This window comes from Enterococcus sp. DIV1224 (assembly GCF_050555455.1).
Classification (GTDB): domain Bacteria; phylum Bacillota; class Bacilli; order Lactobacillales; family Enterococcaceae; genus Enterococcus_B; species Enterococcus_B lactis.
In genome coordinates, this window is the sequence record NZ_CP187859.1 from 2,233,187 (window position 1) to 2,290,857 (window position 57,671).

At 38.6% G+C, this 57,671-nt stretch carries 52 protein-coding genes, 1 riboswitch and 1 other annotated feature (2 of these 54 running past the window's edge); of the genes, 13 read left to right on the forward strand and 39 right to left on the reverse strand.

The window, feature by feature from the left end; genetic code table 11:
• On the forward strand, positions 1-1,196 hold the 3' portion of the coding sequence (locus IGK53_RS11030) for a glycoside hydrolase family 35 protein (protein WP_002290563.1). The gene continues 592 nt to the left of window position 1, outside the view; the window shows 1,196 of its 1,788 coding nt (coding positions 593-1,788); its start codon lies beyond the left edge, outside the window; the stop codon is at positions 1,194-1,196.
• A gap of 126 nt (positions 1,197-1,322) precedes the next feature.
• Here IGK53_RS11030 and IGK53_RS11035 read toward each other — a convergent pair whose 3' ends face one another.
• The 5 genes from IGK53_RS11035 to nagB form a co-directional block, all read right to left on the reverse strand.
• Entirely contained in the window at positions 1,323-2,156 is an 834-nt protein-coding gene (locus IGK53_RS11035) for a hypothetical protein (protein WP_002290562.1), read from the reverse strand.
• Positions 2,143-3,879: a DUF2264 domain-containing protein gene (locus tag IGK53_RS11040; protein ID WP_002328924.1), complete on the reverse strand. Its 1,737-nt coding sequence runs from the start codon at positions 3,877-3,879 to the stop codon at positions 2,143-2,145. Before IGK53_RS11040 ends, IGK53_RS11035 begins: the two co-directional genes overlap by 14 nt.
• Positions 3,880-4,259: 380 nt before the next feature.
• The gene (locus IGK53_RS11045; RefSeq protein WP_002290560.1) at positions 4,260-5,399 is read right to left on the reverse strand and encodes an AI-2E family transporter; all 1,140 of its coding nucleotides are present in this window, start codon (positions 5,397-5,399) and stop codon (positions 4,260-4,262) included.
• Positions 5,400-5,577: 178 nt separating this feature from the next.
• Positions 5,578-6,291: an MgtC/SapB family protein gene (locus IGK53_RS11050; RefSeq protein WP_002290559.1), complete on the reverse strand. Its 714-nt coding sequence runs from the start codon at positions 6,289-6,291 to the stop codon at positions 5,578-5,580.
• A gap of 258 nt (positions 6,292-6,549) precedes the next feature.
• Positions 6,550-7,251, reverse strand: coding sequence for a glucosamine-6-phosphate deaminase (gene nagB, locus IGK53_RS11055; protein WP_002287787.1), 702 nt, complete (start codon positions 7,249-7,251; stop codon positions 6,550-6,552).
• 233 nt (positions 7,252-7,484) lie between these two features.
• Here nagB and IGK53_RS11060 point away from each other — a divergent pair, with 233 nt between their 5' ends.
• Positions 7,485-9,017 (forward strand): ABC-F family ATP-binding cassette domain-containing protein, encoded by a 1,533-nt coding sequence (locus tag IGK53_RS11060; RefSeq protein ID WP_002290558.1) that lies wholly within the window; start codon positions 7,485-7,487, stop codon positions 9,015-9,017.
• A gap of 55 nt (positions 9,018-9,072) precedes the next feature.
• Here IGK53_RS11060 and IGK53_RS11065 read toward each other — a convergent pair whose 3' ends face one another.
• The 6 genes from IGK53_RS11065 to rplK all read right to left on the reverse strand — a co-directional run bounded on the left by IGK53_RS11065 (position 9,073) and on the right by rplK (position 13,606).
• Positions 9,073-10,263 (reverse strand): MFS transporter, encoded by a 1,191-nt coding sequence (locus IGK53_RS11065; protein WP_002291631.1) that lies wholly within the window; start codon positions 10,261-10,263, stop codon positions 9,073-9,075.
• Between the two features lie 81 nt (positions 10,264-10,344).
• Positions 10,345-11,034: a TVP38/TMEM64 family protein gene (locus IGK53_RS11070; RefSeq protein WP_430604781.1), complete on the reverse strand. Its 690-nt coding sequence runs from the start codon at positions 11,032-11,034 to the stop codon at positions 10,345-10,347.
• Positions 11,035-11,140: 106 nt separating this feature from the next.
• Positions 11,141-11,509: a 50S ribosomal protein L7/L12 gene (rplL, locus tag IGK53_RS11075; RefSeq protein WP_002291633.1), complete on the reverse strand. Its 369-nt coding sequence runs from the start codon at positions 11,507-11,509 to the stop codon at positions 11,141-11,143.
• A gap of 52 nt (positions 11,510-11,561) precedes the next feature.
• Positions 11,562-12,065, reverse strand: a complete 504-nt coding sequence (gene rplJ, locus IGK53_RS11080) for a 50S ribosomal protein L10 (RefSeq protein ID WP_002291634.1) — start codon at positions 12,063-12,065, stop codon at positions 11,562-11,564.
• A gap of 119 nt (positions 12,066-12,184) precedes the next feature.
• Positions 12,185-12,312, reverse strand: a sequence feature (ribosomal protein L10 leader region).
• Positions 12,313-12,390: 78 nt separating this feature from the next.
• Entirely contained in the window at positions 12,391-13,080 is a 690-nt protein-coding gene (rplA, locus tag IGK53_RS11085; RefSeq protein WP_002328922.1) for a 50S ribosomal protein L1, read from the reverse strand.
• Positions 13,081-13,183: 103 nt separating this feature from the next.
• The gene (rplK, locus tag IGK53_RS11090) at positions 13,184-13,606 is read right to left on the reverse strand and encodes a 50S ribosomal protein L11 (RefSeq protein WP_002291638.1); all 423 of its coding nucleotides are present in this window, start codon (positions 13,604-13,606) and stop codon (positions 13,184-13,186) included.
• 343 nt (positions 13,607-13,949) lie between these two features.
• Here rplK and sdaAB point away from each other — a divergent pair, with 343 nt between their 5' ends.
• Together sdaAB and sdaAA are read left to right on the forward strand one after the other, a co-directional pair.
• A complete protein-coding gene (gene sdaAB / locus IGK53_RS11095) occupies positions 13,950-14,618 on the forward strand; it encodes an L-serine ammonia-lyase, iron-sulfur-dependent subunit beta (protein WP_002315670.1) in 669 nt (222 codons plus the stop codon).
• A gap of 12 nt (positions 14,619-14,630) precedes the next feature.
• A complete protein-coding gene (sdaAA, locus tag IGK53_RS11100) occupies positions 14,631-15,503 on the forward strand; it encodes an L-serine ammonia-lyase, iron-sulfur-dependent, subunit alpha (RefSeq protein WP_002291640.1) in 873 nt (290 codons plus the stop codon).
• Positions 15,504-15,595: 92 nt separating this feature from the next.
• Here the strand turns inward: sdaAA and IGK53_RS11105 are convergent, their stop codons facing one another.
• The 5 genes from IGK53_RS11105 to rpmG all read right to left on the reverse strand — a co-directional run bounded on the left by IGK53_RS11105 (position 15,596) and on the right by rpmG (position 18,748).
• On the reverse strand, positions 15,596-16,696 hold the full coding sequence (locus IGK53_RS11105) for a lactate oxidase (RefSeq protein WP_002328921.1): 1,101 nt from the start codon (positions 16,694-16,696) through the stop codon (positions 15,596-15,598).
• Between the two features lie 91 nt (positions 16,697-16,787).
• Positions 16,788-17,693: an alpha/beta fold hydrolase gene (locus IGK53_RS11110; RefSeq protein ID WP_016628786.1), complete on the reverse strand. Its 906-nt coding sequence runs from the start codon at positions 17,691-17,693 to the stop codon at positions 16,788-16,790.
• 65 nt (positions 17,694-17,758) lie between these two features.
• Positions 17,759-18,304 carry a transcription termination/antitermination protein NusG gene (nusG, locus tag IGK53_RS11115; protein ID WP_002294580.1) on the reverse strand — a complete coding sequence of 182 codons (546 nt, stop codon included), beginning with the start codon at positions 18,302-18,304 and terminating at the stop codon, positions 17,759-17,761.
• A gap of 100 nt (positions 18,305-18,404) precedes the next feature.
• On the reverse strand, positions 18,405-18,575 hold the full coding sequence (secE, locus tag IGK53_RS11120; RefSeq protein WP_002309994.1) for a preprotein translocase subunit SecE: 171 nt from the start codon (positions 18,573-18,575) through the stop codon (positions 18,405-18,407).
• Between the two features lie 20 nt (positions 18,576-18,595).
• Positions 18,596-18,748 (reverse strand): 50S ribosomal protein L33, encoded by a 153-nt coding sequence (gene rpmG, locus IGK53_RS11125; RefSeq protein WP_002294578.1) that lies wholly within the window; start codon positions 18,746-18,748, stop codon positions 18,596-18,598.
• 162 nt (positions 18,749-18,910) lie between these two features.
• Here rpmG and cbpA point away from each other — a divergent pair, with 162 nt between their 5' ends.
• Positions 18,911-19,555: a cyclic di-AMP binding protein CbpA gene (gene cbpA, locus IGK53_RS11130; protein ID WP_002315667.1), complete on the forward strand. Its 645-nt coding sequence runs from the start codon at positions 18,911-18,913 to the stop codon at positions 19,553-19,555.
• A gap of 55 nt (positions 19,556-19,610) precedes the next feature.
• On the opposite strand, the gene IGK53_RS11135 is transcribed toward cbpA, so the two are convergent.
• On the reverse strand, positions 19,611-20,114 hold the full coding sequence (locus IGK53_RS11135; RefSeq protein WP_002315666.1) for a QueT transporter family protein: 504 nt from the start codon (positions 20,112-20,114) through the stop codon (positions 19,611-19,613).
• A gap of 12 nt (positions 20,115-20,126) precedes the next feature.
• A riboswitch (PreQ1 riboswitch) is annotated at positions 20,127-20,173 on the reverse strand.
• Positions 20,174-20,714: 541 nt separating this feature from the next.
• Here IGK53_RS11135 and IGK53_RS11140 point away from each other — a divergent pair.
• Positions 20,715-21,677, forward strand: a complete 963-nt coding sequence (locus IGK53_RS11140) for a diacylglycerol/lipid kinase family protein (protein WP_002328919.1) — start codon at positions 20,715-20,717, stop codon at positions 21,675-21,677.
• A gap of 231 nt (positions 21,678-21,908) precedes the next feature.
• On the opposite strand, the gene recD2 is transcribed toward IGK53_RS11140, so the two are convergent.
• The 4 genes from recD2 to IGK53_RS11160 form a co-directional block, all read right to left on the reverse strand.
• A complete protein-coding gene (gene recD2 / locus IGK53_RS11145; RefSeq protein WP_002335458.1) occupies positions 21,909-24,479 on the reverse strand; it encodes an SF1B family DNA helicase RecD2 in 2,571 nt (856 codons plus the stop codon).
• Between the two features lie 19 nt (positions 24,480-24,498).
• Positions 24,499-25,158 carry a histidine phosphatase family protein gene (locus IGK53_RS11150; protein WP_002328917.1) on the reverse strand — a complete coding sequence of 220 codons (660 nt, stop codon included), beginning with the start codon at positions 25,156-25,158 and terminating at the stop codon, positions 24,499-24,501.
• Positions 25,159-25,206: 48 nt separating this feature from the next.
• Positions 25,207-25,710, reverse strand: coding sequence for a tRNA (uridine(34)/cytosine(34)/5-carboxymethylaminomethyluridine(34)-2'-O)-methyltransferase TrmL (gene trmL, locus IGK53_RS11155; RefSeq protein ID WP_002328916.1), 504 nt, complete (start codon positions 25,708-25,710; stop codon positions 25,207-25,209).
• A gap of 220 nt (positions 25,711-25,930) precedes the next feature.
• Positions 25,931-26,797 (reverse strand): methyltransferase domain-containing protein, encoded by an 867-nt coding sequence (locus IGK53_RS11160; protein ID WP_002328915.1) that lies wholly within the window; start codon positions 26,795-26,797, stop codon positions 25,931-25,933.
• Positions 26,798-26,905: 108 nt separating this feature from the next.
• On the opposite strand from IGK53_RS11160, the gene IGK53_RS11165 reads away from it, so the two are divergent.
• The gene (locus IGK53_RS11165; protein ID WP_002309986.1) at positions 26,906-27,547 is read left to right on the forward strand and encodes a copper homeostasis protein CutC; all 642 of its coding nucleotides are present in this window, start codon (positions 26,906-26,908) and stop codon (positions 27,545-27,547) included.
• A gap of 59 nt (positions 27,548-27,606) precedes the next feature.
• Here the strand turns inward: IGK53_RS11165 and mgtE are convergent, their stop codons facing one another.
• Genes mgtE through IGK53_RS11185 form a run of 4 tightly spaced genes read right to left on the reverse strand, consistent with a single transcriptional unit; the run spans position 27,607 to position 31,366 of the window.
• Positions 27,607-28,968: a magnesium transporter gene (mgtE, locus tag IGK53_RS11170; RefSeq protein WP_002315660.1), complete on the reverse strand. Its 1,362-nt coding sequence runs from the start codon at positions 28,966-28,968 to the stop codon at positions 27,607-27,609.
• 17 nt (positions 28,969-28,985) lie between these two features.
• Positions 28,986-29,885 (reverse strand): RluA family pseudouridine synthase, encoded by a 900-nt coding sequence (locus IGK53_RS11175; protein ID WP_002315659.1) that lies wholly within the window; start codon positions 29,883-29,885, stop codon positions 28,986-28,988.
• Position 29,886: 1 nt separating this feature from the next.
• The gene (locus IGK53_RS11180; protein WP_002315658.1) at positions 29,887-30,684 is read right to left on the reverse strand and encodes an NAD kinase; all 798 of its coding nucleotides are present in this window, start codon (positions 30,682-30,684) and stop codon (positions 29,887-29,889) included.
• Positions 30,659-31,366 carry a GTP pyrophosphokinase gene (locus tag IGK53_RS11185; RefSeq protein ID WP_002309982.1) on the reverse strand — a complete coding sequence of 236 codons (708 nt, stop codon included), beginning with the start codon at positions 31,364-31,366 and terminating at the stop codon, positions 30,659-30,661. The genes IGK53_RS11180 and IGK53_RS11185 overlap by 26 nt, the downstream gene beginning before the upstream one ends.
• A gap of 130 nt (positions 31,367-31,496) precedes the next feature.
• On the opposite strand from IGK53_RS11185, the gene IGK53_RS11190 reads away from it, so the two are divergent.
• On the forward strand, positions 31,497-32,072 hold the full coding sequence (locus tag IGK53_RS11190; RefSeq protein WP_002315657.1) for a CYTH domain-containing protein: 576 nt from the start codon (positions 31,497-31,499) through the stop codon (positions 32,070-32,072).
• 117 nt (positions 32,073-32,189) lie between these two features.
• Positions 32,190-32,867 carry a ClpXP adapter SpxH family protein gene (locus IGK53_RS11195; RefSeq protein WP_002328914.1) on the forward strand — a complete coding sequence of 226 codons (678 nt, stop codon included), beginning with the start codon at positions 32,190-32,192 and terminating at the stop codon, positions 32,865-32,867.
• 71 nt (positions 32,868-32,938) lie between these two features.
• Here the strand turns inward: IGK53_RS11195 and pepF are convergent, their stop codons facing one another.
• The 4 genes from pepF to spxA all read right to left on the reverse strand — a co-directional run bounded on the left by pepF (position 32,939) and on the right by spxA (position 37,404).
• The gene (gene pepF, locus IGK53_RS11200; RefSeq protein WP_002315655.1) at positions 32,939-34,747 is read right to left on the reverse strand and encodes an oligoendopeptidase F; all 1,809 of its coding nucleotides are present in this window, start codon (positions 34,745-34,747) and stop codon (positions 32,939-32,941) included.
• A 178-nt stretch (positions 34,748-34,925) separates the two neighbouring features.
• Positions 34,926-35,924, reverse strand: a complete 999-nt coding sequence (locus IGK53_RS11205; RefSeq protein WP_002328913.1) for a competence protein CoiA — start codon at positions 35,922-35,924, stop codon at positions 34,926-34,928.
• Positions 35,925-36,021: 97 nt separating this feature from the next.
• Positions 36,022-36,675 (reverse strand): adaptor protein MecA, encoded by a 654-nt coding sequence (locus tag IGK53_RS11210; RefSeq protein WP_002328912.1) that lies wholly within the window; start codon positions 36,673-36,675, stop codon positions 36,022-36,024.
• A gap of 330 nt (positions 36,676-37,005) precedes the next feature.
• Entirely contained in the window at positions 37,006-37,404 is a 399-nt protein-coding gene (gene spxA, locus IGK53_RS11215; RefSeq protein ID WP_002296384.1) for a transcriptional regulator SpxA, read from the reverse strand.
• Between the two features lie 764 nt (positions 37,405-38,168).
• On the opposite strand from spxA, the gene IGK53_RS11220 reads away from it, so the two are divergent.
• Positions 38,169-38,876: an HAD family hydrolase gene (locus tag IGK53_RS11220; protein ID WP_002309968.1), complete on the forward strand. Its 708-nt coding sequence runs from the start codon at positions 38,169-38,171 to the stop codon at positions 38,874-38,876.
• Between the two features lie 145 nt (positions 38,877-39,021).
• Here IGK53_RS11220 and IGK53_RS11225 read toward each other — a convergent pair whose 3' ends face one another.
• The 4 genes from IGK53_RS11225 to IGK53_RS11240 all read right to left on the reverse strand — a co-directional run bounded on the left by IGK53_RS11225 (position 39,022) and on the right by IGK53_RS11240 (position 47,302).
• Entirely contained in the window at positions 39,022-42,216 is a 3,195-nt protein-coding gene (locus tag IGK53_RS11225) for a DEAD/DEAH box helicase (RefSeq protein ID WP_002328911.1), read from the reverse strand.
• A gap of 18 nt (positions 42,217-42,234) precedes the next feature.
• Complete coding sequence (locus tag IGK53_RS11230; protein WP_002328910.1) at positions 42,235-45,363, reverse strand: SbcC/MukB-like Walker B domain-containing protein; 3,129 nt, start codon at positions 45,361-45,363, stop codon at positions 42,235-42,237.
• Between the two features lie 6 nt (positions 45,364-45,369).
• The gene (locus IGK53_RS11235) at positions 45,370-46,491 is read right to left on the reverse strand and encodes an exonuclease SbcCD subunit D (RefSeq protein ID WP_002328909.1); all 1,122 of its coding nucleotides are present in this window, start codon (positions 46,489-46,491) and stop codon (positions 45,370-45,372) included.
• 187 nt (positions 46,492-46,678) lie between these two features.
• Complete coding sequence (locus IGK53_RS11240) at positions 46,679-47,302, reverse strand: lysophospholipid acyltransferase family protein (RefSeq protein ID WP_002309961.1); 624 nt, start codon at positions 47,300-47,302, stop codon at positions 46,679-46,681.
• 128 nt (positions 47,303-47,430) lie between these two features.
• Between IGK53_RS11240 and IGK53_RS11245 the strand changes: the two genes are divergently transcribed.
• Positions 47,431-48,165 carry a tRNA1(Val) (adenine(37)-N6)-methyltransferase gene (locus IGK53_RS11245; RefSeq protein ID WP_002328908.1) on the forward strand — a complete coding sequence of 245 codons (735 nt, stop codon included), beginning with the start codon at positions 47,431-47,433 and terminating at the stop codon, positions 48,163-48,165.
• Complete coding sequence (locus tag IGK53_RS11250; RefSeq protein ID WP_002309959.1) at positions 48,155-48,439, forward strand: GIY-YIG nuclease family protein; 285 nt, start codon at positions 48,155-48,157, stop codon at positions 48,437-48,439. The genes IGK53_RS11245 and IGK53_RS11250 overlap by 11 nt, the downstream gene beginning before the upstream one ends.
• Positions 48,440-48,507: 68 nt before the next feature.
• Here the strand turns inward: IGK53_RS11250 and IGK53_RS11255 are convergent, their stop codons facing one another.
• The 4 genes from IGK53_RS11255 to hisS form a co-directional block, all read right to left on the reverse strand.
• Positions 48,508-50,391, reverse strand: coding sequence for an acyltransferase family protein (locus tag IGK53_RS11255; RefSeq protein WP_002328907.1), 1,884 nt, complete (start codon positions 50,389-50,391; stop codon positions 48,508-48,510).
• Positions 50,392-50,657: 266 nt separating this feature from the next.
• Complete coding sequence (locus IGK53_RS11260; RefSeq protein ID WP_002291388.1) at positions 50,658-51,533, reverse strand: YitT family protein; 876 nt, start codon at positions 51,531-51,533, stop codon at positions 50,658-50,660.
• 108 nt (positions 51,534-51,641) lie between these two features.
• A complete protein-coding gene (gene aspS / locus IGK53_RS11265) occupies positions 51,642-53,411 on the reverse strand; it encodes an aspartate--tRNA ligase (RefSeq protein WP_002291387.1) in 1,770 nt (589 codons plus the stop codon).
• 13 nt (positions 53,412-53,424) lie between these two features.
• Positions 53,425-54,717, reverse strand: a complete 1,293-nt coding sequence (hisS, locus tag IGK53_RS11270; RefSeq protein ID WP_002291383.1) for a histidine--tRNA ligase — start codon at positions 54,715-54,717, stop codon at positions 53,425-53,427.
• A 395-nt stretch (positions 54,718-55,112) separates the two neighbouring features.
• Between hisS and IGK53_RS11275 the strand changes: the two genes are divergently transcribed.
• A complete protein-coding gene (locus tag IGK53_RS11275) occupies positions 55,113-56,060 on the forward strand; it encodes an aldo/keto reductase (protein WP_002291381.1) in 948 nt (315 codons plus the stop codon).
• Positions 56,061-56,147: 87 nt separating this feature from the next.
• Here IGK53_RS11275 and IGK53_RS11280 read toward each other — a convergent pair whose 3' ends face one another.
• Positions 56,148-57,407 carry a cytochrome P450 gene (locus tag IGK53_RS11280; protein WP_002291378.1) on the reverse strand — a complete coding sequence of 420 codons (1,260 nt, stop codon included), beginning with the start codon at positions 57,405-57,407 and terminating at the stop codon, positions 56,148-56,150.
• Between the two features lie 170 nt (positions 57,408-57,577).
• Positions 57,578-57,671, reverse strand: partial view of a D-aminoacyl-tRNA deacylase gene (dtd, locus tag IGK53_RS11285; RefSeq protein WP_002291377.1) — the final stretch only. The gene runs 353 nt beyond the window's last position; only the last 94 of its 447 coding nucleotides appear in the window; its start codon lies beyond the right edge, outside the window — the gene reads right to left on this strand; it ends in the stop codon at positions 57,578-57,580.

Genomic DNA, 57,671 nt, shown 5'->3' on the forward strand with positions numbered 1-57,671 from the left:
GTACATTAATTGATGAAGACATTTTTGTGACTGGTAATTTTGGAAGCCACTCAAAAGAAAATGCGCAGGTCTTAAAAGAATTTATGCAGAATCATCAAAAAAATTGGCCGATCATGTGTATGGAGTATTGGGATGGATGGTTTAATCGATGGGGAGAACCTATCATTACGCGTGATCCCGAAGAATTAGCAACTGAAGTAAAAGAGATGTTAGAAATTGGTTCCTTGAATCTTTATATGTTCCACGGGGGAACAAATTTTGGTTTTTATAATGGGTGTTCTGCTCGAGGCAATACAGATCTTCCGCAAATCACAAGCTATGATTACGATGCACTATTAAACGAAGCTGGACAACCTACTGAGAAATATTATGCAGTTCAAAGGGTCATCAAAGAAGTTTGTCCATCTGTTTGGCAAGCAGAGCCCCGAACAAAAACGTTAAAAAATCTAGGGACTTATCCGGTAAATAAAAGCGTTTCTCTATTTCATATAAAAGAACAGATTTGTGAAGAAATCAAAACAGATTACCCTTTGACAATGGAACAAGCAAGCAATGGCTACGGCTATTTATTATATTCACTTACCTTAAAAAACTACGGACATAAAAATAAATTACGTTTAATCGAAACAAACGATCGTGCACAAATATATATTGACGGCAAATACAATCAAACGCAAACACAAGAAACACTGGGTGATGAAATGATGCTTGAAGGACAAAAAAATCAGCCCACTATCGCATTAGATGTTCTAGTTGAGAATTTAGGAAGAGTCAATTACGGTGCAAAATTGAATAGTCCCTCCCAATCAAAAGGGATTCGCAATGGTGTTATGCAAGATATCCATTTCCATCTTGGATACCGCCATTACCCATTGACTTTCGAACAAGCTCAACTAGATAAAATCGACTATTCCGCTGGCAAAGACCCGTCACAGCCTTCTTTTTATCAATTTGAGTTTGATCTTGCTGAAGAAGCAGATACTTATATCGATTGTTCTTTATATGGTAAGGGGGTCGTCATCATCAATGGATTCAATCTTGGGAGGTACTGGAATCATGGGCCTGTTTTATCACTATATTGTCCAAAAGATGTACTAAAAAAAGGCAGAAATGAAGTGATTATTTTTGAAACAGAAGGTATATCGATTGATACATTGATTTTTTCAGATCAACCAATAAAAAAAGATTTGTCATGAACGATTCAAAATAATCATCCTGTAAATTAGCTTATACAAAAAGGGAGTCCTACGAAAATCATTATTCGATTTTCAAAACGGATTCCCTTTTATAGTGAATAGCTTTTCTATCATTATTTCTCTTAATCAAGTACAAGTGATTACTTCTCGTCCGAAAATCTCAATTTGTGTTAATGCTGGGAATGGTGACGTATCTTCTGCTTTTTTCAAATTTTTCAAAGTAACTGAACTCGTCATTTTTTCAGGAAAGTAAAACGATTGAAATTCAAGCGTATCTGTTGTTGCTACTTTTATTGTTTCTCCATCAGAAAAACAAATCGAAACTTCTGTCCAATAGCTATCATGTGGATAATCTCCTCGAAACAAAAGATTTACTCGATCGGTTTGGATTGAGCGTCCAAAGTCGATCGTCAAAGTTGCATCTTTTTGCTGATTGATTCCCCAAGAAGTAAATGGATAGGATCCATGTGAGCGATTACCAAACTTTCCGTCAATCGCATTTTTAGCAAAAAAAGTCACATCATTTCTCGTCTCTACATTAGCATATGCATGTGGATATGCTCCACTGAACAATTTTTGATCATGAGGGTTTGTAGATACATTCCGATAGCTTTCCACTTCAAAATCATAGGCTTTACGAACATATATGTGATGTCTTTTTGAACGAAATCCCGTCTCTACTGAAGCTTTCGTTTCTTCTAGCGGAATCACATATTCCCATTTCTTCTCTGGAATATAAAGAAGTGTCGGTGCCAATGTTTCATCTAATTGCACAACAAAATAGTGATCATTTTTCTCTTTCGTTATGACCAGTTTGTCTCCTACTTCATATGTGTGATTTTTGATTGCTAAAACTGCTATTTCTTCTCCATTTGCAGAAAATGCGGTTTCTTTTTTCTCGTGATCGATTTTGCCAATAACTACTTGATTATTTTTATTTTTTAGATCAATTTGGATCATTTTTTTCTCCTCCATTTATTATTCCGCCAACTAAACAAATAAAGCGATGGGTACCAGGTTCGATTTTCTTTTTAAAATAGGGAAGATTGGTTCTTGGAAAGAATACAGAAGTATTTGGTTCTAGCACCTGAATCCCTGCTTCTTCATACCCCTCGATTGCAATGATTTGAGACACATGCGTTTCTTTTATTTTTGCACAGTCTTTCGCCAAAGTTATTTCTGGTTCTTTTACCAAAAGACTAAATCCGCCTTCTCTTATCTCTAAAGGAATCGTCGTATATATCTCATGGAATCGAACATGCCATTCACCAAATGGGTAAATTTCTGTTTGGATCAGCACTTCTTGGAATGGTTGCCATTCATACATAACAGAAGTCTCTGTTGCTTCACTACTTCGTACCTTTTTCTTTGTCCTGAAATATTCACCGTCTCTTGAAAGAGCTAATGTATTATCAAATGCCCCTTCTCCATATGTGATTCCCGCTTTTGGCACACTAAAGCCGAATTTAGTAGAGTAGACAAACTTACTATACTTCGCTGGGGCATGCGCTTGGCCATCAATCATCAAACCATATGGATAACCAAGTACATGTTTTCCTTCTTTTGCCTGACACAAAAGCATATTTCCATTATCAATCAATCTTTTCTCTTTGGTATTGACTGGTTCAGGTTTGGCTTTCCAATACGGATGTTCTTTTTTTGTTGCTAGTAATAAAAATACTTTTAATGCCCAATAGGGAGACCCCGGTGCGTTATAACCTTCTGCCATCACAAGGTTCTCATAATGATACCCAATGGATAGCCGTCCGTCATAAGTAAAGATATCGTGTGTCATCCACTGCTTCATATGGTTGGAAAGAAGCGTCTTTATCTGACCCCAAGGGATTGCTTCCACTTCTGCAAAAATCAATGCAGAAAAAAAAGCACCTTGTGCAAATCGATAGATGAGACTTCGTCCATAAGGTAACGCTTCTCCATCGGAATCGAAATAATAAATATAGTCCTTCGTAAACTCTTTTGCACGATAGATGAATTTTTCTGACCATTCAGGAAAGTCATCTTTCATTAATTTGGCAAAAATCAATCCATAATAATGAAAAGCAAAAGGAACATAGTAATCTTTTTGCGAAGATTTACCGTCGATATACCAGCCTTTTCCTACATACATCGTGTCAATAAAGCGTAATTCTGCTTCCATTTTTTCTTTATCTAATGATTCACCACAATGTTTTAAAGCGATTCGGATCAAAATTTTGAAAAATGTCCAATTATTTTTAGGTATTTTTTTATCTAAGGCTTGTTTTAGCCAATGAATCAACTGTTGTTTGGAAGTGACTGACAGTTCATCAAAGAAATAGTTTCGATTCAATAACAGATTCAAAGATAACGCTACCATTTCTACGATATATTGATCATAATCGTTAATATCTCCCCAATAAAATGAATCTTTTGGATTCATCCCTTTCAAGATTTTCTTTCGATAGACGTCTTTCAACTCATCTTTCGTCCCATTATTCATCCAATAAGGTGCCAGTCCCCATAATGGACGAATAAATGCCTCCATTTCTGCTCTCTTCTCGTCATAAACAGCGCCGCTACTCCCTAGACGTACTCCTGGTTTTTCACTATTGAATAGTCCCTGTTTTAAAGGCAGAATCATCTCCTCTAGTGCTTCTTCGAAATCGCGCCGCGTCAAAAATAGATTTTGTTTTAACTGATTCATGACAACCTTCCGAATTCTTTTTCTTTAGGATACCATGGTAGAAAATCGGTTTCAGGAGAGACTTCTGAGTGAGATGAAAATGAAATGAGTGAGAAAGCAGGATAATCAAAACTTAATATGTTAGCACACTTAGTATTGTTTTCTCTTGGAAGCATTTCTTGTGATTTCTTCGTTTTACTTACTCTATCTAAAATGAAAGAAATCTAATATACCTTTGAGCCATTTCCAGTAAACAATATTTACCCCATGATTTGTTAATTCGTCCACCCTAAACAGGACGGAACAGTTAGGTTATAAAAAAGCATCCACTGGATCATATAAATAAGAATCTCAGCATACATCTAAATAAAATGAACGCTAAGATCCCCTTTTAAATAGGCTTATTCACTTGTTTCTTCCAGCACTTTTGGACTATCTAACTTTTCAGAAACATGTTCCATTCTTCTCAATAAATAGATTTTCCGGATATTTAATATTATCGTCTTAATGACTGCATAGACAGGTATACAAATCAGCATGCCTAATATTCCTGCGACACTTCCTGCTCCAATCAATACCAAGATGATCGTCAGTGGATGGATATTCATTGATTTCCCAAACAACAACGGCTTGATCAAATTTCCATCTAATTGTTGGATCACTAGAATCGACAACGCCATGTACAAAGCTTGAAATGGAGAGATAAACAAACCGACAATGATTGCTGGTACTGCTCCAATAAAAGGGCCGACATATGGGATAATATTCGTGATGCCGCAAATGACCGCAAGCAATAAGCTATAAGGCTGATTGAATATTCTCATTGCCAAAAAGCTCATCACACCAATAATCAAAGCATCTAAGATCGTACTGCTGATATAGGCAGACAATGTTTCATTTAATTCTTTCACTGTTTGGCGCAACTCTTTACGAATCGCTTTCGGAAAAAAATGAGACAACGCATCAATAAATTTGTGTCCATCCTTAAACATAAACAGCAAGATAAATGGAACGGTAAATAACAAAATAAAAAATTGCATCATGAATGAAATGATTTTAGTGACACTTGCAGATAAGCTGACCAATATGATATTGAACAAATTACTGAGAGATAAATTCGCTGATGCTAATTGTTCTTCCAAATTGAAATTTTTAAACTCTTCTCGCTGCGCCAATTCATTTAACCATTTGCTTGTTTCATCTGCATAGATTGGCAGGCTCTGAGTCAATTGAATCGTCTGCTCCACTAACTGAGGCACTACATTCATGACAGTCAAAACAACTAAAATGATCACGACCAAAAATGTCAATAAAAAACCGAACACTCTCGGAATCCGATGCTTTTCGAGAAAAACAACGATTGGATCGAACATATAATAGATAAAACCAGCCACAAGCAACGGCAAAAAAATAGCCGAAAGCATTTTCAATATTGGACTAAAAATATTCGGCATTTGTAAAATAAAATACACGCCGACGATCGTGAGTACTAGCTCCACTGTCCAGAAAAATAATTTTGATTGTTTAAAACGTGATTGCATACCTCTCCTCCAAATTCCTTTGATACTTCTATTTTATCATTTAACAAAGAATTACGCGCTGAGATTTTCATTTGCTTAAAAAAAACAAAATAAAAAAGGAAAGGTATTTGACTGATCAGAAGAGTACTTCAACAAAAACACGATCCGCCCAAAATAAAAATCGTTTTGGGCAGATCGTTTATTGCGCAATACTGACTAAATGCAGCTTTGTGATATTTTTGTGCACGGACAATTCCTCGATCACATCGGCATAAGTGAGTCCTTTAGGAAGATCGATCGTATATATATTTTTATATACACGATAGTCATCAACGAATTTCACATCAAAATTCACATCTTCGATCACGATATTTTTCTCTTCAAAATAATCGGTAAGAAAATCTTTGGTTTCTTTTCTATGGATAAATTGGATTTCTAACTTTTTAGTCGTAGGTACATGGATCACGCGTTTCACTACTGTGAGTGCAATAGCAATCCCGATAAAACTGATGATCGCAATGGAATAGTAACCCATGCCGATGGCGATCCCTAATCCGGCAATAGCCCATAAAGAAGCGGCAGTCGTAAGTCCCGTCACTGATTGTTTCGTGACGATGATCGTTCCAGCACCTAAGAAACCGACGCCACTCACTACTTGAGCAATCAGCCTTGCTTCATCTGAACGGATCGTTCCAGCAAGCTGTGGATACGCTAAAGCATCTCTTAATGCTCCACTAGCGATCTCGACTTGAATCAATGCAATGATACATGCTCCCATACAAACTAAAATATGTGTACGCATCCCTGCTGGGCGATTTTTATATTGTCGCTCAAAGCCAATTGCTCCGCCAAATAGCATAGCGATCCCTAAACGTAAAATAATCTCTGGAATTGTCAATACCATATCATTCATCTAAACACCCTCCTGTCCAATATATCATGTCTGAAAGGAGCAGACAAAAAAAGTGCAATTTTTACCTCTTACGAAAAAGAGCGTGGGACAAAAGTAAAGAAAAACTTTTGTCTCACGCTCTAAACATGTGTAAACGGCGGAAGCAGAAGCAACTCCTTCGGAAATAAGCTGAAATTCACAAAAATTTGAAAAGCAATTTTCGTGAATTCCTTCTTATTTCTTGGAGTTAAACGCTTCTGTCCCAGCCTCTTTTGTAAATTACAATTTACTTGCTGCTTCTTCATCGATGATCACAACGACATTGTCGTGGTTTTGCAATACACTTGCTGGTAAATGATTCGTTACAGGTCCTTCAATCATCCCTTTGATTGCATCAGCTTTGCTTTCGCCAAACGCCATCAAGACGATTTCTTTACTTTTCATGATCGAGCCAATTCCCATTGAAACAGCTTTTGTTGGTACATCTTCTGCTTTATCAAAGAATCGTTTGTTTGCATTGATCGTTGATTCTGTCAAATCAACTACTGAAGTTGTTCCGTCAAATGAAGCACCAGGCTCATTGAAACCGATATGTCCATTTTGCCCGATTCCTAAAATTTGGATATCGATTGGATGAGCATCGATGATTTGATCATACTTTTTGCATGCTGCTTCCAGATCTTCTGCTTTCCCATCTGGTACAAATGTTTCTTTGAATGGTTTTTTATCAAATAATTGGACATCCATGAAATGGCGGTAGCTTTGTTCATCTGAACCACCTAGTCCAACGTACTCATCTAAGTTTACAGAAGTCATTTCACTGAAATCCAAATCGCTTGAAGTCATTTCTTTATATAAAGTAACTGGTGTGCTTCCTGTTGCCAATCCTAATACTTTTGCACCTTTGTTCATACCTTCTTTGATGATTTCAAATGCTTTTTTTCCGCCTTCTTCAGCGTTTTTTACACGAATGATTTCCATAGTGATTGCTCCTTTGTGTTTTGGTATAGCCCAATTATAGCATTCTTTTTTTCTTTTTACAATAATCAGTATAGACCAAATTCTATTTTTTTCATTTTCTTGACAACAAAAGGGCATCCGTGTTAGGTTTCATAAGATGGTTCAATCAAACAATCCATGTTGCATGAAAACCAAGCAATTGATTCACTGTGGACGCTTTATGTCTGCAGTTTTTTTATGAAAAAGGAGTTATTATGAGTATACTGACATTAAACAACATCACCCAGCAGTTCGGCGATAAAATCCTCTATGAAGGAGTCGATCTGCAATTAAACGCTGGCGAACATCTTGGGCTGATCGGACAAAACGGAGCCGGCAAAAGTACATTGATTAAAATCATCACTGGTGAGATCCTGCCAGATGACGGACAGATCCATTGGCAAAAAAATATTCATAAAGGTTACCTCGATCAATATGTAGAAGTCGATGAAACATTAACGATCGAAGAATTTCTAAAAACTGCGTACGCAAAAGAATACGAAAAGGAAGAAAAAATTGCTTTTCTTTACCAAACATATAGCGAGACCTTCGATGATTCCTTGCTGGAAAAAGCTGGGAAACTCCAAACGGAATTAGACCAAGGAGTGTTTTATCAAATCGACACCTTAGTTGCTGAGATGAGCAGCGGGTTGGGAATCGATGTCTTAGGTTTAGATTCACTGTTGAAAAATCTAAGTGGTGGACAACGTTCAAAGGTGATTTTAGCAAAACTACTTTTAGAAAACCCAGATGTTCTGATCTTAGATGAACCAACCAATCACTTAGATGATCAGCATATCCAATGGCTGACGCAGTTTCTTCAGGATTTTGACGGTGCGTATATCGTGATTTCCCATGACCAAGAATTTCTTGATCAGATCACCACCCATATCGCAGACATCGAGTTTGGAAAGATTACTAAGTATACTGGCCATCTAAAACAAGCATTGAAACAAAAGGAACAAAATCGCGAAAGCTATTTGCGCCAATATCATGCTCAACAAAAACAAATCGAAAAGACCGAAGCTTATATTCGGAAATACAAAGCCGGTTCCCGATCAACGATGGCAAAAAGCCGACAAAAACAATTAGATAAAATCGAACGGCTGACACCTCCCGCTTCAGCAAGTAAAGCTGTCTTTGATTTTCCATTCTCTCCTATTGTCACGACGTTGGCAGTGGAAACAACTGATTTAGTCATCGGCTATGATCGACCGCTACTTGCACCCATCAATTTGACCATCCGGTTTGGTGAAAATATTGCCATTCGAGGCTTCAACGGGATTGGGAAATCTACTTTGTTAAAAACATTGATTGGTGAGATCGAAAAAATAAGTGGCGATTTCCACTTCCCAGATAACACAAAAATCAATTACTTTTCACAAGATCTGTACTGGGAAAATCCATTAGAAACACCACTACAATACTTAAGTAGTCAATTTCCAAAAGCAACTATCAAAGAATTACGTCGCCAATTAGCTAAAGCTGGACTAGTCAATCAATTAGCAAGCGAACCTCTCACTACATTAAGTGGTGGAGAACAAACCAAGGTGAAACTTGCACAGTTGACAATGAACCAAGGTAATTTACTGATTCTCGATGAACCGACGAACCATATTGATCAAGAAACGAAAGAAAGCTTACAAGATGGCATTCAGAAATTTCCAGGAACGGTGATCATCGTCTCTCATGAACAAGAATTTTATCAAGATCTTGTTCAACGAGTTATTGAGATCGAGCCAAAATAATGAGACAAAAAGACAAAAAAACTGATGATAGCATGATCATCAGTTTTTTTGTTGTTCAGTTTTCTTTTTTCTCTCGAAAAACAACGAATTGAAAGAAAAACGCACATCCCTGAAAAACAAGTCCGCTAACCGTTACACCTAACCAACCATACTGCTGCCACATGGTCGTCCCTAGCAATGAACCAGCCGCACCTCCAATAAAGTACATAAACATAAATACAGTATTATTTCGGTTGCTTGCTGCTTCACCTAGTCCTTGTACTCGTGTTTGATTGGCGACTTGACCAAATTGATTCCCGACGTCTAATAAAATAATAGCTAAAAGCAAAATGGCCAAATGGCTTCCGCCAACCAATAAAGCAATAAAACTTATTGTTTGCATAACAAGTCCCATATATACAATTTTTCTTTCAGAATAAGAATCTGCCAGTCGTCCCACGATAGGTGCAGCGACTGCTCCAGACAACCCAAAAATCGCTAATATCCCTGCTTCAAAAGTCCCCCAATTGTAAGCGGGACTGCTGATATAAAAAATCAACGTAGACCAAAAGATCGAAAATGTGCCAAACATAAAAAATCCGCTGACTGCCGCTTCTCTTAATAAACGTTGAGAGGCAACTAAATGCGGCAAACTTTTGAGTGAATCAAGGTATGAAACAAATGTACTACTTTGCTGGACAGAACGCGGCATCTTCCAGTAAAGCAGAAGTGTAAGAATCCCGACGGCACATAAAGCAAATAAATAGATCATCCGCCAAGAAAAAAGACTGGCAACAATACCAGATACCGTCCGAGAAAGCAAAATCCCCACGAGTAAACCGCTAAGCAATGTTCCCATGACTTTTCCTCTTGCTTTTGGTCCCGCTAGTACCGCACCGTAAGGAATGATGATTTGCGGCACGATCGAAAGTAATCCTATTAAAAAAGAAGCGCATGCAAATAACGTAAACGAAGGCGCAAAAAAAGCGGCCAACAGCGAGATAGCAGATAACGCTGCCATTCGTATAATTAATTTTGGACGATCCACCACGTCTCCTAAAGGAACTAAAAACAGTAGCCCTAGTGCATAGCCTAACTGGGTCAGCATTGTCAATATCCCGACTGCACTTGTGCTAACAGATAAACTAGCTGCTACTTTTGTTCCAATCGGCTGGATATAATACATATTAGCAACAACGACGCCGCAAGTGATTGATAATAATAAAATAAGCGATGTTGTTAAAGATGTTTTTTCTTTACTCTCCATTGATTTCCCCCATTTCCTATCTTAGTTTACAACTTATGGAAAAGATTGGAAATAGAAAAATACAACTATTCGCCATACTTATTATTTTTGTCTTTGTTTTCCTTGTTTTTTCTTGCGATCTTTATAAATGAAGACAACTAACCCTACTAACACAGTAACACTTGCAACCAACATGACTGCAGTTTTGTTATATCCGTGAAACAGAGCTTCTCCACCACACGCATACAACACAGATGAAGGGATGACTCCAATCACGATCGACATTACGATTTGCTGAAGAGGCAGTTTCATCGCATCTGCAGCAAAATTGACCATAGAAAATGGGATCACCGGTATCATGTAACCTAACATTACGCCTATTTTTGGATGTCTCATTTGCCGAATGGATCGCACCCAATGATTTTTTTCAGTTTTCTTGTCTAAAAACTTCAATCGGTGCATCAAAAACACAGCGGAGATATTGCCCAGAGCATTCCCTAAAACATTGATACCTGCCCCAATGAACGGACCAAAGCTCAATCCGGCAATGACACCAATAACCGAAGTAGGGATACCGGGAACAGCACACATCACTGCCGTTAATACGACTAAAAGAAGCCCTGCGAAAAATCCGTGAGAACGGATATGAGCCAGTAGCTGTGCTTTACTTGCTTTCGGGTTCAAAAATAATTGTATATCTGTCTGGTATTCCAAATACAACCGATAGCCCACCATCAGTATCAGAACGATTCCCAACGTGATCAAAATCAATCGGATTTTTTTCTTTTTCATATTACCTCCTGAAAAAAACTATATTCATTAAATAATAGTTTAACATAAAAACAAAAAAGCACCGAAATCCAAGATAGGATCTCAGTGCTTTTAAATAGTTAAAAAATTATTTAACAGTTACAGATGCGCCAACTTCTTCAAGTTTAGCTTTCAATTCGTCAGCTTCTTCTTTAGATACGCCTTCTTTAACTGGTGCAGGAGCGCCATCAACTACAGCTTTAGCTTCTTTCAAGCCTAAGCCAGTTGCTTCACGAACTGCTTTGATAACTTTAACTTTTTGGTCTCCAGCTGCAGTTAATTCTACAGTGAATTCTGTTTGTTCTTCAGCAGCAGCAGCGCCACCAGCAGCAGCTACAGCTACAGGAGCAGCAGCAGATACGCCAAATTCTTCTTCAATAGCTTTAACTAGGTCGTTAAGTTCTAGGATAGTTGCTTCTTTTAACTCAGCAACGATGTTTTCAATGTTCAATGCCATTATAATTTCCTCCGTTTAAATGTTCTTTTTTATTTAATACTTTATGCGGCAATTAAGCTGCATCTCCATCTTCTTTGTCTGCCACTGCTTTGACAGCGTAAGCCACGTTGCGGACTGGCGCTTGTAGTACAGATAGCAACATAGATAGAAGTCCTTCGCGATTTGGCAATTTTGCCAATGCTGTGATTTCTTCCAATGAAGATACTTTACCTTCGATGATACCGCCTTTGATTTCTAATGCTTTTGCTTCTTTAGCAAATTCGTCCATGATTTTCGCTGGTGCAACTACATCTTCGTTACTGAATGCAACGGCTGTAGGTCCAGTGAATACTTCGTCCATGCCTTCAAGGCCAGCTTTTTTAGCTGCACGTGAAAGGATTGAGTTTTTGATAACTTTCATTTCTACGTTAGCATCACGAAGTTGTTTACGTAAACGTGTTACTTCATCAACTGTTAATCCGCGGTAGTCAACGACTACTACTGATGCAGCTGCTGTAAATTTTTCGCTTACTTCATCAACGATTGCTGCTTTTTTTGCGATAATTGCTTCACTCATTTTTGAGTTTCACCTCCTGAATTTTGATGGAAGAGTTTTTTGAACTGAAAAGGCAAATCACTTGTATAGTTTCTTTGCTCAACCAGTATTGTTCATCATCTATTCACTTCGTTCATAGTGATTCACAATAAAAAACTCTATGCCACCGCAGACATAGAGGGACTATTGAATATATTCAATAAACGTCCTCGGTAGGAAATTAAGGCTTGGAGCCACCTACTGTCTTCGGTACAAGTTAATTATTAACCTCAACTAGCTTAGCATGCTAAACTAGTTGAGTCAAGAATTATTTTTCAGTTGGATCAATCAACGTTCTAATATTTGATTAGAAAGAAGCTTGGTCAACATGGATACCAGGTCCAAATGTTGTTGTGATCGTTACATTTTTCATGTATTGACCTTTAGCTGCTGATGGTTTAGCTTTTAGCAATACATCATGGATTGTTGCAAAGTTTTCAACTAATTTTTCATCATCAAATGAAACTTTTCCGATTGGTACATGGATGTTTCCAGCTTTGTCTACACGGTAAGTTACTTTACCAGCTTTCACTTCGTTTACTGCTTTTGTTACATCCATTGTAACTGTACCAGTTTTAGGGTTTGGCATTAAGCCTTTTGGTCCTAATACACGTCCTAGACGACCTACAATAGCCATCATATCAGGTGTTGCAACAACTACGTCAAAGTCAAACCATCCGTTTTGGATTTTTTGAACCATGTCGTCGTCACCTACGAAATCTGCACCAGCTGCTTCAGCTTCTTTTGCTTTGTCTCCTTTAGCAAAAACTAAAACAGTTTGTGTTTTACCAGTTCCGTTTGGTAATACAACAGCACCACGGATTTGTTGGTCTGCTTTTTTAGGGTCTACGTTCAAACGGTATGCAACTTCAACTGTTGCATCAAATTTTGCAATGTTTGTTTCTTTTGCTAAAGCTACTGCTTCGGCAACAGGATAAACTTTACTTGAATCAACTTTTTTTAATGCATCTTGCATTTTTTTGCTCTTTTTAGCCATTTTGGTTCCTCCTTGATTGTGGTTATAACGGTTGTACCTCCCACGTGTTCTATATCTTTCAATATAGAGCCAACTGAGAAGCTGCTGTCTTAGGGTGTAGAGATTATTCTACAGTGATCCCCATGCTTCGTGCAGTTCCTTCAACCATGCGCATTGCTGCTTCAACGTTAGCTGCGTTTAGGTCTTCCATTTTTAATTCAGCGATTTCTCTTACTTGATCGCTAGAAACTTTCGCAACTTTATTTTTGTTTGGTTCACCTGAACCTTTTTCGATTTTAGCTGCTTTTTTCAATAGAACAGCAGCTGGCGGTGTTTTTGTAACGAATGTGAATGAACGGTCTTCGTATACAGAAATAACAACCGGAATGATCAAACCTGCTTGATCAGCTGTACGAGCGTTGAATTCTTTTGTGAATCCCATGATATTGATACCCGCTTGACCTAGTGCAGGACCTACTGGTGGAGCTGGAGTTGCTTTCCCTGCAGGAATTTGCAATTTAACGATTTTTTCTACTTTCTTTGCCACGAGACATACCTCCTTAAGTCCGTGATGTGGTTAATTGGAGATGCATATTTCTCCTCCCACGTTTTATCTGATCTGAAAAAATCCAGACAAATAATGTGCAAAACAATGCACACTGGTACAGTATAGCAAATTTATTTGTTTTTTCAAGATTTTTTTCTGCTATTTTTACATTTTGCTTGAATAAACGCTAAATTTATTCTAAAAAAACAACAATTTTTCGTTCCCATTTCTTCTTTTATGTTACACTTGCGCTAGCATGGTTCAACAGATGAAAGCAAACAATAACGCGGTTTTTTTAGACCCTTGTACAAAGATTCCTACATAACAAAATGAGGTGGAGAAAATGAAAGATTTAAGGTATAGAAGTGTCTTTGATATTATTGGACCTGTGATGATTGGTCCAAGTAGCTCCCACACAGCTGGAGCAGCTAGAATTGGGAAGATCGTACGCAGTATATTTGGCGAGCAACCTGATTCTGTAGATATTTATCTATATGAATCATTTGCAAAAACCTATCGGGGGCACGGAACAGACATTGCATTAGTTGGCGGTCTATTAGGAATGGAACCTGATGATGAACGTTTAGCTGATTCTTTGAAATTGGCATATGAAGCAGGCATGGAAGTCTTGTTTGTTCCTAAGAGTGAAAAAGCCGAACATCCGAATTCTGTAAAGATGCTTCTAAAAAAAGGAACACGAAAGCTTTCAGTTACTGGCATTTCGATCGGCGGTGGCAATATCCAGATTTCTGAATTGAATGGATTCAAAATTTCTTTAAGCATGGGAACACCTACCTTGATCGTTGTTCACCAAGATGTTCCAGGGATGATCGCTAAAGTGACTGGTATACTTTCTGAAACCAATACGAATATCGGTACTATGACAGTGACACGGGAATCAAAAGGCGAAAGTGCCATCATGATCATTGAAGTAGATAATCCTCAAGTTGAAGAAACAGTAAGAAGACTCAAACATCTGCCAAATATCGACAGCGTAAACTATTTCGATTAAGGAGCTGAAAAAATGTTTTTATCGATTGAAGAATTAGTAGACCAAGCGAAAGCTTATTCAAGTGTAGCAGAATTGATGATTGCAGTTGAAATGGAAATGAGCGGTCGTTCCCGTAGTCAGATCATTGCGATTATGGAAAAAAATCTTTCAGTAATGGAACAATCGATCAACGAGGGAAAAGAAGGTGTCACCTCCGTCACAGGGATTACCGGTGGCGATGCAAAAAAATTAGATGATTATTTGAACGATGCAGATTTTTTGAGCGGAGAAACGATCTTAAAGGCTGTACGCAACGCTGTAGCTGTTAACGAAGTCAATGCAAAAATGGGATTGATTTGTGCTACACCGACTGCTGGAAGTGCGGGGGTTGTTCCTGGTGTGTTAATGGCTGTCCGAGATCGGCTTGGTTTGTCACATGAACAGCAATTGGAATTTTTGTTTACTGCTGGCGCTTTCGGGTTAGTAATCGCGAACAACGCTTCTATTAGTGGCGCAGAAGGGGGTTGTCAAGCAGAAGTTGGTTCTGCAAGTGCAATGGCGGCGGCAGCTTTGGTTTGCGCAAAAAATGGGACTCCTCATCAAGCAGCTCAAGCAGTAGCCATCACATTGAAAAATATGATGGGACTGATTTGCGATCCTGTTGCAGGTTTAGTTGAAGTACCTTGTGTCAAACGTAATGCTTTAGGGTCTTCTCAAGCTTTCATCTCTGCTGACATGGCATTAGCGGGTATCGAAAGTGTCATTCCACCGGATGAAGTCGTTGCTGCGATGTATCAAGTCGGACGACAAATGCCATCGATTTTCAAAGAGACAGCAGAAGGCGGCTTAGCTGTTACGCCAACTGCTAAGCGACTTACAGAAGAGATTTTAAATAAGAGGTCGTAAAAAAGCTGCCTAGTTTCGAGTATTAAGAGATTAGTTATTTCCATCACAAAAAAACGAAGAGACGCACAGTTAGGCCTCTCTTCGTTTTTTTATTAATCCATCAATTTCGTATTTTTTACTTCATCAATCGTTTTTGTTCCTGCAAGTTGCATCGTGATCGACAATTCTTTGTTCAGGTGTTCAAAAACAGAAGTTACCCCTTCTGCCCCACCTAGATTCAATCCATAGATCACTGGTCGGCCAATCGCAACTAAGTCAGCACCACTTGCCAAAGCTTTAAAGACATGTTCTCCTCGACGGACGCCAGAGTCGAAAATCACTGGTACACGTTTATTGACTACTTCGGCAATTTTTGGCAATACTTCAAAGGAAGCAGGACCTCCGTCTAATTGTCGACCACCATGATTAGATACCCAGATACCATCTGCCCCTGCAGAGATAGCGATGACTGCATCTTCTGGCGATTGTATTCCTTTTACGATGACTGGAAGATTGGTGATTTCTTTGATTGTTTTGATGTCATCTGGTGTCAAGCCTTGCTTTGCAGCTGCATAAATTTCTGCAATTCCTTTTCCTTCGCCATTCCCACTTGCACTTTGTTCGCTATAAGCAGCTAAATTAGGCATTGGTAATGGAAATTGGAATTGATTGATCACATCTTCTTCACGGTAACCACCAAGCGTTGAATCTGCCGTTAAAATGATGGCTTTAGCCCCTGCTTCTACTGCTTTTTTCAAAATGAACTCATTGAATCCATCGTCTTTACTCATATATAATTGGAAAAACTGCGGTGCACCTGGCGCTGCATCTGCTGCATCTTTGATTGTCGTGTTTGCATAAGTGCTGATGGAAAAGATTGATCCAGCAGCAGCTACCCCTTTAGCTGTATCAGCTTCCCCTTTTTCATGTGCCAATCCTTGGGCCGCTGATGGCGCTTGGATAATCGGTGTGTCTAATTCAATTCCAAAAACTGATGTATGCAAATCCGCTGAGTCGATTCCGCGTAATATCCGTGGCATGATTTTTTTTGTATTAAAAGAAGTCGTATTTTCTTTCATCGTCCACTCATCTTCAGAACCACCGCGAATATAGCCAAAAGCTCCTGCTTCCATGCGCTCTTTTACACGACCTTCTAGTGAGGCAATGTTTACGATATCGATTGGATATTCTTCATTACTTGTATGATAAGTCATAGTAGATCCTTCTTTCATCTTCTTGATTACATATAAATCATACTATCCTTACAAAAAGTAAGCAAAAATTTACTCTCGGATCCTTTTCTTGCTATTCGTTCCAAACAAATCGACTAACAAGCTGATCTACTTCTTGGTTTTCATGAAGCATACTATGAGCGGCATTTTCGCCTTTTACTATTTTTTCTTCTACTTCATTTCCGTGTTGTTTCAACAACGCATATACAGCTAATGCACTGTTTAACGGTACTGTCCCATCACTCAAGTCTGCTTCATCTAATTGTCCGGCAATCAGGAAAAATCGAGTAGTTGTAGGCAAATTTCCGATCATTTGCTGATAATCTTGATAGCGGCTAGAAACAACAGCAGGCCCCTTTGCTAACTCCTCTGTCAGAGATTGCCCACTGTCATCGACAAAATCATTAAAAGGTGCACCAATTGCCGTAAATGTCTGAACTTGCGGCAATGACGTATCCTGTCCATATGTTCCTAAATAGCGTAATGCACTAACCCCTCCCATGGAATGCCCCACTATGTTGACTTTGTCTATGCCCTCGTTTTCTTTCAGATACAAAAGACAAGATTTGATCCATTCTGCTTGGTTCCACTCGTTGTTTTTATTATCTTCAAACAATACTTGGACCATCGGATTGTCTGCTTTTCCAGACAAGTCCCCTTCTGCTTGTATTTGTCCATCTGCTCCTACTATTAAAACTAATTCTTTTACTGCTTTTTGATTTTTTTCCAAACGTTGCAACATCCCTTTAAAGGAATTTTCTGTCCCGCTGTAGCCATGGAAAAAAAGTGTTGGAATAGTGGTTTTTTCTATCAATTTACTGGATTCTACCGTTTTTTCTTTATCAGAAACTGCAGTAGTATTCGTCTTCGTCGTCTGGCAACCACTTATCGCAAACAAGCTGATAAGCACTAAAGCTGCTGTAGCCGCATGTTTGCATACATTTTTGATTTGATTTGTCATTCTCCTCTTCCTTTCCATATAGAAAAAAGAAAGACTTGAAAGGTCAATCGTATGATCGACATTTCAAGTCTTTTTATTAATCATTAATCGATTTTATCTACTTGATCGAAATCAAGTTCTGTACTTGTTTCACGACCAAACATATCGATGTTGACTTTCAATTTTTCTTTTTCTCCGTCAACTTCTGTTACTTGTCCTTCTAATCCAGCAAATGCGCCTTCGATGATTTTCACAACTTCGCCAACTTCTACTTCTAGATCATTTTGTCGTAGACTCATGCCGATAGAACGCAAGATATGATTGACTTCTTCTGGAAGTAGTGGTGCTGGTTTGCTTCCAGCTCCGTGTGAACCAACGAATCCTGTCACGCCTGGTGTGTTACGGACAACATACCAGGAAGCGTCTGTCATGATCATTTCAACAAGAACATATCCTGGAAATGTTTTATGAACGATTTCTTTTTCTTTCCCATTTTTGACTTCTGTTTCTTTTTCTTCAGGAACAACGACACGGAAAATAAAGTCGGCCATTTTCATACTTTGCGCACGAGATTCGATATTTGCTTTTACTTTGTTTTCATATCCTGAATATGTATGCAAGACATACCAGTTTTTTTCAAAAGATTCCATTGAAGGCTCCTCATTTCATTGTAAAATAAAAAAACCTCAGTACACCCGAAGTTTTTCTTTCGCTTCATTATAGCACTAAAAGCACATTGTGGCTAGCGAGTTATTTTAAGATCCAGCCAAATAAACTTTGGATTGCTGTATCCATTACGTAAAACATCAACCCGAAAAGAATAGAAGTTTCGATAACTACCAACGTATCTTTACGAAGTTGTTTTCTGTTTGGCCAAGTTACTTGTTTGATTTCATCTTTTACGCTTTTTAGAAATTTCATGAGACATCCTCCTTTGCTGTTTATTTCGTTTCTTTATGTAATGTATATTGATTACAATATTTACAAAATTTGTTGATTTCTAAACGTTCGCCGCTTTTTCCTTCACTGACTGATTTTGTGTAGTTACGAGACCCACAAACGGAACAAGCGAGTGCTGCTTTTTTCTTTGCCATTTACTTCTGCCCCCCTTGCTGAGAATCAGACTTATACTTAATAACAGTATCACGTAACTTTTTACTTGTCAATTTGTGAAATAAACTATCTATTGTTTTAGATAAAATTATGATATGATTAATTTGAAATTAAGCTAAAATGAGACAATTGGAGGTATAGCGATGCTATTAAAAACACTTGTATATAAGAAAAAAGATCTGACAACCGTTACAGAGACTAGTACATTAGAAGAAGCATTAAAAATTTTAGAAACTTCCGGATACCGTTGTGTGCCGATCTTAGATTCTTCAGGGAATATTTTCCGTGGAAATATTTACAAAATGCACATCTATCGTCATAAAGCAAACGGCGGTGATATGACGCTTCCTGTCACTCATCTTTTGAAAAATGCCACAAAGTTCATTTATCTGGATACTTCTTTCTTCAAAGTATTCTTTACGATCAAAGAGCTACCTTATATTGCTGTCCTTGACAGTGAAAATCATTTTTATGGTATTTTGACACATAGCACATTACTTAATATGCTCTCCCAATCTTGGAGCGTAGAACAAGGAAGCTATGTGCTGACAATTGCTTCTACAGGAAAGCAAGGAGATCTGGCTGCTATCGCAAAAATCATTTCAAAACACAGTAGCATTGCCAGCTGCATTACTCTTGATATTGAAAAAGACGAATATATCCGACGTACATTGATTACGCTGCCGGCGAACACTGAACCAAAAGTATGTGAAACGATCGTCAACCACTTAGAGAAAAAGAATTATAAAGTGGTAGAAATCGAAAATTTGCAAAACCAAGAAGCATAATAAAAACGACAAAAGAAATACAGCTCAGCTGCTTTCTTTTGTCGTTTTTTTACAATTAGACACGCTTTTCAAAATCAAGCGAACGATCTAAATAATACATCAGTGGTGCTGAAACAGCCATGATGATGAACTCGCTTAATGCAAGTGTACCATAGGTTGTCCAAAATGCTTGGCCACCTGTCGGAACTAGCATATAAGCAATCAATCCCATGCTGATGGTAAAGAAGATCGTGTTCAATACTAAACGCATCTTTACATTTTTCACTTTGTTTTGCAACAAAGCTGTCAGACCTAAAGAAAGCAATGTTTGGCCACCACCGAAAACCACATCCATGATACCAAATCCAAAGAAGGCATTATAGACGATGACCCCGCCCAAAACTCCCCAAAGTAATTTACGGTTAAAGACAACTAAATGATTCAAACTTTCTGAAATACGAAACTGGATCGGCCCTGAGGATACAGGCGCAACTAAAATAGTTAACGCTAGATAAAGAGCCATGACGATACCATTTACAACGATTACGGACAACCGTTGTCTGCTTTTCGTTTTTTGCATTTTCTCTCCTCGTTTCTCCTAGTTTTTTTAACGCGGGATGGTTGATGAACCGCGATTATGTGAAACAAACAATAATTATAACAGACTTTTCATTTATTTCAATCTGTCTTATCTACTTTTGAAAAAAGTAAATAAGCAAAAATGTAAACGTTTGCCAAAAGTCTCGAAATATGGTATAAGATAAGTGTAAGGGGTCATAAGAATTCCCAGTAAAGCAGACGAAGTAGGTTCTGCACGAACAGAATTGTTGTGAAACTTAAATAAATAAAAAAGGATGTGGGAATTTGAGCAACCTCTTACTAGAGAGTAGTCTAGCAGGCAGCTGAAGGTCTAAGTGGACATACCGAACCTTGGAACTTCTCCTTACGTAAGTAATGGATGATGCGCTTGCTAGGCTTTTTTGTGTTTTTCGGTCTCCAGACCTTTTTCATTCTCCTAGTCTTCTGCTATAATAACCAAGAATTAATTTTGTAACAGGCGTTTTTTTGTAAAAAAACAAGTTTCTTTCATTCCAAAAATAGAAAAAGCTTGCTAATTATTGGTTAACCAGCAAACAGGATGATTAAAATATCTTGTTTTATTGAATAGCAGGAGGAAAATATGAAATTCCATTATCATTTATTGATCAATCCATCGGCAGGCAGTGGAAACGGCCATAAAGTAGCAGAAAAAATCTTGCCGGTATTAAAAAACAAACATGTCAACTATACCCTTCATTACAGTGAATACAAAGGACATGATGCGGAGATTGCTGAAATTCTGGCAAAAGAAACATTAGTACCTTGGACAGAAGAACAGGAAACAATCGAAACTTTCCCTCTTTTGATCATCGTAGGAGGAGACGGAACCTTGCATCAGGTACTTGATACTTTCTATCAGATGGAAGTTGAATTTCCTGTCGCTTATATTCCAGCAGGCTCTGGAAATGATTTTGCTCGAGGAGCGGGACTTCCTAAGAATCCTAAAAAAGCACTTCAGCTGATTTTAGCAGCTCAATCACCAGATAAAGTCCATATAATGGCTTATGAAGAAAAAATAAGTGAAAAAAAAGGAATAGCTGTTAATAATTTTGGTATTGGATTAGATGCAGCTATCGTCCACGCGACAAATCATTCTTCTACAAAAGAACGATTGAACAAATACAACTTAGGTTCTTTTTCGTATTTGTTCTCTATTCTCCGGACTTTATTTACTCAAAAAGGATTTCCAATTCTAGTGGATGCAGGAGGAAAGCAGTTAAGTTTTTCAAATGCATTTTTATGTACAGCAACGAAGCATCCTTTTTTTGGAGGAGGAATCGCAATTGCTCCAACTGCAGATGCGTCTAAACCAGTCATTGATTTTGTCATGGTCGAACGAATCAATATTTTTAAAATCATATGGCTTATCCTTTTACTTATGCAGAAAAAACAATTGAAATCGAAATATTTCCATCACTACACAACAAACAGATTACGAATCGTTTCAACAACGCCGCAATATGGTCAAGAAGATGGAGAAGATGTCGCTCCTCGTCCTTTTGATCTGCAATTTTCTACAAAAAACCAGTTATTTTTCAAGTAATTTCGAGTATAAAGAAAAATTTTGCGGAAACGGTTGCTCGCATTTTTGCAAAAGTTTGTCTTCATACCGAGAAACTGGCTTTTGAACACCATTTACCAAGAAGAGCCTATAATTTCACTCCAAGTCACCAAGAATAATTTCAAAAAGCGGATGAGGCACAAGTCGTGTCACATCCGCTTTTTAAGTGATCAATATTGCCAATAAATAGCGCATCCGTATCGTCAGATTCTTTTATAATGTATACGGTGTAATGTTTTCCATACCAATCATTGGATCTACTAATTTCTGATTAATCGCTTCTGCAGTAAGAACGAACTCCTTAGGAACAGCAGATTCTATCTCTTCTTTCTTTTCTTCCACAATCGATGAAGAAAACAGATCTGGTTCCACTGTTTCCATTACTTGGTTTTTCGATTCATTCGTTCCACTGTCGTCTTTTATAGGTAACTGTTCTTTTATGTCCTGCGACTCTTTCGTATAGGTCCCATCTTCAAATGGATCATTTCCAATCAAAGAATCTTCATAAGCTGCTAATTTTGTCCGCAGAGTGATAGTCATTTTTTCATTATCGATGATTCTTGATTTCAACGTAGTCATTCGGCTTGCCGATTCATTCGCTACACAAGTGGCATACGCGTGCTCTTCCCCTAACAAAATCAACAGTTCCTTACTCCGAGTAACCGCCGTGTAGAGTAGATTACGCTGAAGCATGCGCTGATATTGATGAACCATGGGCAAAATGACCATTTTGAATTCACTGCCCTGTGATTTATGGATCGAGCAACAATAAGAAAGAGTAATTTTATTCCACTCGTTTCTTTTATAAGTGACCTCATTTGCATCAAACTGGATAACTAATTCATCCACTTTATCTTCCGAATCTTTTGCCAAGATAATCCCCGTGATTTCTCCCATATCCCCATTGAATACATTCAATTCGGGAGTATTGACTAACTGGAGTACTTTGTCTCCTATCCGATAAACGGTGTCGTTCCAATGCACTTCCTTTTTCCCAGGTCTCCCTGGATTGAATATCTCCTGCATCATTTTATTTAACGCATCGATCCCTGCAGGTCCCCGATACATTGGTGCTAATACTTGGATATCTTGTGCACGGAATCCCTTATTTTTCGCCTTTTCCACAATTTTAGAGATCAAGGGTTCAATTTGATATGCGTCGCTTCGGAAATAGGAACGATCTTTTTGATTCTTTGTGAAATCTTTTGGTAGACGCCCTTCTTTGATTTCATGGGCAAGAGGAATAATACTAGAACCATCACCTTGTCGATAAATCTGATTGAGTTCCATTTTAGGAATTTGTTCGATTTCCAAAAGGTCATGTAGCACTTGTCCAGGACCGACAGAAGGAAGCTGATCTTTATCTCCTACTAGGATAACCTGCATATTCGTCGGAATCGCTTTGAATAATGTGTTAGCCAGCCATGTATCGACCATAGACATCTCATCAACGATCAAAAGTCCGCCTTCTAATTCTTTCGTGCTGACTGAAGGTGTTTTTTCTCGTCCATTCAGCCCAAGTAAACGATGGATTGTACTGGCAGGCAGACCTGTTGTCTCGTTCATTCGTTTAGCTGCCCGGCCAGTTGGTGCTGCAAGCAGAATAGGAAAAATTTCTTGGGTATATTTTGACGGGTCCAATTCCAGACCATTCAACTCTGCAAAAAGATTAACGATCCCATTGATCACAGTAGTTTTCCCCGTACCTGGTCCTCCTGTTAAAATAAATAGAGGAGAACGGATGGCTTCAGCGATTGCTTGTTCTTGCGAGGGGCCATACTGTATACCGAATATTTTTTCGATACGCCGAATATTTTTCTGCACTTCTTTTTCAGGATAATGGATTTCTTTTTTACGGCTGAGCAGACGTTGGATGGAATTGCCGATTCCCCATTCAGAAAAATACAAACTGTTTTCGTAAAGATTCGTTTCTTCTTGTTGGATTTTTCCTTCTTCAACAAGCTGGATAATCACAGTAGCAACCTGATCAGGCAGAATTTCGATTGGACGACTTGTTTCTAAAATACGGATGGTTTGCTGAAGCAATGTTTCCGCCGGTACGTATGTATCTCCTGTTTGAACAGCATGCTGAAAAATCTGATGCAAGATGGCTGCTCGGATTCTTCTAGGTGAATCTGCTGCAATACCGACTTGTTCGGCTAGATTATCTGCACGTTTGAACCCGATTCCTTCTATGTCTTCGACTAGCTGATACGGATTTTCTTCGATGATCTCCAAAGACTCGTTCTTATAGGTCTGATAAATACTGAAGGCTAACTGACTACCGAATCCATAACGATTCAATCCCATGATTACTTGATCCATCCCGTGATTTAGACGAATCGTTTCAGCAAGCATTTCTCTTTTTGGCTTCGTTAAACCAGAGACTTGTTTTAATACCGAAGGATCAGCAATGATTTTTTCGATAGCATCTTCTCCCAGCAACTCGACGATTTTCTCTGCTGTTTTCTTACCGATCCCAGGGAATTTTTCGCTGGAAAGATAAGCTACGATCCCATTCGCAGTTGTTGGTTTTTCTTGCTCATATCTTTCGACTTTAAGCTGTCTTCCGTATTTAGGGTGATCCACTAGTTCTCCATAAAAACGATAGGTCTCATTTTCTTGAATATCGCCAAAGCTTCCGGTAACTACAATTTCTTTTTCACGGTAATCAGCTGTGGTTTCGCTGATGTGTACCAAAAGCACTTTGTAAAAATTACTAGGATTTTGAAAAAAAATCGCGGCAACTGTACCAACGAAATAAGGCATTTCTTCTGGCTGCATCGGAAGCCGCCTCCTTCTTCTATAGTAAAGGTTCTGGTGCTGTTTCAGTTCCTAAAAAATCTGTTTGGTTCCATACTTTCAGTTCATACGACAATAATTTGCAAGGCTCTTCAGTCTCTAAAATCGTCAGGCTGCTATTGAACAAACCGCCCATTTCCCGCAACTCACTTAGCTCTTTCCCTGTCATCCATTGAATGGCAGCAGTTAATGAGGCCCCATGACCTACGAATAAAAGAGGTCCGTTTTTATGTTGAGCAACCGCATCCGCTACAACAGTTTCAATACGTGTGATTGCTGATTCAATCGTTTCTCCATGAAAAGGAGAAGGATCATATAGATCTAAGTGATTACGCAAATTCGGCAGATTCTCTGGGTATTTCTGATACATTTCATCGATTGATTGTCCTTCTAAAGTACCTAGCCCTAGTTCTCGCAGTTTATCTGTATAAAAAATCTCTACCGGACGAGCAAGCTCTTTATTGATACCTTCTGCTGTATCTCGTGCTCGTTTTGCTGTACTGGAATAAATTGCTTTAAAAGGAACATATTTTACTTTTTTCCCAAATGCTTTGATTTCTTCATAACTTTGAGGCAAAAGCGGAGAATCGCCATTGCTCCCTTGAAAACGTCTTTCCTGATTCCATTGTGTCTTCCCATGTCGGGTAAAATATAGTTCCATACGCAGCAAACTCCTGTCTTTCTTTTATTTTACTCTATAATAAACTGTCTAATCCAGCTTGTCATTTTCATAATGGTGCGTTAATTCTAAATTAGGGAATCCTTGCTGACGAAGTGCTTCGTACACAATCATTGCAGCTGTATTCGATAAATTCAATGAACGAACATGCTCATCATTCATAGGGATGCGCAAACACTTTTCCTCGTTTTCGCGCATAAACGCTTCTGGCAAGCCAGTTGTTTCCTTTCCAAATAAAAAGAAGTGCTCTTCTCCATCAGCAAAATTTTCTTCACTGTATACCTTATGGGCAAATTTTGAGATCAAGTGTAGTTTACGATCACCTAAAAATGCTAAAAAAGCTTCTAAATCACTGTGATAAGTAATATTTACATCATTCCAATAATCTAACCCTGCTCGTTTCAGATGTTTGTCATCCGTTGAAAAACCTAGGGGCTCAATTAAATGAAGCGGCGTATTCGTGGCCGCACACGTACGGGCAATATTTCCGGTGTTTGCAGGTATTAACGGTTCGAATAAAACGATATGATTCATCAGGATCATTCCTCTCATATTTATGTTCGTTTCTATTTTCTGACAATTTGATTTTTGCATAAAAAAAAACGTATCAACTCGGTGTCAGTCACTGCGAGTCGTTACGTTAGTGAAGCTCTTCTCACTAACTTTTATCAGAACAGGAACCTGATAAAAACCAATGAAAAAACAACTTGTTGCTACTATAACACCCTCAACTTACTTTTGCAACCTCTACTCTTTAAAAACTACTAGAAAACCGTTTTCTCTTAGTTCCTTTTAATAATTCTATGTCAATTGTAATCTTATTCAAAGGATTCTTGTACAAGTCTGCTTTGATTCCTTCCTCCACTTGCCACTCTAAGGGCGACATTGCTAAAAGATCTTTTCGATTTTCTTCTGGTATCTCAAATTCATAGGTCACACGCTGACGTTCAGTTAGTTTCATCGATTCAGTAAACTTTGCGACTACACGATCATTGGAATAACTTTGCTTTTCAGGTTGATTCGGATAAAAAGCCTGGCGCAGTTCTTTTAAATAATTTTCTTGCGGCACTACTTTCAGCACCTCTCCATCTTCTGACAGTACACGTTGAAATTCTTGGTAATGAGAAGGCGAAAAGATATTTAAGATCGTGTTAAATGTCTGATCAGCAAATGGCAAATTGGTCAAATCCGCTACACACCAAAATGCCTCGACAGATTGTTCCGTAGCTGCATAGACCCCTTCTTTTGAAATATCAAATCCAACAGCAGTTTGAATCTTTTTCAATTTTGAAAGTTCATTCAAGAAGCTTCCTTCTCCGCAGCCGACATCTAATAGCGAGACTTCATTAGGCAGATGCTGTGCGATAGTCTCAATAACAGGCTGATACATGCCTGATTGGATCATTCTACGCCTTGGAACGAACATTTCTTGATCATATTCTGTTTTAACCGCGTGGGATAAAAAGTAAAGTGTTCCTTTTTTGGACAGATCAAAACGGTGATTATTTTTGCATATCAAGCCATTATCAGACTTTTCTACCTCTTCTTGGCAAACTGGACAGCGGAACAGCTGATGTTTTTCTGCCAAAAACTGGCGTCCTCGGTCAATTTTTTTTAACATAGTTCCCCCTCATTTCTGTTTTATCTTACCGTTAGATGCTCACTTTGGCAACTGGTAAAAATATGATACAATGCCTAGAAGAAAGCGAAAGACAAAGGAGAAGATCAGATGATCAAAGAATTTTGTGCTGAAAACTACACATCTATTCCTCTGGCAATTGCCAGAGGAGCTAACCGAATCGAATTATGTGACAACTTAGCGGTCGGCGGAACGACCCCAAGTACTGGTGTGATCGAAGAAACATTAAGTTACGCAGGGGAAAAAAATATCCCTGTAATGACGATTATCCGTCCTAGAGGGGGTGATTTTGTCTATAACGATATCGAATTGAAAATTATGCATACTGATTTGATTGAAGCAAAGAAATTAGGGACGGATGGCGTAGTTTTTGGTTGTCTTACTCCCTCAGGATGGCTAGACGAAGAAGCATTGGAACTATTGATCGAAACCGCAGAAGGCGTACAGATCACCTTCCATATGGCTTTTGACAGTATTCCTGAAGAACGGCAATTTGAAGCAATCGATTGGCTGGCAGCGCACGGTGTTGACCGTATCTTGACGCATGGCGGCCCTGCTGATCAAACGATTGAAGAACATTTCCCACGGCTCAAAGAATTGATTGACTATGCAGATGGCCGTTTGATCATTTTGCCCGGTGGTGGCGTAACAGCAGCGAATGCAGCACATGTAGCTAAAGAATTAAACGTGAGTGAAGTCCACGGAACTAAAATCGTTGAACTTCAGCCATAATCTTATAAACAAAAAACATTGGCAACAAGCAGTATACTTGTTGCCAATGTTTTTGCTTTTTACATAAAATAGCCCATAAATAAAGAGGCAATATTGAAATAAATCAGTACACTTGTCAAATCACTCAAGGTCGTGATAAATGGACCGCTTGCTACCGCTGGATCAAATCCTAGACGATCCATCAGCATCGGAATCAAACTACCTGCAAGATTCGCCACTGTTATCGCAAACAGCATGGCCATCCCTATCACAAATCCTAAGATAAAATTATGTTTCCAAAAGCCCACGATCAGAAAAATCGTAATCCCTGTAACAGCTCCTGTTACGACGCCGGTCAAGACTTCAGCCAAAACAAGTCGGACAAACCCGTGATCTTTGTCATCAGAGATTGCAAGTCGACGGACAGCCACAGCCAGCGACTGGGTTCCAGCATTACCAGCTGTTCCTGTGATCAGTGAAATGAAGACCGCTAAAATGCTCGCTTCACTTACCAAGTCTTCATAATGACTGATCAAAGAAGCAGTAGACATACCTAAAAACAACAGAGTGATTAGCCAAGGCAAACGTCGAGATGCTGCCTTTACTGGATTTTCATTGATTTCTTCCACATTGACCCCGGCAAGTCCTGAATAATCGCTGGCAGCTTCATCATCAATAACGTCAATGATGTCATCGACTGTGACGATTCCCAACAAATGATCATCATAATCGGTGACAGGAAGAGCTAAGAAGTCATAATCCCTGAATGTTTGTGCCACATCTTCTTGGTCGTCGCCTACATGAACTGAAAGCACCCGCTCGCTCATCAGATCAGAAATCATAGCATCATCATCATTCACGATTAGGTCGCGTAGAGAAATAACCCCCACTAGTTGACCTTCTTGATTAACGACATAGATGTAATAGATTGTTTCAGCAACATCTGCTTCATTCTTCAGCACATACATCGCAGAGCGAACGGTTTGATTTGCTACGATCGAAACAAATTCAGTAGTCATGATTGCACCAGCTGTTTCGTCTTCGTAATGGAGCAATTCCTTGATTTCACTGGCATCGTCTGCAGACATCAAACTTAAATATTTAGCAATTTGCTTTTTATCTAACGTATTAAGCAAATCGACAGCATTATCTGTATACATCTCAGAAAGCATATCTGCGGCATAGCTAGGACGCATCTCATCCAGATATTCTTTCATATGTTCGTTATCTTCTTCAATCACATCGAACATATCCGCTAATTCTTTAGGCGACAGATAGGAATAGATCAGCTGCCTGTTCTCTTCTGTAAGAGATTGGTAGAATTGCCCCTGCTCATAGATATGCATCTCTAAAAAACTGTTTCTGAATGCCTGAATATTATTTTCCCTTAAATCTTGAGTCAACTGGGCAAATCTTTCCTCTAATTCTTGATTTTCATCCAAACCAATCTCACCTCGCCTTATTCTTCAAACCGTCTCACAACTGCCTCCATGTCTGCGGCTAAGGGCTGCTTGAACTCTAGCAGCTCTTCTGTAAATGGGTGGTAAAAACGCAGATCATAACAATGAAGGGCTTGTCTTTTTATTCCCAGATCCATTCGTCCGCTATACATATCATCACCGAGCAGTGCACAGCCAATGGCGGAAAAATGAACTCTTATTTGATGTGTCCTTCCTGTATGCAGCTGGATATCAACTAACGCGATTTCTGTTAGTCGCTTCTCTATCCAGTACTCCGTCTGTGCAGAACGTCCTTCATTAGAGACCATTCGCTTCAGTAGCGAAGAATAATCTCGGGCAATCGGCAAATCGATATGTCCATGTGCCGATAAATTGGAAAGCATTCCACTGACTAATGCTTGATATTTTTTTACAAACTTCTTTTCACGAAGTTGCGTGTCTAATTTTGCGTGCGCAAACCCATGCTTGGCAAAAAGCATCAAGCCAGACGTATCACGGTCTAGTCGTGTAACTACATGAATTACTTGGTTTTCGTACCCTTGTTTTTTGTAATAAGCTTTTACACGATTTGCCATTGTCCCATTTGGATGGTATTGGGCAGGAATGGACGAAACGCCTGCTGGTTTGTTTACTACCAGAACATGTTCATCTTCATACACGATATCGATCGGCGTTTCGTCCAAAAGTACGGTTTCATGTTCTCCTTCAGCAGGAATCACAATGGTTACCTTATCATCCTTGGCTAGAGAAAACAAGACATTTTCTACTTGATCATTGACTTTGATTTGACCGCCTTGAAATTTTATTTTCGCTAACAGACCTTTTGAGATCCCTTTTTCTTTTAAAAAATATTTTACCTGCTGAGAATGATCTTTCTCATAATCCCATGTAAACTGCATATTAATCCTCACCAATAAAGGCATCTTTCACGCGATGCCAAAAATGCATATGTCGATAAGAAGCAAAATGGATCCGTTCTTCTGCTATTCGATAATAAATAGAACGGATATCGGCTTTTGCGACATTCAATTGATCAACCGTTACAAGATAATCTTCTGTATTTTCCAATTTTATTTCCAACCACTCATCATGGGCAATCACGATCGGAGAACCCAAAGTACGAAACACTCGATTATTCAGCGAAGCAATCTCAGCCAATTGAAAGGCATTGATACTAGGATGGATCACTGCACCGCCGACACTTTTATTATAGGCAGTCGAACCAGTGGGTGTAGAAATCGTCAACCCATCTCCTCTGAAACTTTCAAACAATTCATTTTTAATGTATACATCGGCTACCATCGTACGATTGGCCCGTTTAATCGTTGATTCATTTAGTGCTAAAAAATGCTGATCAGGCGTTTCATCCAAATAACTGATCCGAACATCCAACAAGGGATAGCTGACACTTTGTTCCCGATTTGTTCGCAAGCTGTCTACTAGTTCTTCCAACTCGTAATCTCGCCAATCAGTATAAAACCCTAAATGACCTGTATGCACGCCTAAGAAACGCACGTCATTCAGACAATGACTGTAGTGATGAAATGCCGATAATAATGTGCCATCTCCACCAATTGAGATGACCAACTCTGGTTCATGATCATCTCGCTGGATCCCAGCTTGTTCTAATAGTGTGTTCAAGCGCTCAGCCACTTCTATGGTCTTTGCTTCTTTATTGTGAACGATCGCTACTTTCATCCCCTGCCTCCTCTCTTTCGCTTTCTTTCTTCAAAAGCGTTCGATAGTAGACATCATCTGATTTTCCTCTTCCATGGGAGAACAATCGCTGTGCTTCTTGGATTTCTTCACGGATACTAGACATCTCTTCATCCAGCTGATACGCAGCTTCTGCCGCACGCTGAAGTCGTTCACTCATTTCTTCTGGAAAAACGCCTTGATATTTATAATTCAATGAATGCTCGATCGTTGCCCAGAAATTCATCGCAAGGGTCCGTATTTGGATTTCCGCCAAAATTTTCTTCTCACCACTGATCAACTGTACAGGATACTCGATCACCAGATGATACGAACGGTAGCCACTTGCTTTCTTATTAGTGATGTAATCCCGTTCTTGAAGAACTTTCATGTCTTTTCTTTTACGGATAATCTCAACAACTTGATGGATATCTTCTACAAACTGACACATGATCCTTAAGCCGGCAATATCAGACATTTCTTCTTCTAAGCGTCCCATCGGAATATGACGTAACTGTGACTTTGTTACGATGCTGTCAACTGGTTTGACTCTCCCAGTGACAAATTCAATTGGAACATGACGATTTTGTTCACGAAACTGTTTACGGATTCCCCGCAGTTTCACTTTCAATTCTGATACAGTTTGTTCATATGGTGCTAAAAATGCTTCCCAATCTCGTTCCATAGCTGATACCTCTACTTCATTAACATTCATTGTTTATTCTACCATATATGCAAAGTTTTTTCGTACTCTTGATTTATGCATTGACCAAAAAAAGAAAATTAGGCAGAATAGACAAAAAGGAGTCGATCAAATGACGCAAATGCTTGAAATCGAATATAAATCTATGCTGACAAAGCAAGAGTACGAGATATTCATCGCTCACTATCAATTAACAGATAAAGATTTCCGTGTACAGACTAATATTTACTTCGATACCGTTGATGAACAGCTGAAGAAACAAAATTGTGGCCTACGAATCCGTTTCGTTGGTCATCAAGCTGAATATACATTAAAAACACCTGCTGAGGAAGGACGTCTCGAAACGACGGATACCTTTGTAACAGAAGAAGCAGAAGCATTCATCTTTCAAAAACGTTTGCCTCGCTCGGGCGCAGTTTTTCAAAAACTTTCTGATTTGAATATCGATCCTGCTTCATTGATCCAAACAGGAAAGCTTACAACAAAACGGGCTGAGTTCCCTATTGAAGAAGGACTTTTAGCTATCGATGAAAGCTGGGGAGACAATCTTCATGATTTTGAACTAGAACTAGAGGTAGGGGATGCATCTGCAGGAAAAATTGCTTTTATAAATTTTTTAAAACGTTTTTCTTTGCCTTATCGTCCTGCTAAGAACAAGATCCAACGTATGCTTGAGGCTAAAAATTAGAAACCTTTCATTTTCACAAGGCACTTGAGTTCATTTTTTTACTTTTTTCTGTTAAGTTATAGGATGTGAAAGAATCTAGTCACTAGTTGTATAGAATCTATTTTGGGGGAGATTCATATGATCGAAATCTATTTATTTGTTAATCCTTTAGGGGAATATTGTTTCGAAATGGAGCAACAGTTATTACAATTTATTGAAGAAGAGTACGGAACACCATCAAAAGAAAAGATGCAAATTCGCTTTCTTCCTTTGGTCAATTTGCAGACAATTGGGGATGTCATGCAACAAAAAGGAATTTCTCAAAACAATCTTGAGAAACGTAACCACTTATTCTCAACGACTTATTCTGCCGCATTAGACTGCAAAGCGGCTCAATTCCAAGGAAAGAAAAAAGGCCGCCGTTTTTTGATCAAACTGCAAGAAGCAGTCGGCTGCAATAACATACCATATTCTCGTGCACTTGCTGAATCGATATTTGAAGAGATTGGCGGCGATTTGAATATGTTTAAAGAAGATCGGCAATCTGACTTTGTTAAAGAAGTATTCTTTTCCGATCAAAAAATTGCTCGGGAAATGGGCATCACGAAACATCCTTCCGCAGTCGTTTACAATTACGCTTGCGATCGTGATTTTGGTGTTTTAGTAGAAGTAGAAGGCACCAGCAGCCTTTGGAGAATCAAAGAGCTGTGTAAAACAACAGATAACTCGTATCAAGTTTTTAATGGTGAACATTTACATACAAATGATTCTCAGTTCCATTCACGAACTAGCCATTTACACTTGCTTTCTAATTAAAAAAATGCGTCGACTCCCTTACAAGAGAGCCGACGTATTTTTTTCGTTTCTATTCGAAAAAATCAAAAATCTTATAAACGATCAATCAATTCTTCTAATTCGTTTAGTCGTTGTTCAAACATCGACATTGCATCTTCGATATACGCAGCCTGTGTCATATCTACTCCTGCTTTTTTCATCACTTCAACAGGATAATCACTGTTACCAGCTTTTAGATAAGCCAAATAGTTCTCTAGCGCATCTGGTTCCTGACTGAGTATTCTTTTCGCCAACGCTGAAGCAGCAGAAAAACCAGTCGAGTATTGGAAGACATAGTAATTATAGTAAAAATGCGGGATCCGTGACCATTCAAATTTGATTTCTGGATCTTCTTCGACTGCCGGACCATAATATTTTGCATTCAATTTACCATAACTATCACTTAGATATTCACTAGTCAATGGCACACCTTTTTCATCTTCCGTATGCATGAAGTGCTCGAATTCAGCAAATTGTGTCTGGCGGAAAACTGTTCCTTTAAATCCATCCAAGTAATGGTTGAGCACATAAGCCCGGACACGAGGGTCTTTTTCTGTTTCCAATAAATATTCTGTTAGGATATTTTCGTTCGTTGTCGAAGCAATTTCTGCTAAAAAGATGGAGTAGTCACCGTATACATAAGGCTGGTTCGACCGTGTGAAATAACTGTGGACACTATGTCCCATTTCGTGGACAAGCGTAAACAGCTGATCCAATGTATCATGCCAATTCAATAAAATATATGGATTTGTGTCATAGCTTCCCGAAGAATAGGCACCACTTCGTTTTCCTTTATTTTCGACAACATCGATCCAACGTTCAGAGAATGCTTTTTCTACAATAGTCATGTACTCTTCACCCATTGGCTTCAGTGCTTCCAAAGCTTTCTCTTTTGCTTCTTCATACGTAAAGGTGATTGGAGCTTCTCCTAAGACCGGTGTATAAAGATCGTACATGTGCAGTTTTTCCACTTCTAATAAACGTTTCCGTAATTCCATATATCGATGCAGCAAAGGCAAATGCTTGTTTACCACGGCTACCAAAGTGTCGTATACACTTTCAGGAATATGATTATTGCTCAAAGATGCTTCTCTGGCAGAGCTGTAATTACGAACTTTTGCTTTAAAATTATGTCCTTTTATATGCGTACTTAAAGTAGAAGCAAACGTATTTCTAAATTGTTCATAAACACTGTACAACCCTTTAAATGCGGCTTCGCGAACACTTCGATCCGTGCTTTCTAGCAACTGACCGTACACGCCATGAGATAATTGGACTTTTTCACCATTCTCTCCTTCGATCGTTGGGAAAACTAAATCTGCATTATTCAAAACAGCAAATGTATCACTTGAAGCCTCAAAGATTTCACCTGCTCCTGCAAGAAGCGATTCCTGATCGGCAGATAAAACATGGGCACGATTATCTACTATTTGCTGGATATAGTGACGATAGACTTCTAACTTCGGTTCTTCTTTGAAATATTGCCAAATCCGTTCATCTGATAACTGCAATATTTCTGGTTCAAACCAGGAAACAGCTTCACTAACCTTTGAAAACAAACTACTTGCTCTTGCATAAAGCGCTTGATATTCTGTATTCCCAGTATCTTGATCGTTTTTAAGGTGCGCATAGACATAAATGATTTCAGTTTGGCGATAAACACTCAACACAAATTCAATCGCATCAAGAAATTGAGAAGCCCCTTGATCAAGTGTTCCTTTGTATTTTTCAGATTTTTTTAACTTTTCTGATAATTCTAGATATTTCTCATCAAATTCTTGGTCGCTTGAAAAGATCTTGGTCAAGTCCCAAGTTAAATTTTCAGGCAATTCTTCGCGTTTTGGCAACTGCTTTACTTCCATGAAATCCACTCCTTTTTATATCCTTTTGTCTCGGTCTATCAAAATAGATCCTCGTCTAACATCCACATGTTACAGCATCTGATTTTTCTACTAATCTATGTGTCTGCTTCTATCAATTTTAGCACAACTGAAACTTGTTTTACATAGAAAACCGATTCCTGTTCTATTTTTATACTTACTATATTTTCCAAGAGGATAAATGTGTGCATTCATCAAAAAATTGCCGATAGACCCTCTCTTCCTCAATCATAGGGAAAAGCCACTGCATTTTATATTCTTTTACTTGGCAAAACCATGAGCTGAAATCAGGTACTTTCTGTTGTTTTAAGGATTCTTCGTACAACATTCGATAAAGAAAAACCTGTTCTCGTAAATAAAAGAAAAACCGACTGTTTTGATAGATCCACGGTGATAGATACAAAAGGTGCTTGTGACGCAAGTAGCACTGTTCTTGTATGGATACTGTATTTTTTTGTTTGTAAATCAGCTGGCGCGCCAGCCACTTCTTCCCATCCTCGCTTAACCTTTCTGTTTTCTTCATCTGATTTATTTTGATCTCATTATTAGTAAATATTTTTTTAAGATCATTACCAGAAAAAGTCCAGCAGCTACTGAAAAAAGAAATGTGACCTGATACAGTCTCTGTAATATGATGATATAAATAAAGTTTTTGGTTCTTAAGGTCAGCTTTCCAGCAATGTACCCCCCTTTTTCTATTATAATAGCAGCAACTTTTTTCTATCAATGAAAATTGCCGCTGTCCAAGAAAAGAATGACCAAGTATCCACCATACTTGATAACCGTTGTTCAAATAACTTTTGGTTCTTTCAACAAATCTCTGATGAGACAATCTAGAACATTGGATTTCTAATGCTAGATTAGCCAATAAAATATCTGGTCTCTGCCTCAATCTTGGCAAATAGGCTTCCAAAAATGCAGGTTCTGCTGACTGTCCCAGCCAATCCATGAAATATTCCTTTAACTGCAAGTGTTCTTCTGATTCCCCCTCACTAAAAACCGAACAGTTGTCGGTTTTTCGATGGGCAAAATGAGCACATTTTTTCTTTCCCCTTTTCAAAACCACTCTTTTCCGACAACTACGACAATAATACGTTTTCTCTTTTTCTGCATATTTAGCAGAACAGCATTCATGATATTCATTCATCGCAAGCAGCATTTTTCTCCCTCTGAACTTATTTACGTCTAACAATTTATTTACACGAAAAAGAGCCATATCGATATATGATCGATATGGCTCTTACTATAATGATGATTTATACAAAATAAAATTTCGTACGCTCGATAGCATTACGCGCCATCAGACACTTTCCATATTCATTCAATGTTTCTGGTGTACGATCGCTCTTTTCTGCAAACTCCAAAATTCGAGCAATCTGATTCTCTACATCCGCTTGGTTGAGATTCTCCATCCAGAAATGAACGACTAGGTAATAACGCTCTTCGAATAAGTACAAATCAGTCCAAGCAGACTCTAGTTCAACATCTGTTGCCAGCTGGATCACTTGCTCAAAATCTTCAAAAGCAAAAATTGCTTGTCTTTCCTGTTCTTCTAGGACGCTTCCAGATAATTCTTCTTCCGGATCGCTACCAATAATTTGCTGACGGAGAAATTCGCTCACGTCTTCTGAATCCACAGCAGAATCTTCTGATTGAGAAACTTCTTCATCTGGCAGGTTTTTACTGATAAACAGTTCTAATCCGTCTCCTTTTGGCAAAACTTGGAAAGTGACAGCTTCGCTTCCTCGGAACTCCTCTTCGATATCAACTTCTTCCAGAATACTATAAAAGAAATTTTCGATTTCTTTGTGATTGCCAAGTAAATCCAAAAATGAAACGCCCCGTTCTTCTAAATCTTCATGACCTATCAGTACACGGATCGTATTTTCATTGATATGTTCCATTTCCATTTTGCTACACCTCACTTTGCCGCAATGTTCAATATAGATTCATTGTAGCGAAATCAGCTTAAATGTAAAGAAAAAAAATCCCGCTGTTAAGTGAATTTAATAAAACCAGCAGATTTTTCCAATAGTTCAAGCTATCTTATTTAACTATAACATTTTTGGGAGATGAATACTATATAGCCGACTTTTTAGCTAATCAATCACTTCTGTTTTTCATACCATGATCACTCTCACACCCTTTTTTGTGCCCACAATAAAGAACGCTATTTATAAAAACAAAAAAACTTGGAAAAACTATCCTCGTAATAGTTTTTCCAAGTTTCATTTTATCTTCTATAATCCAGCCATCAATTGTGCTTGACGCAATTCTAATTGTCGTACATCGCGCGGCAGGAATCGACGAATCTCGTCTTCATTAAAACCAACTTGTAGACGTTTATCATCAATCATGATTGGACGGCGAAGCAATCCAGGATTGTTTTGCACAAGTTCCAATAGTTCTTGTAACGGCAGATCATCTAAATCCATGTTCAGTTTTTGGAATACTTTGGAACGTGTCGAGATGATTTCTTCTGTTCCGTCTTCTGTCATTTGTAAAATCGCTTTTAATTCAGAACTGTTCAATGGTTCTGAAAAAATATTACGTTCAACAAATGGAATCTGATGTTCTTGCAACCACGCACGAGCCTTTCTGCAGGAAGTACAACTTGGAGAAGTATATAATGTTAACAACGTGCACCACTCCTTTTCGTGATAAGAATCACTTTTTTGTAACAGAAGATCATAATAATCTCCCATCTGTTTCTATTATACATAATCAACTTTTAAATAGCTACCTTTTTTTCATAATTTTTTTAAAAAAATGAAAGTTATCTAAGGTTAATATACAGTAAAACCAGCGTTCTTGCTTTTTTCATCATTTAAAAATTAGTGTTTTCAAATCTAATTCAAATTTTAGAAGACAATGAAACAGCAAACAAAACTGTACTATTATTTTATCTAAAAACACAGATGAAACCGATTTCTTAAGATTTTTTATGTTTTTTATTTCTTTGATAGTAATGTTTCTTGTCATTTTAGATAATATTGTTCTTTATTATAACGCTTATTTTCTCTGTTATATAAGCGCAATATTTTAAAGCAATGATTACTAGATAAAATTTACTATAAACAAATAAACTAAATAACGTTATTTTATGTTTGAATAGTTATACTGAGACTGTATTAAAAAAATAAACCTTTCGAAAATTCCTCAGAGATTGCATTAAAATAAACCAACCGAGTTACACAATAATGATTAATTTGTTCATCAAACCTATTGACGTGTTTCATGATTTTTAGTGAAAAAAACTGAAATATAAAAACCTTATTCTGTCAAGGAAACAGAAATATAGTAAGAAAAACCTTTATTTATCAGCTTTTTTAGATGATTTTTTCTGTTACAATAGTCAAGGATTTGTGAAAAAATCAATGAAAACCGAAAGGCGTGTAAAATTTTGATTAAATCAGTTGTGTTTGATGTTGATGATACAATGTATGATCAGCAGCAGCCATTTCGAAATGCGGTAAAAAGAGTCGTGCCGCTTGTTTCAGATGAAGATATGCATCCACTATATATCCGATTCCGTCATCATAGTGATGAAAACTTTCCAAAAGTAATGGCAGGAGAGTGGACGCTAGAATATATGCGAGCACATCGAATCAGCCAATCACTAAAAGATTTAGACTACCCTCACATCACAGAAGAAGAAGGTCTCCTATTTCAAAAAATTTACGAGGAAGAACTTGATAATATCTGTTTGCATGAGGAGGTCAAAAAAACACTTGACTTCTTGAAGGAAAAAAATGTCCCATTAGGAATTATCACAAATGGACCGACTGACCATCAGACAAAAAAATTAAAACAACTTCAATTGAACAATTGGATTCCTTCCCACAACATGCTGGTTTCTCAAGCAACAGGTTTCCAAAAGCCAGAAAAAGAGATTTTTCAGCTTGCTGAGAAAGAATTTCATATGCTTCCAGGAGAGACTCTATATGTTGGCGACAATTATGACAATGATGTTTTAGGTGCAAAAAGTGCCGACTGGCAAGCACTTTGGTTCAACCATCGAGAACGCAAAATCGACCAGACCCCTATTTGCGATATCGAAATTTCTTCTTTTGATCAGCTGTTAGAAACAATGAAGACAATCTTTGCTTAACGCCTATAAATAAAAACAAAAAATAATAGCAAGGAAATCGGGATAAAACAGAAACCCAACTTCCTTGCTATTTCTTAAATCAACTAAACACCTGCTTTTTTCGAAAGATCTTCTTATCCATTACTGAACGATTGTTTCGAATCTCTTACTTCTCAATCTCTCCTACACTTAAGATCATGCGGATATCTTCTTCAGTCAGTTTTGTCAGCTGTTCTTCATTTCCTTGGATCACTTTTTGGAACAGTTCGCGTTTTTCTTGTTGGAGCGAATCCATTCGTTCTTCAATCGTTCCTTCAGAAATCATACGCCACACTTCTACCACATTTTTCTGTCCGATTCGATGCGCACGACCAGCAGCTTGTTCTTCAATTGCAGGGTTCCACCAAAGGTCATACAAGATGACCGTATCTGCTCCTGTCAAATTCAGTCCCGTTCCCCCAGCCTTTAAAGAAATCAGGAAAACATCTTTTTCGCCTGCATTAAATGCATCTACCATACTTAATCGATCTTGCGGTTTTGTACTGCCTCTTAAATAAAATGTTGAGATTCCCAGCTCGGCTAACTCTTCTTGTAAGATAGTAAGCATACCTGTAAATTGAGAAAACAGCAGAACTCTGCGTTTGTTCTCTTTGGCAGCGACTAATAGATCTTTTACTTGTTCGAGTTTGCCAGAACCGCCTTGGTAATCTTCAATAAACAGACGAGGATCGCAACAAATTTGACGCAACCTTGTCAGACCTGCTAGTATCCCGATCCGGTTTTTCTTGAATGCTTCAGAATCCATTGACGAGATTTCTTCACGCATTTGACGCAAGTAAGCTAAATAAACGGTCTTTTGTTCTTCTGTCAGTGCAGAATATAGATTCATTTCTGTTTTTTCTGGTAAGTCTTTCAACACAGTTTGTTTATCTCGCCGTAAAATGAACGGTCGGATCATTTGCGCAATTTCTTCTGCGGCAAGTTCTCTGAATTTTGTTTTGGTTGGGAAAAATCCTGGCATGATTGTTGCAAACAATGACCACAATTCTTCTAAATTATTTTCGATTGGTGTCCCACTTAATGCAAATCGCTGAGGCACAGCTAATTCTCTCAATGCTTGAGCAGTTTTCGTACTACTATTTTTGACCATTTGCGCCTCATCAAGGATCAAATAATCAATTTTTTGTGACTGGTAATCAGCTAAATCCTGTCTCAAACTGGCATAAGAGGTCACTCGAATATCTGTGTCTTTAGCCAGCAATTCTTCCCGTTCTTTTTTATTCCCATTGATTACTTGGATATTCAAAGAAGGAGCGAATTTTTTTACCTCTGCCTGCCAGTTGTAGATTAAGCTGGCCGGCGCTACGATCAAAGCAGAAAAGCTTTCCCGTTCTTCTTTTTCCGAAAGTAAAAAGGCAATCGTCTGCAGTGTTTTCCCAAGTCCCATTTCATCGGCTAAGATACCGCCAAACTGATAATGGCCTAACATCTTCAACCATCGGAACCCTTGCTTCTGATACTCTCTCATCTTTGCATTCAATCCTTTGGGAAGTTGCGCCTGATACCCTTCTGGATGAATGAGATCTTGGACCATCGTTTGAAACGATTCGCTAAAAGTAGCATTGCTTTTTTCCAATTGATTTTGAATGATCAGTCCTTGATTCTTAGGTACATGGATCGTCCCTTCTTCTGAACGTATTGACTCCCGTAATTGTTGCAATACTTGGCTTGTTTGTTGGAATTCCTCTGAATCAAAAGAAAGAACCTGTCCATTTTCCAATGTATAAAAAGCATCATTTCGCAACAAGCTTTGCAGTACATGATCAATCTCTTGCTCTTCTATCCCCGATACGTCGAACCGAATATCAAGCCATGAACCAGTCTCGGTTACTTCGATTTGCGGTTGATGTTTATGCGCATCTAAATACAACTCCCGCAACTTTCTGCCAAGTCTGACTTCACCAAACTGACGGAAGACAGATAGTTCTGTACGGAAAAAGGCATATAGTTCCTCCCCGCTTGGCAATGGACGCTCATAGCCAGTTTCATTTTTCTGGTAGCGATACATCCTGAATAAATCAAGGACTCGTTTTTCTTCAGCTCTGTCACGCAGCACCTGAAAGTCCTGATTGGCCGAGACCTCATGTTTTGGATCGGTCGAATAGATGACTTCGCCATAGACGAAATCGACTCGAGCTTGGATTTTTCCTTTGGCTTTTCGAAAAAAGAAAATAAATTCGACTGGAATATCTGCTACTTCCTTTTCTACTTCAGAGGCAACCACTACGTCTCCGATCTCCGAAAGAAGAGGAATGATTTCTTTAAACAAGGCCGGTAGTTCTTTTTTCTTGAATACTACTTCTGGTTTCTCCAATCGGCGAATCAATTGTTTCCAAGTTTGATAAACTGTTTGTTGATGCTTCGTTAGAGAATAGAATACTCCCTGGATAAGCCCCCACTGATAATGCATAAAGAAAAAATCAAAATCATTCAATGCTTGCAATAAATAGTCTTCTCCCTGTTTTTCCACTTTGAATGATAAAGGCTTGTTTTGATCGGAAAATTGGATTCCTTGATCGTTTTGTTCATTTATCTGCAGATGCAAACGTGTCGTCTGATTCATCTGTTCTAGCAGGAAGCGGGCTTGTTCTACTGGGAGAAGCAGGTATCTTTTGTCTAGTTTCCCTTTGACTTGCAAGCCATTCGTGCCTAATAATTGATGCGTTTGGGCACTTCCTGCAAGATGAGCGAGTATTTTTTGATCTTCTTTTTGAAAAGCCCGTTTATCTAGACGAAACTGATACTGCTTATTGACTGTGTAGGTTTCTTTTTCTGTGTAAGCCTGTAAAAAATCATAGATGTTTTTTACGATATATGTTTTTTTCGGCGATGCCAAAGAACCGATACGTAAGTAAAGCGCCAAAATAGAAAGCTCTGGATGATACTGATTTGTCTCAATCGTTTCTACTTGGTATTCAATAATCAAGGGTTGCACCGCTTGAGGATTTTTTTGTATTTTTAGACGAGAAAAACCTTTTGCAATGATTTCTCCTTCACTTGTTGTTTTTACCGGTTCTAACATCGGCTGGTCTTTTTTCATGATACGAGATAGATTTTTCGACCGTAAGTAAAGTTCCACAGCAACTGTATGCTTACAATATTTATGTTCCTCCCAATATGGACATTGGCAGTAATCTATCTCTTTTGCTGTCCCATCCAAATCAACCATATACAATTCACTGCCCAAGACTTCTGCATGCCACACGTTTTCTTCTTGGTCAGGGACAACCGATAACACTCGGCCTTCTTGCAAGTATTGACGCCCACGTGCAATGACTTTTTCCGGAATACTCCATTTCATAGTTACCAATCTCCCTTTTTATCCAAGTTGATAGCGTATTTTGCTTTGTCCGCTACCTTCTGTATCAATTCTTATTTGCTGTAATACTCGTTCTTTCAATTCTCTTACATGGCTAATGATCCCGATCATTCTTCCTTCACTTTCAATCGTTTCTAAAGCTTCCATCGCCATTTCCAAAGCTTCTTCATCTAATGACCCAAAACCTTCATCAATAAACAATGCATCGATTGCTACCCCACCAGCTTGTGTCTGAATCACATCCGCAAGGGCTAATGCTAAAGAAAGTGCTGCAATAAAACTTTCACCGCCAGACAGCGTATGCGCGCTTCGAGACATGCCTGCCTGATCATCATAGATATTGATTTCTAATCCGGTTTTCCCTCGATAACTGCCGATCGTATCCGCTAGTTCAAACTGATAACGATTTTTCGTTAAACGTTGGAGATGATCATTTGCTACTTGTAACACTTCTTGTAGATAAACTTGAAGCACATACCGTTCTAAACTAGTCTTCTTAGGATTTTCTCCGTTGAATGTTTGCGAAAGCTGCTGTAATTGCGTAAGTTCATCTAATTGCGTCTGGCTTGTGTGATAAATCGAAAGACATTCATCGTAGATTTTCTGGTTATTGATTTTTTGTTCTTGTAAACTGTATATCTTTTCTTGCTTTGTTTCGATCATCTCTCTTATCTCTTCCAATTGCTGGCTGATCTCTTTTGTATCTGGAACTATCTCCGTCAGCTGGATATTTTCTAATTGACGTAGTCGGTCAGCTGTCACTAATTGTGCTTCATGATAAGTAGTGATTATGCGCTGGTTCTCTTCGTATTGTGCTTGCTGTTGTGCGAATGCACAGACTTCCTCAGTTGTTGAAAAATACGATTGGCTTTCCAGCTTTTCAGCTATTCTTTGCTGTTCTTTTTCTATTTTTTCATCTATTTTTTCTATTTGTTCCTGTTGAAGATCAAGTTGTGTCCGAAGCATATGCAGATCTTGCAACAATTGCATTCCTGCTTTCTGCTCAGCAGCGAGTTGGTTTGAGTCTTCTTCTAACTGTTTTTCAAGTTGTCGTATCTCTTCTTCTAAACAGTTGCTATCCGTATCTTGTAATTGTTTTTCTAAACTTTTGATTTCGCCTTGCAGTTGTTGAAGCTGATTATTTTTTGCTGTCTGTTGCTGCTTGTAGTCAGCTAATTGCTGCTCAAGCTTTTCTACTTGTTGGCTTATTTCTTCCAGCTCTGCTCTTGCATTGGCTATCTTGCTTTTTCGTTTATCTAAAGATTGTTCGATTACTGTAAGAGCAATTGTTGTTTTTTGTTCTGTTATCGCAGGAAATGCCTGTTGCAAAGCCTGTCGTAAGTGTTTTTCTTGTCCAGCTAGTTGTATATTCGTTTCCATGATTTTTTGTTCTAAATCAGATAATTGCTGTTGAAGATTATTTTCATATGCTTCATTTTTGGCAATGATTTGCTGGGTTCTTTCTACAGCTGACTCAGCTTCTGCCAGTTGTTGCTCTACTTTCAAGATATCTTCTTTATTTGGCTGTTCATGTTTTGATTGTTGTACGGGATGTTCTGTCGACCCACAAACCAGACATGGTTCCCCCGGACGCAAAAAAAGCTGAAGACGAGCAATTTGCTGCTTTGCCCATTGGCTTTTCAGCTGTTCTGCTTGTTCTATCTGTTGTTTCAATCGCTGATTATTTTTTGTTGTTTCTTCGGCTGCTTTTTTGAGCTCTTCTCTTATCTGTTTGAGTGATTCGATGCTTTTTGTTTTTTGTTGTTCTATTTCCTGCTGTTTTTCATCTAGATGTTTTAACTGTCCAAAAGCAAGACGATCTTCCTGCAGTTTTTCCTGATCCAATAAGATTTCTTGAAGAATTCGAGTTCTTTCCTGATAAATAGCCTGTTTTTGATGTAGCTTTTCGGCGTTCGTTTCTTCTTTATCTAATGAATGTTTTAATTGTCCTGCTTCTTGTTTTTTACTACGCAAGGCTTCGACAATCGGTACCATCATCTGTTTGTTTTGCAATTGTTGAGCAGCTTCTTTGATTTTTGTTTGCCGATGTATGCGGTCTGTTTCATTTTTTTGCCACTCTTCATAATGCTGCGTAGTCATCGCTAGTTTCTTTATTTGTTCACTGCTTTTTTGTGACAGTTCTATTTTTTCAGCTTTTATTTCTTTCAGGTGCTGGAGTGGTTCAATTAAACGTTGTGTAAATTCATAATACCCAATCCATCGTTTCTTTTCCTCTATTTCGTCTTTTTGAGCGGCTAATTTCTTTTGCTTATTTAGTAATGTCGCTTTTTCTTCATAGCTTTTTTTCAAGGTTTCAAAACGATAGTAGGAATTTTCTAATTGTTTCTGTTTCTCCTGATAGTCTGCTAAAACTTCTTTTTCTTCAGTGATTTGTTTTTCTAGTATGGCCTGATGGTTTGTCCATTGGGAAAGAACGGCTTCAAACCCTGCTGCTGCTTCTTCTTCTTTGACTAAAACAAATCTTTTTTGCAGAAGATGAAGTTCTTGCTCTAAATGATCTAGTTTTTGTTGCTGTTGCTTTGCTTTTTCCTTTAATCGCTCATTAAACTGTTGGAAAAGCTGAGTACCGAACAAATGACGTAAAACAGTCTCTTTCTCACTGCTTGATGAAACCAAAAAATTACGGAATTCTCCTTGGGGCAGTAAAACGATTTGGGAAAACTGTTTCGCATCGAGATTCATCAGTTCTCTGATCAACTGGTCTGCTTCTGTACGTTTTGTGATTTGTTTTATTTCTTTTCCTTTCCCATCAAAAATGGTCAACGTTACTTTAGCTGCCTGTTTTTTTGTTCCGTTTCCTTTTCGTTTCGCTAAAACTTGTTCTGGTTTTCGTTCGATTTCATAGTTCATCTGCTGATGTTCAAAAGAAAAAGTCACGCTTGTTTCTTCTTCTGGTGTAGCAAACAAGGAACGCATCTCTTTTCCAGAACGAAGTCTTCCGGAAGTTTCACCAAAAAGTGCGAAAGTGATCCCATCAAAAATCGTCGTTTTTCCTGCTCCAGTCTTCCCGCTGATCAAAAAAAGCGGTGCTTCTGTCAATCGTGAAAAATCAACGGTCTCATTGATAAAAGGACCAAAATTTTTAAGTTTTAATTTTTTCGGTTTCATTCTTGATCATTCCATTTCCATGATTTCTTGCAACGTTTCTCCGAGCCATTTTTCTTGGTTTGCCGTTAGCTGTTCTTCCGTCATTTCACTAAAAAATGCTTCTGCTAATTTTTGAGGATCTTTCATTTCTAGTACTTTTCGTTTGCGCTTTGTTTGTTCTGCTCGGCCGTTTGCCCGTTCAATCCCCAAAATACGAGGATATATTTGCCGAAGCTGGTTCATCATATTCGGGATAATCGTTCTGTCCGTGAGATAGATATGGATATAATTTTCCCGATTGATGGACTGATAGAAGGCAGGATCCAACAATTCTTTAAAACTTGCTGTTATTTCTTCAATATCATGCAGTGGTTCGATCTCCCTAAAATTCAACTCTAGGTCTGTTGCCAGATCAACGATCCATACGCCTTTTTTCTGGTTGATCTCAGATAGAGAAAATTTCAACGGCGAGCCACTGTAGCGAGCATTATCTTGCCTTAAAGCAGCTTGATTATGCAAATGTCCTAGTGCTACATAATCAAATGGTGCAAGCAGTTCGCCTGGGATCGAATCCAGACCCCCTACTTCGATTTTCGTTTCCGAATCAGATTTTACACTTCCCATTACAAAAAAATGGCTAATCAGTACGTGTTTTTTCCCTGAATCGAACAGCTCTTCCATTTTATCTATCACTTTTGCTACCGCTTGCTGGATCGTGCGGATACTGTCATCTTCAAAATATAATCTGGCTGCAATTGGTTCAAAGTAAGGAAGAAAGAAAAATTGTATGTTGTTAAACTCGACTGGTTCGAAAGCTTCTGCTAGCTGCGTTCGCAAAAAATAGTTCGAATAACTGAACCATGGCGTACCAGCTGAAAGTCGCGTACTGCTATCGTGATTTCCTGATATAGCAAAAATTGGGATTCTTTCCTTTAAATTCCAATCAACTATCAATTCATTGTATAATGCTACGGCATCGACAGCCGGCACACTCCTATCATATAAGTCTCCTGCAATCACGATTGCCTCTACTTTTTCTTCTTTCGCGATATTCAGTATAGAAGATAATACATGACGTTGGTCTTCAATCAAGTCATAACCTTGTAGTTTTTTTCCGATATGCCAATCGGCTGTATGTAAAAAACGCATCCAATCACCCCAAAAAATGTCCTTCTAATCATTATAACACTTTGATCTATTACATGACACCCGTCTTCTATTTTGCACGTTGGAAAGCAAAAAGAGGGCAGACTTGACGTCTCTCCCTCGTTTTTCATCGAAAAGTCTGAACAGAACAGGAGATTCAAAAAGACCGCCCACTCCTAAACTTATCACTTTATTTTTTTTTGATTTCATATTTGAAATCTGGGTTCACTTCTTTGTCCAATTTATCAAAAGCCGCTTGTGTTCGTCGTTCGATCTCCGCCATTCCTTCTTTATCCGTTTTCTTGATATCTGATAGGTCGATTGGTTCACCGAAACGCACTGTCACTCTCTTACGCTTGAACAAATCCCCAAGTGTCAGCGGACCTTGGTATACGGCTGGCACGATTTTCGCTTTAGACATTCTGGAAATCAACGCCATCCCGCCTTTAAGTTCTGTAGCATGCCTTGTCCCACTGGGGAACATGATTAAACTCAAATTTGTCGATTTTAAAATCTTTACAGGTGTTTTAATGACACTTGGTCCTGGATTCTCTCTTTTAACTGGAAAAGCATTGGATCGAGTTAATATAAATCGCAGAACCGGATTTTTGAACAGTTCTTCTTTTGCCATAAAGCTGAATTCCTTCGGTGCTGCAGCTACCGCTAGATATAATGGGTCCCACCAAGTACGATGGGGGGCAACTAGTATGTAATTCTCATCTTGCGGTAATACTTCTTTATTCTCATAACGGGCATTTCCATTGACTAAAGCTAATAGTACTCGAACTACCCCTCGCATAAATCGATAAAACATAGTCTCTTCCTTTCCCTTCTTATGGTCATAGTATGCATAAAAAACAGAGGTTTGACAAGCCACCTTGGTTCTTTTTAATAAAAATAGTATAATACAAACGACTATTTTTTTCATTTTGGAGGGAATCCATGCTTCACGAAGACGAACGAATCGACCAATTATACGCAGAAGATATCAAAATTATCCAAAGTTCCCAAGTATTTTCTTTTTCTTTAGATGCTGTGCTACTTGCTCATTTCTCTCGTGTGCCTAAAAAAGGACAGATTGTTGACCTTTGCGCAGGTAATGGTGCAGTTGGCCTGTTTTTAAGCAAACGAACTCAAGCAGCTATTGATGCTATCGAACTTCAGCCTCGCCTAGCAGACATGGCAAGACGCAGCATCGCGCTGAACCATCTAGATGAACAGATGACAGTCCACACCATCGATCTGAAAGACAGCTTATCCGTCGTTCGGCATAATTCTTGTGACTTAGTCGTCTGCAATCCACCTTATTTCAAAGGGCTGCCAACAAATAAAACGAACCCTAATAAACACCTAGCAATCGCCCGTCATGAAATCCATACAACATTAGAAGAAGTGATCGACAATTCAAGTAAGTTACTAAAAACAAATGGGCGTTTCGCTATGGTCCATCGACCTGAACGATTCTTAGAGATCATCCAAATTATGCAAAATCATCGGATTGCACCTAAACGGATCCAATTTGTTTACCCAAAAGCTGGAAAAGAGGCAAATATTTTGTTAGTTGAAGGAATCAAAGATGGTAAATTAGATGGATTCAAAGTCGCTCCGCCATTGATCACTTACGATGCAGACGGGGAATACACAGCAGAGATTCGTGAGATGCTCTATGGCAAATAAACATTATTTTTACGTATTATTCTGTAAAGATCAGACATTTTACGGTGGGTACACAACAGACCTTTCTAGGAGACTAGGGGAACATAACAATGGTACTGGCGCTAAATATACACGTCTTCAAAAAAGAAGACCTGTTAAGATGATCCATGCAGAAGTATTTTCTTCAAGAAGCGAAGCAACAAAAGCAGAAGCTGCATTCAAAAAACTCACCCGAAAACAAAAAGAACATTATTTGAAGACACACTCAACCGTTTTGCTTCCTGAAAATAGATGACTGTTAAAAACACGATAAAAAAACTTCAGGCAAAAACAACTGTTTTTGCCTGAAGTTTTTTGTAGCTATTATTCTGATACGTTTGTCTCGCTGCTGTTCGTACTTGAACTTCCTCCTAGCAAGGCTTCGCTGACTAAGTGAATGTAATGTGTCATCCCTTCAGGATTTGGATGGACTTGATCATCATAAAACCAGTCACTGTGGTCATTACTGTAGCTATACCAATCAATCAGCGTCATATTGTCGTATTTTTTCGTCATCTGTTCAAGCATCGCATTCACGTCATTTTGCCAACGTTTCGTCGGTACTCGGACATTGACCCAGTATACTTTTCGATCACCGATTGCATCCATCACGCTATCAAACTGAGCTTCAGAGAATGAGCCATTCGTTCCTAATCCAATTAGAATAGTGTCTTTCAATAAATCTTGTTCCTTTAATTTTTCAATATACGGTACACTGGCGTATAATTGTCGCCCCACATCGCCATCTACCACTACTTTTGGATAAAGCTCTTGTAGATCAGTTGCAGCATCTAGCATAACTGAATCACCAAATGCCGTTAGCTCTAATTTTTGTGCCTTGTTTCCTTGGGCCTTAGACAACTCATACTTATCAAGAACCGCTTGGTCAACTGAACTAGTGGTATTTTCTGAATTGTTTCTGGTTTCTTCTGCTAATTTTTTACTTTCAGCGATCTTTGCCTGCAATTGTTTTTGATCGGCCGTTACAGCATTTTTCGGTGCCGTAACGAAACCAACGAATGCAATTGCTACAAGTAATGTGCCTGGAACGACCCATGGTTTGCTCTTACTGATGATCGGTTTGCTGAACCATCCTTTCATCACTTGGAATGTACGACCATAGTCAAAACGTGCTAGCGGACGTTCCACATATCGATAAGAAAGTTCACTGATGATTAAAATCAATGTAATTTCCACTAAAGTATGGAACAGAACATGATCAGCAATATCAGTCACTTTTGCTTCATAAAAAATCATAACTGGAAACTGATACAGATAAATCCCGTAGCTTCGTTTGCCAATCCAAGTAAATACTGGATTTGTCAGCCAACGATTCAAGCTTGCTCCAGGATGTGCTGTCACTGCAACTAGTACTACGCATAACAGACTCACTAGGAGCATCCCTCCATAATAGATGAAATTGTAATGATCATCTAAAAAGAAGAAGCAAAGAATCAGTGCCAACAGTGAGATTCCTCCAGCGATATTCAGGATACTTTTTGCTTGTTTCGGGATGTTTTTCTTCAAACGAGTACTTGGCCAAACAAAAGCGAGCGCACTTCCCAACCATATAGAAAACAGCCGGGTGTCCGTTCCATAATAAACACGAGTTGGATCGCCCCCTGGTGTATACAAAATCATCATCAAAATCGCAGAGAGGAAAGATGTACCTAACACGGTATAAAAGATCCATTTTCTTTTACGAACAAATACCATCAACAATACAAACAAGATTGGCCAAACCAAATAGTTTTGACCTTCTACCGCTAAAGACCAGATATGCGTAAACGGTGATTCATTAGCAAATCGGTTGAAATAAGATAAACCGTTATTGATTTGCCACCAATTGTTGACATACAGTAAGCTGCTGACGACAACTCCTCGAAGATTATTCAACAATCCTCGCTGGAACAAGGTGATATAAGCCGAAGCTGTAACAAGCATAAAAACGAGTGCCGGATAGAGTCTCTTCATTCTTCTGACATAAAATTGCCAAATATTGATTTTTCCATTTTGTTCCCATTCCTGCCTTAGCAGATCCGTGATCAGATAACCAGATACGACGAAAAAAATCGGAACGCCCAAATAGCCGCCTTTCATATTAGTTGGCAGAAGGTGATAGAAGATAACACCAACCACAGCTAATGAACGGAGCCCATCAAACCCAGTGATGTAGCGGCTGTTTTTTAACCTTTTTTGTTTTTCCATTCAATATTCCAACTTTTCATAAACTTTTTTCATTCGTAATATACGGGTATTAAGTGAAAATAGCAAGTAGAATCGTGTCCTTTCTCTACTATTTTTTTCTATCATCCCATAAATTTTAAAAAATAAACATGCTTTTTTTCAACTTTAAGAAAATTTCAAATAAAAAAGTAATTTCTATTTGCTGATCCGTCCTTTGGTAGAAAAAAACTGCAGACAAACGAATGTCTGTCTACAGTAGTATTTCATGAATTTTTGTCAAACTCGATCTAAATGCCATCCTCGTAGAAACGCCCAAGTATCTGGACATTTTCCGCGATACTTACAAAAGCTTGCGGATCAGAAGCTTTCATCGCTTCTCTGAGTAGAGGCAGTTCGTAACGTGTAACGATCGTCATCAATACTGTCTGCTTATCATGTTTATAAGCACCTTCTGCTTCATTGATGATCGTGATTCCTCTACGCATACAGTTTTGAATTTCATTCACTACTTTTTCTGGATGTTTCGTTACGATCATTACCTGCATTTTCTTTTGTTTAGTATAAACGACATCAGTTACTTTTCCACTGACGAAAATAGACAACGTACTGTAAAACATATATTGCCAGCCAAATAGAATCCCAGCAACAAAAACGATCAATGCATTGAAGTAGATCGAGATAGAACCAATCGACTTTCCTGTTTTTTTACGAATCGTGATACTCACGATATCTAGACCACCCGATGATAGGCCATTTCTCAACGCTAGCCCAATCCCTAGTCCCATCACAGCCCCACCAAACAACGCACAAATGATTGGATCGGTAGATAAGACTGTTTCCGGTAAAATATGGATACAAAGGGAGGTCAAAGTGACCGTGATAAAAGTGAAAATTGTAAACTTCTTCCCGATTTTGAACCACGCCAAGACGAACAAAGGTATATTCAGTAAATACAAAGTGGTTGATACCGGCACCTCGAACCCTATGAGTGATTTTGACAAAGTCGTCAAAATCTGAGCCAGGCCAGTAATACCACTTGAATAAATATGTCCTGGTTGATAAAAGAAATTCAATGCGACAGATGCGATCAACGCATAAACGATTGATACCGAAAGTTTGGTCGTGTAATCATGGTAAGCCCAATTTTCGAATGTTTTTTTCATGGAAAAGCCCCGCTTTATATGTTATGGCTTCATTATAAAGTGTTTTTCAATTAAATCAAGGTTGCCAAAAGAAGCAGATTCGACAAATCCTTTTTGCCTTTTTATCGGCTATTCTTCTATATTGGTTACATCAATATTCAATTCGAACAATTGTAAAGGTGAAACCATACTTGGTGCATCACTCATCACATCGGCTGCTTTTCCGTTTTTAGGAAAGGCAATGACTTCACGAATATTGTCTTCCCCTGCTAATAACATTGCAAAACGATCCAATCCTAATGCAATGCCGCCATGTGGAGGGAATCCGTAATCTAAAGCTGTTAGCAAGAAACCAAATTGTTCTTCCATTTGTTCTTTTGTAAAGCCTAAAGTTTTCAACACTTTTTCTTGAAGTTCCCGAGTATGGATCCGGATAGAACCTCCACCTAGTTCATAACCGTTCAAGACGATATCATAAGCTTCTGCATAGACTTTTGCAGGGTCTTCAGCTAGTAATGGGATATCTTCTGCTTTTGGCATCGTGAATGGATGGTGAGCAGAGACATATCGACCTTCTTCTTCTGAAAATTCAAATTGAGGCCAATCAGTTACCCATAAAAAATTGAATTTGGATTCATCGATTAGTCCTAATTCTTTTCCTAAACGTGTTCGGATAGCCCCTAATGCAGCAGCGACGATTTCACTTTTATCTGCGCCAAACATCAGCAAGTCACCTGGTTCTGCATCTGTTGCTTTGATGATTGCTTCTGTTGCTTCTACCATGAATTTAGCAATCGGGCCTTTCAAACCGTCTTCTTCCACTTTCAGCCATGCAAGTCCCTTAGCTCCGAATTGCCCTACATATTGTCCTAACTGATCCATATCTTTTCGTGAGTAGCGATCTGCAGCGCCCTTCGCATTCAATGCTTTCACGACTCCGCCGTTTTCAAGAGCCATTTGGAAGACTTTGAATTCTACTTCTTTGACTGTTTCGCTTAGATCGATCAATTCCATTTCAAAACGTGTATCCGGTTTGTCGCTGCCGTAGCGAGCCATTGCTTCATCATAGGTCATACGGGGAAATGGCAATGCGACTTCGATGCCGCGAACTTCTTTCATTACCTTCGCAATCAATCCCTCTGTGTAGGTTTGGATTTCTTCTGCTGTTAGGAACGTTGTTTCAATATCTACTTGCGTAAATTCAGGCTGACGATCTCCACGTAAATCTTCGTCACGGAAACAACGAACGATTTGATAATAACGGTCGAACCCAGCATTCATCAGCAATTGTTTGAACAGTTGAGGAGATTGCGGCAACGCATAGAAATGTCCAGCATGGACACGTGAAGGAACTAAATAGTCTCTTGCGCCTTCTGGTGTAGATTTTCCTAGGTAAGGTGTTTCAATATCTAGAAAGTCATTATCGTCTAAATAATGACGAATCGCTTTTGTTGTCGCATTTCTCAATTTGATGTTTTTAGTCATTTTGGGACGTCGCAGATCCAAATAACGATATTTCAAACGTATTTCGTCACTGATTGCTTGATCATCTTCAATTTGAAATGGCGGTGTTTTTGCTTGATTCAAAATCACGATTTCACTTGCAATCACTTCAAATTCACCAGTGGCCATTTTAGGATTTACTGCATTTTCACCGCGTCTTCTGACTATCCCAGTTACTTCGATCACGTATTCACTGCGGCATTTATCTGCGATTTCCCATGCTTCTTTGTTGATTTCAGGATTGAAGACGATTTGAACGATTCCTTCGCGATCACGTAGATCGATAAAGATTACTCCCCCAAGGTCTCGTCTTTTTTGTACCCATCCTTTTAATGTAACTGTTTGTTCTAATTGTTGTTCGGAAACTAATCCGCAATAAATCGTTCTTTGTGCCATTTCTTTTTTCCTCCTACTCGAATAAAGTCATTTCATCATAGACTTCATCAAAATGCTCATATATTTCTTCTAATGGAAAACTTTTTTCTTTTCGGCTTGCCATTGCTTTGACATTGATCGTTTGGCTAGCAAGCTCATCTTCACCGATCACCAATACTAATTTGGCATTCGCTTTATCTGCTGTCTTAAATTGTGCTTTTGCTTTACGGTTCATGAAGTCGCGGTCAGCTGAAAAACCGAAGTTTCGAATCGCTTGGACCACTTTCAATGCTTCGATATTTGTTTCGTCTCCGAGTGCGACCACATAAGCATCTAACTCATTAAATGCAGGGATAACTACTTCCTCTGCCTCCATAGTCAAGAGTAATCGCTCGATACCCATTGCAAATCCAAAGCCAGGTGTTGAAGGACCACCCAGTTCTTCCACTAGATTGTCATAACGTCCGCCTGCGCAAATCGTTGCTTGTGCCCCCATTTTCGGTGCGTCACTCATGATTTCAAAAATCGTATGCGTATAGTAATCTAATCCGCGAACCATGTTACTGTCGATTTCATAAGGAACAGCCAATGCATCCAGCATGGAAACAACGGTATCAAAATGTTTTTGAGCAGGTTCGCTTAAATAATCTAAGATAGATGGCGCATCTGCTACAAATTTTTGATCTCGTTTGTCCTTACTATCCAACACACGCAATGGATTTTCGTGAAGACGGCGTTTAGAGTCTTCACTCAACTCTGCTTCAAAAGGTAAAAGATAATCGATTAATGCTTGACGATAGGCTTGACGTGTGTCTTTATCACCCAATGAATTGATGACTAGACGGATTTGCGTGATTCCCAACTGTTTGAAGAAATCGAGTGCCATCACCATGCTCTCCACATCTGTTGCAGGATTCTCTGATCCAAATGCTTCTACTCCGATCTGATGGAATTGACGTAACCGTCCTTTTTGCGGACGTTCGTAGCGAAACATTGGTCCCATATAAAAAGTTTTGAACGGTTTTGCATACTCTGGACCGAACAATTTATGCTCAACAAAAGAACGAACGATTGGCGCTGTACCTTCTGGTCGAAGCGTCACATGACGTTCCCCTTTGTCATAAAAATCATACATTTCTTTTGAAACGATATCCGTCGTATCACCTACACTGCGGGATATCACTTCATAATGTTCAAAAATCGGTGTACGCATTTCATTATACTGATAATCTCTGAACAATAAACGTGCTGTTTCTTCGACAAACTGCCATTTTTCTGATTCGCCTGGCAAAATATCATTTGTTCCTTTTGGTCTTTGGAAACTCATAGTTTTCTCTCCCTTTCTTAGCTATGTAAATAAAAAAATCACCCTTGTTCATCATGAACAAGGGTGAATGAAATTCATACACGGTACCACCTAATTTTGAAAGATTTCTCTTTCCTCTTACGAATAACGCTCGTACGCGGGACGGCTTTTCACTCGTCCATCTCCAGAGTGTCTTTGGGCTAATGAAACTTTGGATCATTTTCAGCCTTGATGATCCTCTCTTGTAAAGTTTCAAAAACTTACTCGCTCTTTCATTGACATTTCGATATTACTTATAACCTACTAAAAACCAATCTCAAAGTCAAGAGTTATCTGACTATTTTCCCTCACAAAAACGTTTTAGTTCAGCTTTTTGTTCTTTTGTTTTAGACTAGATAAAAAAGGAGGAATCAGCTATGGCAGAAATAAGAATCGGACATTCACAAGTCTACGCAGAACAGCTTGGACTAGGAGCAAATGCCGTTGGGGGACACAATCTTTTTGACGGTTTGGAAGACGAAACAGGAAAACAAGTGGTTCGTACAGCTTTGAATAGCGGAATCAATTTGATCGATACCGCCTATGCTTATGGAAACGGCCGTTCTGAAGAACTGATCGGTGAGGTATTGAAGGAAAAAGAATATGATCGTTCACGTATCGTCATTGCTACAAAAGCTGCTCATGTGCCAAATAAAGGACGAACATTTGACAATTCACCCGAGTTTCTCAAACAATCGGTGGAAGACGCACTGAAACGTCTGCAAACTGATTACATTGACATTTTTTATATCCACTTTCCGGATAAAAGCACACCAAAAAATGAAGCAGTTGCTGCATTGCACGAATTGAAAGAAGCAGGAAAAATCCGAGCAGTTGGTGTATCGAACTTCACGTTAGAACAATTGAAAGAAGCGAATACAGATGGATATGTCGATGTAGTAGAAGATAAATACAGTTTGATCCATCGGCAGGCTGAAAAAGAATTATTTCCTTATCTTGAAAAAAACAAAATCAGCTTTGTCCCCTATTTTCCTCTTGCTTCCGGTTTACTGACAGGAAAATATGAACGTGGTCAGGAAAAACAATTCAGCGAAGGAGATCCTCGAAAAAGCAATCCGGATTTTCAAGGAGAACGTTTCAAAGAAATTTTAGCCGCTGTCGACATACTTCGCCCCATTGCTAAAAGATACCAAGCTACCCCTGCGCAACTTGTTCTAGCCTGGTATATGAAGAATCCGAGAGTGTCTGTAGTCATACCCGGAGCTAAACGTCCAGAGCAAGTCTCTGACAATGTCCAAGCTTTAGATTTGCATTTATCCAGTGAGGATTATCAAACCATTGATGAAGCATTTCACAGATTTTGAGCAATTGACCTTATCCACTTATAGTAGTATGAAAAAAGGAAGATCAAACAGTGCTGATCTTCCTTTTTTCGATAAGTTTATACTAATCTAATTCTTATAAAGTAGCGCTCGGCTGTTTGGATAAGTCGGAAACTGATTGAATGGGATCGTCCAGTCTTGTTCAGGTACAGAGAATTCAAACTTGTTTACTAACTGATCGGAAAACACACGTAGGCTGTGGAGAGTGATCCATTCTCCTGCGCAGCGATGCATTTGTCGAAAATCTCCTCCACCTTGTGCAATCATCTCATATTCTTCTTTATATGAAATATCTTTTGCTTTTCCTAAATATCGTTTGATCATAAAGGAATCTGGTGCTTCAATCGTTCGTTCATCATGATCTGTTCCATATAAATCTAGAATGACCCAACTATCTTCTGGTATACGATAACCATCGACTTCTACTTCTTTCAGAGAAATCGCAGGTAACATCGGAAAGAACGGATAATAGCGTCTCATTTCTTGAATGAACGGATCTTGCAACGTAGAAAAGTCGTTTTTCAATTGTTGGTACAAATCAGGTCTGCTGAAAAGCGCGTGTCCCATCAACGCCGCCCATACAGTCAAAGCAACTGTCGGACGGATGATATTCAATAATTCAACAGCTGCTACTTCCAGAGGCAAAAGCTGTCCGTCTAGATCTGTGGCATTGGCAAATGCATACAATGCCACATTTTCTTTTCCAGCCACAGGATTTTTCCGAGCTTCCTCAATCAAACTTTGCGCCCATTTCTCTGATTTCTTGCGATTTTCGACACCTTTTATGTGATCAATCGGAGAAGTAAACGTTCCGCTGATCATGGAGATTTGATATTCTGCTAATTTTTCGACTTCATCCTTAGAAAGCAAAGATAAATTGATACCTGCCCACTCACAAATCGATGTAAAGAAAACCATCTTGCTTAAATCAAATAATTCAAATTGACCATGCTGTGTTTCAAGTGCTTGCGTCAGGTTCTTATCTAAGATACGATGATAATCTTCCATTCTTTCGGGGGTCATCAGATCCATAAAAATATTTTTCCGATGATGATGGGCAGCTCCATCCAAAGTCTGTACTCCACCTTGACCAAAAAGTGTCTTCAACACTAATTTTGGCATAGCACCTTTTCGTTTGAAATTTCTTGGGTCATAAAATATTTTTGCCGCTGACGATCCGTAGATCACAATAGCTTCTTTATTGAAAATCTTTGCTTTGACAACGGGAGCGTCTGCTTCATGACGTAACTCCTCCAACATGTTGTATCCCTTTTGATACAATCTTTTTAGATCCGTGATTTTGACATCTACTACTGGTACTTCTTTCATCTTCAGCAACCTCCTAAAAATAACTTGTATAATTTAAGCTTAACTTTTTTTCTGACTGCTGACAAAAGAAGCGCTTTTTGTAGACGAGAAAAAAGTCGCTTAAGTTAGAGTTTTTCAGTCTAACTTAAACGACTTGATTTATATTTCTTATTGATGAAAACTAACTGACTTTATTTGTTTTTAGAATCAATAATAATCGTTACAGGTCCATCATTGACGAGAGAAATCGACATATCTGCTCCGAATTGTCCGGTAGCGACTGTG

Coding starts and splice junctions, on each gene's coding strand:
- IGK53_RS11165 (WP_002309986.1), top strand. CDS start 26,906: ATGATCAAAGAATTTTGTGCTGAAAACTACACATCTATTCCTCTGGCA.
- IGK53_RS11280 (WP_002291378.1), bottom strand. CDS start 57,407: ATGAAAGAAGTACCAGTAGTAGATGTCAAAATCACGGATCTAAAAAGA.
- IGK53_RS11185 (WP_002309982.1), bottom strand. CDS start 31,366: ATGGAACGAGATTGGGAAGCATTTTTAGCACCATATGAACAAACTGTA.
- IGK53_RS11205 (WP_002328913.1), bottom strand. CDS start 35,924: ATGCTGCTTGCGATGAATGAATATCATGAATGCTGTTCTGCTAAATAT.
- IGK53_RS11040 (WP_002328924.1), bottom strand. CDS start 3,879: ATGAATCAGTTAAAACAAAATCTATTTTTGACGCGGCGCGATTTCGAA.
- IGK53_RS11110 (WP_016628786.1), bottom strand. CDS start 17,693: ATGGAAAGGAAGAGGAGAATGACAAATCAAATCAAAAATGTATGCAAA.
- aspS (WP_002291387.1), bottom strand. CDS start 53,411: ATGGCACAAAGAACGATTTATTGCGGATTAGTTTCCGAACAACAATTA.
- rplL (WP_002291633.1), bottom strand. CDS start 11,509: ATGGCATTGAACATTGAAAACATCGTTGCTGAGTTAAAAGAAGCAACT.
- IGK53_RS11240 (WP_002309961.1), bottom strand. CDS start 47,302: ATGTTTTATCGATTTATGCGAGGGGTAGTTCGAGTACTATTAGCTTTA.
- IGK53_RS11045 (WP_002290560.1), bottom strand. CDS start 5,399: ATGCAATCACGTTTTAAACAATCAAAATTATTTTTCTGGACAGTGGAG.
- IGK53_RS11225 (WP_002328911.1), bottom strand. CDS start 42,216: ATGAAATGGAGTATTCCGGAAAAAGTCATTGCACGTGGGCGTCAATAC.
- IGK53_RS11230 (WP_002328910.1), bottom strand. CDS start 45,363: ATGAAACCGAAAAAATTAAAACTTAAAAATTTTGGTCCTTTTATCAAT.
- hisS (WP_002291383.1), bottom strand. CDS start 54,717: ATGAGTTTCCAAAGACCAAAAGGAACAAATGATATTTTGCCAGGCGAA.
- IGK53_RS11160 (WP_002328915.1), bottom strand. CDS start 26,797: ATGTTAAAAAAAATTGACCGAGGACGCCAGTTTTTGGCAGAAAAACAT.
- IGK53_RS11070 (WP_430604781.1), bottom strand. CDS start 11,034: ATGAAAAAGAAAAAAATCCGATTGATTTTGATCACGTTGGGAATCGTT.
- IGK53_RS11035 (WP_002290562.1), bottom strand. CDS start 2,156: ATGATCCAAATTGATCTAAAAAATAAAAATAATCAAGTAGTTATTGGC.
- IGK53_RS11190 (WP_002315657.1), top strand. CDS start 31,497: ATGACGCAAATGCTTGAAATCGAATATAAATCTATGCTGACAAAGCAA.
- secE (WP_002309994.1), bottom strand. CDS start 18,575: ATGAAATTTCTAAAAAGCGTAAAAGATGAAATCAAACAAGTAACTTGG.
- cbpA (WP_002315667.1), top strand. CDS start 18,911: ATGCTATTAAAAACACTTGTATATAAGAAAAAAGATCTGACAACCGTT.
- IGK53_RS11245 (WP_002328908.1), top strand. CDS start 47,431: ATGCTTCACGAAGACGAACGAATCGACCAATTATACGCAGAAGATATC.
- IGK53_RS11060 (WP_002290558.1), top strand. CDS start 7,485: ATGAGTATACTGACATTAAACAACATCACCCAGCAGTTCGGCGATAAA.
- IGK53_RS11135 (WP_002315666.1), bottom strand. CDS start 20,114: ATGCAAAAAACGAAAAGCAGACAACGGTTGTCCGTAATCGTTGTAAAT.
- nagB (WP_002287787.1), bottom strand. CDS start 7,251: ATGGAAATCATTCGTGTAAAAAACGCTGAAGAAGGCGGAAAAAAAGCA.
- IGK53_RS11255 (WP_002328907.1), bottom strand. CDS start 50,391: ATGGAAAAACAAAAAAGGTTAAAAAACAGCCGCTACATCACTGGGTTT.
- sdaAB (WP_002315670.1), top strand. CDS start 13,950: ATGAAAGATTTAAGGTATAGAAGTGTCTTTGATATTATTGGACCTGTG.
- IGK53_RS11235 (WP_002328909.1), bottom strand. CDS start 46,491: ATGCGTTTTTTACATACAGCCGATTGGCATATCGGAAAAAAACTACAA.
- IGK53_RS11275 (WP_002291381.1), top strand. CDS start 55,113: ATGGCAGAAATAAGAATCGGACATTCACAAGTCTACGCAGAACAGCTT.
- IGK53_RS11260 (WP_002291388.1), bottom strand. CDS start 51,533: ATGAAAAAAACATTCGAAAATTGGGCTTACCATGATTACACGACCAAA.
- rplA (WP_002328922.1), bottom strand. CDS start 13,080: ATGGCTAAAAAGAGCAAAAAAATGCAAGATGCATTAAAAAAAGTTGAT.
- rplJ (WP_002291634.1), bottom strand. CDS start 12,065: ATGAGTGAAGCAATTATCGCAAAAAAAGCAGCAATCGTTGATGAAGTA.
- sdaAA (WP_002291640.1), top strand. CDS start 14,631: ATGTTTTTATCGATTGAAGAATTAGTAGACCAAGCGAAAGCTTATTCA.
- IGK53_RS11210 (WP_002328912.1), bottom strand. CDS start 36,675: ATGGAAATGGAACATATCAATGAAAATACGATCCGTGTACTGATAGGT.
- trmL (WP_002328916.1), bottom strand. CDS start 25,710: ATGAATCATATCGTTTTATTCGAACCGTTAATACCTGCAAACACCGGA.
- nusG (WP_002294580.1), bottom strand. CDS start 18,304: ATGGAATCTTTTGAAAAAAACTGGTATGTCTTGCATACATATTCAGGA.
- IGK53_RS11050 (WP_002290559.1), bottom strand. CDS start 6,291: ATGAATGATATGGTATTGACAATTCCAGAGATTATTTTACGTTTAGGG.
- rpmG (WP_002294578.1), bottom strand. CDS start 18,748: ATGGCAAAGAAAAAAGCAGCACTCGCTTGTTCCGTTTGTGGGTCTCGT.
- IGK53_RS11175 (WP_002315659.1), bottom strand. CDS start 29,885: ATGCAGTTTACATGGGATTATGAGAAAGATCATTCTCAGCAGGTAAAA.
- IGK53_RS11180 (WP_002315658.1), bottom strand. CDS start 30,684: ATGAAAGTAGCGATCGTTCACAATAAAGAAGCAAAGACCATAGAAGTG.
- IGK53_RS11250 (WP_002309959.1), top strand. CDS start 48,155: ATGGCAAATAAACATTATTTTTACGTATTATTCTGTAAAGATCAGACA.
- IGK53_RS11065 (WP_002291631.1), bottom strand. CDS start 10,263: ATGGAGAGTAAAGAAAAAACATCTTTAACAACATCGCTTATTTTATTA.
- IGK53_RS11195 (WP_002328914.1), top strand. CDS start 32,190: ATGATCGAAATCTATTTATTTGTTAATCCTTTAGGGGAATATTGTTTC.
- IGK53_RS11140 (WP_002328919.1), top strand. CDS start 20,715: ATGAAATTCCATTATCATTTATTGATCAATCCATCGGCAGGCAGTGGA.
- recD2 (WP_002335458.1), bottom strand. CDS start 24,479: ATGCAGCCAGAAGAAATGCCTTATTTCGTTGGTACAGTTGCCGCGATT.
- pepF (WP_002315655.1), bottom strand. CDS start 34,747: ATGGAAGTAAAGCAGTTGCCAAAACGCGAAGAATTGCCTGAAAATTTA.
- IGK53_RS11150 (WP_002328917.1), bottom strand. CDS start 25,158: ATGGAACTATATTTTACCCGACATGGGAAGACACAATGGAATCAGGAA.
- IGK53_RS11105 (WP_002328921.1), bottom strand. CDS start 16,696: ATGACTTATCATACAAGTAATGAAGAATATCCAATCGATATCGTAAAC.